The sequence below is a fragment of the Celerinatantimonas diazotrophica genome, from assembly GCF_004339545.1.
Taxonomy (GTDB): domain Bacteria; phylum Pseudomonadota; class Gammaproteobacteria; order Enterobacterales; family Celerinatantimonadaceae; genus Celerinatantimonas; species Celerinatantimonas diazotrophica.
Genome location: NZ_SMGD01000014.1, coordinates 178206 through 235876, shown reverse-complemented (window position 1 = coordinate 235876; position 57671 = coordinate 178206). Strand labels below are relative to the sequence as shown.

General features: G+C 42.5%; 52 protein-coding genes and 3 tRNA genes (1 of these 55 only partly in view). 23 read left to right on the top strand and 32 right to left on the bottom strand.

What is annotated here, in order from left to right:
• Positions 1 to 1713, bottom strand: the 5' portion of a protein-coding gene (gene nrdD / locus EV690_RS12420; RefSeq protein ID WP_131913328.1) for an anaerobic ribonucleoside-triphosphate reductase. 417 nt of this gene lie to the left of the window's left edge; 1713 of the gene's 2130 nt are visible here — the first part of the coding sequence; the start codon lies at positions 1711 to 1713; the stop codon falls past the left edge of the window.
• Between the two features lie 243 nt (positions 1714 to 1956).
• Between nrdD and rsxA the strand changes: the two genes are divergently transcribed.
• Genes rsxA through nth form a run of 7 tightly spaced genes read left to right on the top strand, consistent with a single transcriptional unit; the run spans position 1957 to position 8330 of the window.
• On the top strand, positions 1957 to 2538 hold the full coding sequence (gene rsxA / locus EV690_RS12415) for an electron transport complex subunit RsxA (protein ID WP_131913327.1): 582 nt from the start codon (positions 1957 to 1959) through the stop codon (positions 2536 to 2538).
• Between the two features lie 2 nt (positions 2539 to 2540).
• The gene (gene rsxB, locus EV690_RS12410) at positions 2541 to 3104 is read left to right on the top strand and encodes an electron transport complex subunit RsxB (RefSeq protein ID WP_131913326.1); all 564 of its coding nucleotides are present in this window, start codon (positions 2541 to 2543) and stop codon (positions 3102 to 3104) included.
• Positions 3104 to 5308: an electron transport complex subunit RsxC gene (gene rsxC / locus EV690_RS12405; protein WP_131913325.1), complete on the top strand. Its 2205-nt coding sequence runs from the start codon at positions 3104 to 3106 to the stop codon at positions 5306 to 5308. The genes rsxB and rsxC overlap by 1 nt, the downstream gene beginning before the upstream one ends.
• Positions 5305 to 6369, top strand: coding sequence for an electron transport complex subunit RsxD (rsxD, locus tag EV690_RS12400; RefSeq protein WP_131913324.1), 1065 nt, complete (start codon positions 5305 to 5307; stop codon positions 6367 to 6369). The genes rsxC and rsxD overlap by 4 nt, the downstream gene beginning before the upstream one ends.
• A complete protein-coding gene (gene rsxG, locus EV690_RS12395) occupies positions 6362 to 6997 on the top strand; it encodes an electron transport complex subunit RsxG (RefSeq protein ID WP_131913323.1) in 636 nt (211 codons plus the stop codon). The genes rsxD and rsxG overlap by 8 nt, the downstream gene beginning before the upstream one ends.
• On the top strand, positions 6994 to 7698 hold the full coding sequence (locus EV690_RS12390) for an electron transport complex subunit E (RefSeq protein ID WP_131913322.1): 705 nt from the start codon (positions 6994 to 6996) through the stop codon (positions 7696 to 7698). Before rsxG ends, EV690_RS12390 begins: the two co-directional genes overlap by 4 nt.
• On the top strand, positions 7695 to 8330 hold the full coding sequence (gene nth, locus EV690_RS12385) for an endonuclease III (protein ID WP_131913321.1): 636 nt from the start codon (positions 7695 to 7697) through the stop codon (positions 8328 to 8330). Before EV690_RS12390 ends, nth begins: the two co-directional genes overlap by 4 nt.
• 246 nt (positions 8331 to 8576) lie before the next feature.
• Here the strand turns inward: nth and EV690_RS12380 are convergent, their stop codons facing one another.
• Positions 8577 to 9635: a bifunctional transcriptional activator/DNA repair enzyme AdaA gene (locus EV690_RS12380; protein WP_131913320.1), complete on the bottom strand. Its 1059-nt coding sequence runs from the start codon at positions 9633 to 9635 to the stop codon at positions 8577 to 8579.
• Between the two features lie 192 nt (positions 9636 to 9827).
• Here EV690_RS12380 and EV690_RS12375 point away from each other — a divergent pair, with 192 nt between their 5' ends.
• Entirely contained in the window at positions 9828 to 10301 is a 474-nt protein-coding gene (locus EV690_RS12375; RefSeq protein WP_131913319.1) for a DUF1203 domain-containing protein, read from the top strand.
• A 298-nt stretch (positions 10302 to 10599) separates the two neighbouring features.
• Here EV690_RS12375 and EV690_RS12370 read toward each other — a convergent pair whose 3' ends face one another.
• The 6 genes from EV690_RS12370 to EV690_RS12340 form a co-directional block, all read right to left on the bottom strand.
• On the bottom strand, positions 10600 to 11091 hold the full coding sequence (locus EV690_RS12370) for a gamma-glutamylcyclotransferase family protein (RefSeq protein WP_131913318.1): 492 nt from the start codon (positions 11089 to 11091) through the stop codon (positions 10600 to 10602).
• Positions 11092 to 11334: 243 nt separating this feature from the next.
• Positions 11335 to 12075: an HNH endonuclease gene (locus tag EV690_RS12365; protein ID WP_131913317.1), complete on the bottom strand. Its 741-nt coding sequence runs from the start codon at positions 12073 to 12075 to the stop codon at positions 11335 to 11337.
• A gap of 89 nt (positions 12076 to 12164) precedes the next feature.
• On the bottom strand, positions 12165 to 12584 hold the full coding sequence (locus EV690_RS12360; RefSeq protein WP_131913316.1) for a DUF6884 domain-containing protein: 420 nt from the start codon (positions 12582 to 12584) through the stop codon (positions 12165 to 12167).
• A 96-nt stretch (positions 12585 to 12680) separates the two neighbouring features.
• Entirely contained in the window at positions 12681 to 13193 is a 513-nt protein-coding gene (locus EV690_RS12355; protein ID WP_131913315.1) for a methylated-DNA--[protein]-cysteine S-methyltransferase, read from the bottom strand.
• A gap of 281 nt (positions 13194 to 13474) precedes the next feature.
• The gene (locus EV690_RS12350) at positions 13475 to 14170 is read right to left on the bottom strand and encodes a DUF1963 domain-containing protein (RefSeq protein WP_131913314.1); all 696 of its coding nucleotides are present in this window, start codon (positions 14168 to 14170) and stop codon (positions 13475 to 13477) included.
• A gap of 1994 nt (positions 14171 to 16164) precedes the next feature.
• Positions 16165 to 18198 carry a methyl-accepting chemotaxis protein gene (locus EV690_RS12340; RefSeq protein ID WP_131913313.1) on the bottom strand — a complete coding sequence of 678 codons (2034 nt, stop codon included), beginning with the start codon at positions 18196 to 18198 and terminating at the stop codon, positions 16165 to 16167.
• 197 nt (positions 18199 to 18395) lie between these two features.
• Between EV690_RS12340 and gloA the strand changes: the two genes are divergently transcribed.
• The gene (gene gloA, locus EV690_RS12335) at positions 18396 to 18803 is read left to right on the top strand and encodes a lactoylglutathione lyase (protein WP_131913312.1); all 408 of its coding nucleotides are present in this window, start codon (positions 18396 to 18398) and stop codon (positions 18801 to 18803) included.
• 34 nt (positions 18804 to 18837) lie between these two features.
• Here gloA and EV690_RS12330 read toward each other — a convergent pair whose 3' ends face one another.
• Positions 18838 to 19713, bottom strand: coding sequence for a flagellar protein MotY (locus tag EV690_RS12330; protein WP_131913311.1), 876 nt, complete (start codon positions 19711 to 19713; stop codon positions 18838 to 18840).
• Between the two features lie 118 nt (positions 19714 to 19831).
• Between EV690_RS12330 and rnt the strand changes: the two genes are divergently transcribed.
• The 3 genes from rnt to fabA all read left to right on the top strand — a co-directional run bounded on the left by rnt (position 19832) and on the right by fabA (position 22890).
• Entirely contained in the window at positions 19832 to 20476 is a 645-nt protein-coding gene (gene rnt / locus EV690_RS12325) for a ribonuclease T (protein WP_131913310.1), read from the top strand.
• Between the two features lie 50 nt (positions 20477 to 20526).
• Positions 20527 to 22278 (top strand): AAA family ATPase, encoded by a 1752-nt coding sequence (locus tag EV690_RS12320; RefSeq protein ID WP_131913309.1) that lies wholly within the window; start codon positions 20527 to 20529, stop codon positions 22276 to 22278.
• 63 nt (positions 22279 to 22341) lie between these two features.
• Positions 22342 to 22890 carry a 3-hydroxyacyl-[acyl-carrier-protein] dehydratase FabA gene (gene fabA, locus EV690_RS12315; RefSeq protein ID WP_131913308.1) on the top strand — a complete coding sequence of 183 codons (549 nt, stop codon included), beginning with the start codon at positions 22342 to 22344 and terminating at the stop codon, positions 22888 to 22890.
• A 304-nt stretch (positions 22891 to 23194) separates the two neighbouring features.
• On the opposite strand, the gene rmf is transcribed toward fabA, so the two are convergent.
• The 4 genes from rmf to rlmKL form a co-directional block, all read right to left on the bottom strand.
• Positions 23195 to 23395, bottom strand: a complete 201-nt coding sequence (gene rmf / locus EV690_RS12310) for a ribosome modulation factor (RefSeq protein ID WP_131913307.1) — start codon at positions 23393 to 23395, stop codon at positions 23195 to 23197.
• 145 nt (positions 23396 to 23540) lie between these two features.
• A complete protein-coding gene (locus tag EV690_RS12305) occupies positions 23541 to 25442 on the bottom strand; it encodes a DUF3466 family protein (protein ID WP_131913306.1) in 1902 nt (633 codons plus the stop codon).
• Positions 25439 to 27337 (bottom strand): ATP-binding cassette ATPase Uup, encoded by a 1899-nt coding sequence (gene uup, locus EV690_RS12300; protein ID WP_131913305.1) that lies wholly within the window; start codon positions 27335 to 27337, stop codon positions 25439 to 25441. The genes EV690_RS12305 and uup overlap by 4 nt, the downstream gene beginning before the upstream one ends.
• Before the next feature lie 81 nt (positions 27338 to 27418).
• A complete protein-coding gene (gene rlmKL, locus EV690_RS12295) occupies positions 27419 to 29536 on the bottom strand; it encodes a bifunctional 23S rRNA (guanine(2069)-N(7))-methyltransferase RlmK/23S rRNA (guanine(2445)-N(2))-methyltransferase RlmL (protein WP_131913304.1) in 2118 nt (705 codons plus the stop codon).
• A 162-nt stretch (positions 29537 to 29698) separates the two neighbouring features.
• Here rlmKL and EV690_RS12290 point away from each other — a divergent pair.
• The 5 genes from EV690_RS12290 (at position 29699) to EV690_RS12270 (ending at position 31410) form a co-directional block, all read left to right on the top strand.
• Positions 29699 to 29775 (top strand) — tRNA-Met (locus EV690_RS12290).
• A gap of 20 nt (positions 29776 to 29795) precedes the next feature.
• Positions 29796 to 29872, top strand: a tRNA-Met gene (locus EV690_RS12285).
• A gap of 15 nt (positions 29873 to 29887) precedes the next feature.
• Positions 29888 to 29964, top strand: a tRNA-Met gene (locus EV690_RS12280).
• 149 nt (positions 29965 to 30113) lie between these two features.
• Positions 30114 to 30773 carry an MBL fold metallo-hydrolase gene (locus EV690_RS12275; RefSeq protein ID WP_131913303.1) on the top strand — a complete coding sequence of 220 codons (660 nt, stop codon included), beginning with the start codon at positions 30114 to 30116 and terminating at the stop codon, positions 30771 to 30773.
• A 214-nt stretch (positions 30774 to 30987) separates the two neighbouring features.
• The gene (locus EV690_RS12270) at positions 30988 to 31410 is read left to right on the top strand and encodes a hypothetical protein (RefSeq protein WP_131913302.1); all 423 of its coding nucleotides are present in this window, start codon (positions 30988 to 30990) and stop codon (positions 31408 to 31410) included.
• Positions 31411 to 31619: 209 nt separating this feature from the next.
• On the opposite strand, the gene EV690_RS12265 is transcribed toward EV690_RS12270, so the two are convergent.
• Entirely contained in the window at positions 31620 to 32243 is a 624-nt protein-coding gene (locus EV690_RS12265) for a LysE family translocator (protein ID WP_131913301.1), read from the bottom strand.
• A gap of 216 nt (positions 32244 to 32459) precedes the next feature.
• Between EV690_RS12265 and EV690_RS12260 the strand changes: the two genes are divergently transcribed.
• Positions 32460 to 33881: an aminotransferase-like domain-containing protein gene (locus EV690_RS12260; protein ID WP_131913300.1), complete on the top strand. Its 1422-nt coding sequence runs from the start codon at positions 32460 to 32462 to the stop codon at positions 33879 to 33881.
• 351 nt (positions 33882 to 34232) lie between these two features.
• Positions 34233 to 34712 (top strand): peptide-methionine (S)-S-oxide reductase, encoded by a 480-nt coding sequence (locus tag EV690_RS12255; protein ID WP_131913299.1) that lies wholly within the window; start codon positions 34233 to 34235, stop codon positions 34710 to 34712.
• Positions 34713 to 34761: 49 nt separating this feature from the next.
• On the opposite strand, the gene EV690_RS12250 is transcribed toward EV690_RS12255, so the two are convergent.
• The 4 genes from EV690_RS12250 to aspS all read right to left on the bottom strand — a co-directional run bounded on the left by EV690_RS12250 (position 34762) and on the right by aspS (position 38950).
• The gene (locus tag EV690_RS12250; RefSeq protein WP_131913298.1) at positions 34762 to 35022 is read right to left on the bottom strand and encodes a hypothetical protein; all 261 of its coding nucleotides are present in this window, start codon (positions 35020 to 35022) and stop codon (positions 34762 to 34764) included.
• A gap of 771 nt (positions 35023 to 35793) precedes the next feature.
• Complete coding sequence (ruvC, locus tag EV690_RS12245; RefSeq protein WP_131913297.1) at positions 35794 to 36315, bottom strand: crossover junction endodeoxyribonuclease RuvC; 522 nt, start codon at positions 36313 to 36315, stop codon at positions 35794 to 35796.
• Positions 36315 to 37061, bottom strand: coding sequence for a YebC/PmpR family DNA-binding transcriptional regulator (locus tag EV690_RS12240; protein WP_131913296.1), 747 nt, complete (start codon positions 37059 to 37061; stop codon positions 36315 to 36317). The genes ruvC and EV690_RS12240 overlap by 1 nt, the downstream gene beginning before the upstream one ends.
• 116 nt (positions 37062 to 37177) lie before the next feature.
• Positions 37178 to 38950 carry an aspartate--tRNA ligase gene (aspS, locus tag EV690_RS12235; RefSeq protein ID WP_131913295.1) on the bottom strand — a complete coding sequence of 591 codons (1773 nt, stop codon included), beginning with the start codon at positions 38948 to 38950 and terminating at the stop codon, positions 37178 to 37180.
• Between the two features lie 318 nt (positions 38951 to 39268).
• Between aspS and EV690_RS12230 the strand changes: the two genes are divergently transcribed.
• The 3 genes from EV690_RS12230 (at position 39269) to cmoB (ending at position 42159) form a co-directional block, all read left to right on the top strand.
• Positions 39269 to 40180: a M14 family metallopeptidase gene (locus EV690_RS12230; protein ID WP_131913294.1), complete on the top strand. Its 912-nt coding sequence runs from the start codon at positions 39269 to 39271 to the stop codon at positions 40178 to 40180.
• Positions 40181 to 40433: 253 nt separating this feature from the next.
• Positions 40434 to 41177: a carboxy-S-adenosyl-L-methionine synthase CmoA gene (gene cmoA, locus EV690_RS12225; RefSeq protein WP_131913293.1), complete on the top strand. Its 744-nt coding sequence runs from the start codon at positions 40434 to 40436 to the stop codon at positions 41175 to 41177.
• Positions 41170 to 42159: a tRNA 5-methoxyuridine(34)/uridine 5-oxyacetic acid(34) synthase CmoB gene (gene cmoB, locus EV690_RS12220; RefSeq protein ID WP_131913292.1), complete on the top strand. Its 990-nt coding sequence runs from the start codon at positions 41170 to 41172 to the stop codon at positions 42157 to 42159. The genes cmoA and cmoB overlap by 8 nt, the downstream gene beginning before the upstream one ends.
• Here cmoB and EV690_RS12215 read toward each other — a convergent pair.
• The 6 genes from EV690_RS12215 to EV690_RS12190 all read right to left on the bottom strand — a co-directional run bounded on the left by EV690_RS12215 (position 42156) and on the right by EV690_RS12190 (position 48007).
• On the bottom strand, positions 42156 to 42767 hold the full coding sequence (locus EV690_RS12215) for an FMN-binding negative transcriptional regulator (RefSeq protein ID WP_131913291.1): 612 nt from the start codon (positions 42765 to 42767) through the stop codon (positions 42156 to 42158). The genes cmoB and EV690_RS12215 overlap by 4 nt on opposite strands.
• A 173-nt stretch (positions 42768 to 42940) precedes the next feature.
• Positions 42941 to 43915 (bottom strand): galactofuranose ABC transporter, permease protein YjfF, encoded by a 975-nt coding sequence (yjfF, locus tag EV690_RS12210; protein ID WP_131913290.1) that lies wholly within the window; start codon positions 43913 to 43915, stop codon positions 42941 to 42943.
• Positions 43902 to 44951, bottom strand: a complete 1050-nt coding sequence (locus tag EV690_RS12205; protein ID WP_317986170.1) for an ABC transporter permease — start codon at positions 44949 to 44951, stop codon at positions 43902 to 43904. The genes yjfF and EV690_RS12205 overlap by 14 nt, the downstream gene beginning before the upstream one ends.
• Positions 44948 to 46441 carry a sugar ABC transporter ATP-binding protein gene (locus EV690_RS12200; protein ID WP_224054873.1) on the bottom strand — a complete coding sequence of 498 codons (1494 nt, stop codon included), beginning with the start codon at positions 46439 to 46441 and terminating at the stop codon, positions 44948 to 44950. The genes EV690_RS12205 and EV690_RS12200 overlap by 4 nt, the downstream gene beginning before the upstream one ends.
• 29 nt (positions 46442 to 46470) lie before the next feature.
• The gene (locus tag EV690_RS12195; RefSeq protein ID WP_396022799.1) at positions 46471 to 47430 is read right to left on the bottom strand and encodes an ABC transporter substrate-binding protein; all 960 of its coding nucleotides are present in this window, start codon (positions 47428 to 47430) and stop codon (positions 46471 to 46473) included.
• 367 nt (positions 47431 to 47797) lie between these two features.
• Positions 47798 to 48007: a cold-shock protein gene (locus tag EV690_RS12190; protein WP_131913289.1), complete on the bottom strand. Its 210-nt coding sequence runs from the start codon at positions 48005 to 48007 to the stop codon at positions 47798 to 47800.
• 392 nt (positions 48008 to 48399) lie between these two features.
• Here EV690_RS12190 and EV690_RS12185 point away from each other — a divergent pair, with 392 nt between their 5' ends.
• Entirely contained in the window at positions 48400 to 49767 is a 1368-nt protein-coding gene (locus tag EV690_RS12185; protein ID WP_131913288.1) for an MFS transporter, read from the top strand.
• Positions 49768 to 49837: 70 nt separating this feature from the next.
• On the opposite strand, the gene acuI is transcribed toward EV690_RS12185, so the two are convergent.
• From acuI to EV690_RS12145, 8 genes are all read right to left on the bottom strand, one after another.
• Positions 49838 to 50821: an acrylyl-CoA reductase (NADPH) gene (gene acuI, locus EV690_RS12180; protein ID WP_131913287.1), complete on the bottom strand. Its 984-nt coding sequence runs from the start codon at positions 50819 to 50821 to the stop codon at positions 49838 to 49840.
• A gap of 145 nt (positions 50822 to 50966) precedes the next feature.
• Positions 50967 to 52502 carry an amidophosphoribosyltransferase gene (gene purF, locus EV690_RS12175; RefSeq protein ID WP_131913286.1) on the bottom strand — a complete coding sequence of 512 codons (1536 nt, stop codon included), beginning with the start codon at positions 52500 to 52502 and terminating at the stop codon, positions 50967 to 50969.
• Positions 52503 to 52528: 26 nt separating this feature from the next.
• Positions 52529 to 53014 carry a CvpA family protein gene (locus tag EV690_RS12170; protein ID WP_131913285.1) on the bottom strand — a complete coding sequence of 162 codons (486 nt, stop codon included), beginning with the start codon at positions 53012 to 53014 and terminating at the stop codon, positions 52529 to 52531.
• A 104-nt stretch (positions 53015 to 53118) separates the two neighbouring features.
• The gene (locus EV690_RS12165) at positions 53119 to 53694 is read right to left on the bottom strand and encodes an SPOR domain-containing protein (RefSeq protein WP_131913284.1); all 576 of its coding nucleotides are present in this window, start codon (positions 53692 to 53694) and stop codon (positions 53119 to 53121) included.
• Position 53695: 1 nt separating this feature from the next.
• Positions 53696 to 54955 carry a bifunctional tetrahydrofolate synthase/dihydrofolate synthase gene (folC, locus tag EV690_RS12160; protein ID WP_131913510.1) on the bottom strand — a complete coding sequence of 420 codons (1260 nt, stop codon included), beginning with the start codon at positions 54953 to 54955 and terminating at the stop codon, positions 53696 to 53698.
• 4 nt (positions 54956 to 54959) lie between these two features.
• Positions 54960 to 55880 carry an acetyl-CoA carboxylase, carboxyltransferase subunit beta gene (accD, locus tag EV690_RS12155; protein WP_131913283.1) on the bottom strand — a complete coding sequence of 307 codons (921 nt, stop codon included), beginning with the start codon at positions 55878 to 55880 and terminating at the stop codon, positions 54960 to 54962.
• Between the two features lie 96 nt (positions 55881 to 55976).
• Entirely contained in the window at positions 55977 to 56762 is a 786-nt protein-coding gene (gene truA, locus EV690_RS12150) for a tRNA pseudouridine(38-40) synthase TruA (protein ID WP_131913282.1), read from the bottom strand.
• A 107-nt stretch (positions 56763 to 56869) separates the two neighbouring features.
• Positions 56870 to 57671 (bottom strand): FimV/HubP family polar landmark protein (locus tag EV690_RS12145; RefSeq protein WP_325063394.1); only part of this gene is annotated, 802 nt, incomplete at its 5' end.

Sequence of the window (57671 nt, the reverse complement as noted above, 5' to 3'; positions counted from 1 at the left end):
GGTAACCCCTTCGACAATCCCAAATTCTTGGGTATCTAATTTGCAGAAGCGACTACAGAGGTTTTCACTCGGGGTGGCATAAAGGCTAAAGCCATAGCCAGTTTCCTTTTTCCACTGTTCTGTGGCATCGTGCAAGCGTTTAACAATAGCAACCCCCTGAGCACGCAGGGTTTCATCATCATAAATATGGTGACTTTGCCCATACAAAGCAATGATTGTCTCATGTACCCCAATATACCCCAATGAGATTGACGCTCGGCCATTTTTGAATAGTTTTAACACCGAATCATCTGGACCTAAGCGATCGCCACATGCCCCTTCCATATACAAAATAGGTGCAACTCGAGCCTTCACATTAGCGAGTCGATCAATGCGTGTCATTAACGCCTTAAAACTAATGGCTAAACGTTGATCTAAAATTTCATGAAATTTTTCGATATTCCCTTTGGCTTCTAACGCAATCCGAGGAAGGTTAATACTAACGACCCCAAGATTGTTACGGCCATCATGAATCATTTCACCGGCTTCATTTTTATAAGGCGCTAAAAAGCTGCGACACCCCATCGGGGTTTTAAACGACCCAGTAACCTTAACAACCTGATCATAATTTAAAATATCTGGATACATCCGTTCACTTGCACATTTTAGAGCAAGCTGTTTAATATCGTAATTTGGATCACCCGGTTTGTGGTTCACCCCGTCACGAATAGCAAACACGAGTTTAGGAAAGACTGCTGTTTTGGCATTTTTCCCTAAACCAGCAATCCGATTTTGCAAAATAGAGCGCTGAATTAACCGCGATTGCCAAGAAGTCCCTAAACCAAAACCGAGCGTAACGAATGGAGTCTGCCCATTGGCAGTATGCAGAGTATTGATTTCGTATTCCAAAGATTGAAACGCGTCATTGCACTCTTTTTCTATGCGTTCATCCGCATAAGCACGTTGATCACTAATCCCCCATTGACGAGCAACTTCTAGATGTTTTTCATAAGAACGAGTGACATAAGTACTCAACACCTCATCAATACGGTTAATGGTCGTACCACCATAAATATGTGATGCAACCTGGGCAATAATTTGTGCCGTTACTGCCGTTGCTGTCGAGATTGAACGAGGGGGTTCAATCTCAGCATTGCCCATTTTAAAACCTTTGGTTAACATGCCATTCAAATCAATAAGCATACAATTAAACATCGGGAAAAATGGCGAGTAATCAAGATCATGGTAGTGAATTTCACCACTTTCATGGGCTTGCACAACATCTCGAGGCAGAATATATTTTTTCGCGTAATGACGTGCTACAATCCCGGCCAGCAAATCTCGCTGAGTCGGGATCACTTTTGCATCTTTATTGGCATTTTCATTGAGAATATCGGCATCGCTTTGTTCCATTAAACCGGCAATATCGCGGTTTAACTGACTATGCCGCTCACGAGCAACATCACGGTCGTGGCGATACTCAATATAAGCTCTGGCCAACTGACGGTAAGGGCTTTGCATCAGTTGTTCTTCGACAGCTGATTGAATTTGTTGGATCTTAACAGTTGAGTCATCAGTAAAACGTAAAGAGATGGCTTGAGCCACTGAATTGGCAAATTCTTCACTCACCGGTTCAGAAGCTTGACTAGCAGCTAACACTGCTTGATAAATGCGTTTTGGATCAAAAGGAACACGACTTCCATCGCGTTTTTCGACAATCGGTTGAAAATCCATCTTTGTTTACCATTTCTATATCTAGTACCTTAATACTATACAAAAACACTACATATAGTGCTTCAGGAAAAGTTCTCTCGTTGATCTAGATCAGAAATTTATCAATTAAAATGATTTTAGCGAATTTTTGACTAGACACGATACTCCATCACCAATGCGATAAATCCTTATAGGTTTGGGTGTTGTTATGTGGGCATTAAACAACGATAATAGTAAGCATTATGTGACATTATTTACGAGCTCATGACGCACTATTTTTTACTTTTTGTCGCTACAGTTTTAGTCAATAATTTCGTACTGGTGAAATTTCTGGGTCTATGCCCTTTTATGGGAGTATCCGGAAAAGTTGAAACGGCAGCAGGCATGGCAATGGCAACAACGTTTGTTCTCACACTGGCTTCGTTGTGCTCATTTTTAGTGGATTACTACATCCTGCAACCATTAGGGTTACTTTATTTACGAACGATGGCCTTTATTTTGGTGATTGCGGTCGTCGTACAATTTACTGAAATGTTCGTCAAAAAAACGAGTCCAACCCTTTATCGACTTTTGGGTATTTATCTGCCTCTTATCACGACAAACTGTGCCGTATTGGGGGTTGCACTGATCAATGTGAATGAAAGTCATAATCTAATTACTTCTGTTTTGTATGGATTTAGCGCAGCAGTTGGTTTTTCTCTCGTTCTTATCTTATTCTCAGCCATTCGTGAACACTTAGCACTGGCTGATACTCCCGCACCGTTCAAAGGCGCATCGGTAGCCATGATCACAGCAGGTATGATGTCGCTGGCATTTCTCGGCTTTACCGGACTAATCAAATTATAATTATGATGACTATTTTATATGCAGCGTTAGCATTACTGCTGCTTGGTTTAATTTTTGGAGCCATTTTAGGGTACGCCTCCATCCGTTTTAAAGTTGAAAGTGACCCGTTAGCTGATCAGGTAGATCAAATTCTACCGCAAACACAATGTGGCCAATGTGGTTATCCAGGCTGCCGCCCTTATGCTGAGGCGATAGCCAATGGAGATGCAATTAATAAATGTCCGCCTGGTGGCGAGGTAACTATAAAAAAACTTGCCGATTTGCTGGGAGTTGAACCGCCGTTAGACGATGCAGAGCAAGTCATCGATCATCAAAAGAAAGTGGCATTTATTCATGAAGATGCTTGCATTGGCTGTACTAAATGTATTCAAGCTTGTCCTGTGGATGCAATTATTGGCAGTACCCGACATATGCATACAATTATTGCCAGCGAGTGCACAGGCTGCGAACTCTGCGTCGCTCCTTGTCCAACTGATTGCATCGAGATGAAACCCTTAATTCAATCCACTCGCAATTGGGATTGGAAACTTAATAGCATTCCTGTAGTTGAAGTAGAGAGCCGTTGATGACGTTAAAAAATCTACAAGCGATTCGTGAAGGTAAATTGTGGTCGTTTCAAGGTGGCGTGCATCCCAAAACACACAAAAATAAGATTAGCACCGCTTACCCAACTCTATTTGAGCATCACGGAAACTACATCATTCACCTACATCAACATATTGGGGAAGATAGTGAACTGAGTGTAAAAATCGGTGATAGAGTGCTTTGTGCTCAACCATTAACTCGCAGTAATATTTATTCAGCACCTCCTGTACATGCACCCACATCAGGAACCATTGTTGCTATTGAAAAGAGTCTAACCAACCATCCTTCTGCGATTGCCGAAACAGCAATTACTATCAAAAGCGACGGTAAGAATGAATGGTGTAAACTCACACCTATCCAAGACCCAGCGGATCGCACAGCGCTGATTAATGCGATTCATCAAGCCGGTATCTGTGGCATGGGTGGAGCGGGTTTCCCAACTGCAATCAAAATTGCTTCTCGACGCAAAACCGATTTATTAATCATTAACGGCGCCGAATGTGAACCTTACATCAGCGCCGATGATACCTTGATGCAGCATTATGCCGATGAACTCCGCCAAGGAATTGCTTGGGTCCAGCAAATCACTAATCCTGATCTCACGATTGTTGCCATCGAAGACGATAAACCCAAAGCAATTGCAGCCATGCAAAAAGTCGCTGGCGAACAATTTATAGTTCGGGCGATCCCCGCCAAGTATCCATCTGGCGGGAAAAAACAGCTGACCGAGATATTAACTGGTCAAGAAGTTCCAGCGGGCGGCCTGTCAGCTGATTTAGGCCTATTAATGCTCAATGTTGGAACTGTTTATGCTATTCATCGGGCTATTGATTTTGGTGAACCCCTGATTCGCCGCATCGTTACACTAGCCGGTAAAGGGATTAAGAAGCCCCGGAATATGTGGGTTAATATCGGTACGCCTATCGAGGCCTTGCTACCTGACAAACCGATGAAGCATCCTCGCCTAATTATCGGAGGGCCGATGATGGGATACACACTCCCCGCGCCTTCAATACCAGTCATTAAAACCACTAATTGCGTGCTATACGGTAATGAACGTGAATTTGGTAAACCATCCGGTCAACACCCCTGTATCCGCTGCGGTGAATGTGCGAATGCTTGTCCAATTAACTTATTGCCACAGCAACTATATTGGTTTATCCAAGGAGACGAACTAGATAAAGCCGAGGAATATCATTTAAAAGACTGTATCGAATGTGGTGCATGTGCCTATGTCTGCCCTAGTGATATTCCATTGGTTCAATATTATCGACAAGGCAAAGCAACCATTCGAGCCCAGCATCAACTGGCAATCGATGCTGAACATGCCCGCCAACGTACAGAGCGCCGCAATCAGCGCCTGGAGCGGGAAAAACAAGAACGGGAAAATCGTCATAAACAAGCGGCTGCAGCTCATGTATCCACACAAAGTGATGAAAATTCAGATGCAATTGCAGCAGCAATCGCTCGAGTGAAAGCCAAGCAACAAGCTCAGGAAACAGAACCCAAAACAGCTGACTCGAGCAACGAGCGAAAATCAGCAGTCAATGCCGCAGTTGCTCGCGCTAGAGCGAAAAAGTCCGAACAAAATCAACAACCAGCGACCGAGTCATCAAATCGCAAAGATGCGGTGGCCGCAGCGGTTGCGCGTGCCAAAGCGAAAAAGGCTGAGCAGAACCAACAACCAGCGACCGAGTCATCGAGTCGCAAAGATGCAGTAGCCGCAGCCGTTGCGCGTGCTAAAGCGAAGAAGGCTGAGCAGAACCAACAACCAGCGACCGAGTCATCAAGTCGCAAAGATGCGGTAGCTGCAGCGGTTGCTCGTGCCAAAGCGAAAAAAGCCGAGCAGGATCAACAGCCAGCGACCGAGTCATCGAATCGTAAAGAGGCAGTAGCCGCAGCAGTTGCTCGTGCCAAAGCGAAAAAGGCCGAACAGAATCAACAACCAGCGACTGAGTCATCAAATCGCAAAGAGGCGGTAGCCGCAGCAGTTGCTCGTGCCAAAGCAAAAAAGGCCGAGCAGGATCACGAGAAAGCTGATGAAACGCCCTCTCAGCCAATTACTACTAACAACGACGCGAAAAAAGCAGCTATCGCGGCCGCAGTGGCTAAAGCAAAAGCTAAAAAACTCGCAGAACAACAATCATCTTCTAATCCTGTGAATGAGGAATCATCAAACTCATGAAATTGGCCATCCTCAGCTCGCCATTTAAACGCCAAACCCAATCCACCCGTGTCATCATGGCACAGGTCGCATTAGCCTGTGTACCGGGCATCATAACCCAGTATTATTTTTTTGGGATTGGCCATATTATTCAGATTTTATTATGCCTTGTGACTGCATGGCTTTGCGAGGCACTCGTTCTCATTTTGCGTCGTCGCCCGGTATTTCACATCCTCAGTGATAATAGTGCATTGGTTACCGCTGTTTTATTAGGCATCTCAATTCCAGGATATGCGCCGTGGTGGGTTGCAGTATTAGGCACGATATTCGCGATCATTTTGGCCAAGCATATTTATGGGGGCCTAGGGCAAAATATATTTAATCCGGCCATGGCTGCCTATGTCTTTTTACTAATTTCGTTTCCGGTTGCGATGACTGGCTGGATTTTACCTCACTCGTTGATACAACTCCCATTTAACCTGAATGATGGTATTCACTTGATTTTTAGTGGATTCACAACCGATGGCTTCAGCCTTCATCAATTGGCGCATGCCGATGCAGTAAGTCAAGCAACGCCTTTAAATGCTATTCGCACAGGACTTACCTTAAATCAAACACCTCAAACAGTAATGACCTCACCATTATTTAGTGCCATTGGTAGTGTTGCTTGGGGGCCGATTAATATCGCCTTTTTAATCGGTGGCATATTCTTGATGATTCGACGAATTGTTCGTTGGCATATACCAATTACATTTCTCGTAGTACTTGGCTTACTAAGCCTAATTGGGTACCTGTTTGATCCAAGTAAAATAGCCTCTCCTGCTATTGAATTACTTTCAGGTGCATCTATGTTTGGTGCCTTTTTTATTCTAACTGATCCCGTTACGGCTTCGACAACGAATAAAGGCCGCATCATCTATGCAACATTAGCTGCAATTTTAGTCTTTGTTATTCGCCATTATGGCGGCTACCCTGATGGCGTGGCATTCGCCGTATTAATTGCCAATATGTGTGTCCCCTTGATTGATCATTTTACCCAACCTCGCGTTTATGGATACAAAGGAAAATCATCACATGAGTAATCCAGTTGTCAAAAATGCGATTCTTTTAGCCTTATTTGCGCTTATTTGTACACTATTTGTTGTACTCACGAATCAACTAACAGCACCGCAAATTATTGCTCAGCAACAGCGAAAGTTGAGCAATTCGCTTAAACAAGTACTGCCAAGCCAGTACGTTAACCAAGAGTTACTGAAAAGCTGCCGGGAAATTCGCTATCCTTATTACTTGGGAAACAAAAATTGGCATAAAATCTGGATCGCTAAACAAGGACAAACAGTTAAGGGGATTGCCTACCAAACCACCGCACCAGATGGTTATAATGGTGCGATTCGCCTTTTAGTGGGAGTGATGGCAAATGGTCAAATTTTTGGGGTTCGCGTCATCAGTGAACACGAAACACCTGGGTTAGGCGATCAAATTGAACTGCGTAAATCCAACTGGATTTTATCTTTTAACCATAAAAGGTTATTAAGTGCTCATGACAAGCGTTGGGCAGTAAAAAAAGATGGGGGAATGTTTGACCAATTTACAGGTGCAACGATCACCCCACGAGCAGTAGTAAAAGCGGTCAAGCGAACCTTGGAACTCAATCAACTTAAGTTTGACGAAATAATTGCAAGCCAACGCCATTGTGGAGATCACTCATGACAGAATATCGTGAAATTGCGCATCAAGGGTTATGGAAGAATAACCCAGCGCTGGTACAAAGGTTAGGTCTTTGCCCAATGCTTGCTGTGACATCAACTGTGACAAATGCGCTTGGGCTGGGGATAGCCACGATGGTCGTATTGATCGCTTCCAATACGCTCATCTCACTCATTCGACGCTGGGTTCCAAATGAAATTCGAATTCCCGTATTTGTTACGATTATTGCCAGCTTAGTGACCTGCGTACAGCTTTTAATGAACGCCTACACCTATAACTTGTACCTTAACTTGGGTATTTTTATACCGTTGATCGTCACGAACTGCATCATTATTGGCCGAGCCGAATCGTTTGCCGCTAAAAATAGTGCACTAGCGTCTGCTTTTGACGGTTTGATGATGGGGCTCGGGTTTACCGCTATTTTATTCATCCTCGGCGGGATGAGAGAAGTGATCGGTAATGGGACCTTATTTGATGGCGCCAACTTATTGCTTGGTAACTGGGCAAGTTCGCTGAGAATTGAAGTGTTCCATTTTCATCAGCATATGTTGCTGGCTATTTTACCACCGGGTGCCTTCATCGGTTTGGGGTTACTAATCGCTTTGAAATACGTGATTGATCAACGCCTTAAAGCTCGTGAACAGAAACGCATTGCCCAGCAAAATTCTTCAGTCCAATCAGCTAGTGAAGTATCAGCCTCATGAATAACCAAAAACGCCGGGAAATATTAACCCGGCTGCGCGATGCAAACCCAAAACCAACAACCGAACTTAACTATCAAACCCCCTTTGAGTTGCTCATAGCAGTGATGCTTTCCGCTCAAGCGACTGACGTATCCGTTAACAAAGCAACAGCCAAGCTTTATCCTGTTGCCAACACCCCGGAATCAATTTATGCCCTCGGTGTAGATGGCTTAAAAACATATATTCGCACCATCGGATTGTATAATGCCAAAGCCGAAAACATTATTAAAACCTGCCAGATCTTAATTAATCAACATCATAGCCAAGTTCCTGAAAACAGGGCTGCGCTGGAGGCACTTCCCGGCGTTGGACGAAAAACAGCAAATGTTGTTTTGAATACAGCTTTTGGCTGGCCGACCATCGCTGTGGATACCCATATTTTTCGTGTTTGCAACCGTACTAAATTTGCATCTGGGAAAAACGTCAACCAAGTAGAAGAAAAACTACTTAAAGTTGTTCCAAGTGAGTTTAAAGTTGACGTTCACCACTGGTTAATTTTACAAGGCCGTTATACTTGTGTGGCACGTAAACCGCGTTGTGGTTCTTGTTTAATTGAGGATTTATGTGAGTTTAAAGACAAGACCAGTGATTAAATTGTGGGGAGCATGTAACGCCCTAGTTCACTAGAACTAGGGTAGAAAGCCGAGTTATAGTCCAGCACATTGAGCCCGGTTGGAAATTTAGCAACTTTTCGTATCCTAAAACATCAAAGATCACCGTTGTCAGCGGTGATCGATTTGCGCGGAACTGTATAAAATCTGCCACTCTTCACCAACCCGATTAGATTCATTTAATGCAGTGAGTATTCAATATTTCGCTTATCCTAGTGGTCAATTGAATTAGCGCCTGGCTCTTTCCATATCCAACAATGTTCTTTTGCGCTCCAGTCCCCAGCGGTAACCTCCTAAAGAACCATCGCTGCGCAATACTCGGTGGCAGGGAATAAGGATCCCAACTGGATTTTTGCCACAAGCGGCTCCTACAGCGCGAACCGCCTTCGGATTATCAATATGCGCTGCAACCTCACCATAGCTCATCACGTCCCCTTCTTTGATACTTAGTAAAAACTGCCATACCTTAATTTGGAATGCCGTTCCTCTGATATCAAGAGGAACATCGGGTCTGGGAGCACCCTGACTAATATGCTGATCTAAAGCCAACATCCAGCTATCCAGCTCTGGTGCGTCTTGTGCTGCAGAAAGTACAAGACGAGCCTCTGGAAATTCGTCACCTAACAGAGTTAGCAAAGAATCTTTGTCATCACCAAACTGTACCGAGCATACCCCCTTATCTGTCGCAGCCATGATCATCAACCCAAGCGCCGTCTCTCGACACGCATAATGGATAATTTCACCTTTACCGCCAGCTCTGTATACTTTTGGCGTCATGCCTATATTTCTGGTCGCTTCACCATATATCCGACTTATTGAGCCATAACCTGACGAATAAATCGCATCAGTCACACTCTCTCCCTCTTTTAACGAACGCTTAAATTTTCGCATCCGCACTGCATCCTGATAATGCTTGGGAGACACACCAAACATGTCTTTAAATGAGCGTTGTAATCGGGAAGGTGAAACCCCTGCAATATTGCCTAACTGGGTTAGTGTCATTTTGTCTTCGGCATGAGTTTCGATATAGCGAGCAACATCGATTAGCTGTTGAGTACGCGTGTCCTGTCCTGCTGGATTGCAACGCTTACAAGGACGATACCCTGCTTGCATTGCAGATTCGATATCGAAGAAGAATCTCAGGTTTTCTGGATTTGCCGCTTTGGTTGAACAAGAAGGCGAACAAAATACACCAGTGGTGATGACGCCATAGTAAAAATGTCCGTCAAAAGATCCATCTCTCTGCGCTACCGCATTTTTCATTTCATTGTCAGATAACTTTGGCATAGCAACACTCACTGTTTCGCGTGATTTATCAGTATCTCATCACACCAAGTTTGATGATACCATCCGATTTTTGCTGGTTAATTATTAACCCCCTCCATTTGAATATGGCGCAATTTTCAGATGTTTAAGAGCGGCTCACATCGTTAACATGAGTATTCATCAAACGCAAAATAGCTAATCAGGTATCACCTAATGAATACAAATTTCATTATAAAACCAATTGAAAAGAGCATGTTTAGTGAATACTTAAACCTCAACGACCAACAACTTGAAAAATTTAATGCAAAATGGTTGATTGCAGACTCAAAGCCTGGTTTTCCATGTCGAGTATCTTTAAAAGAAGCAGAGATTGGCGAGAGGGTTTTACTCATCCCGCACAAATATCATGATGTAAACTCACCATATAAAGCTTCTGGACCCATTTTCATTCGGGAATATGCTGTAGAGGCAAAATTGAACATCAATGAAATTCCCGAAATACTCACTAAACGATTACTGTCTGTAAGAGCCTATAGTGAAGATAGTATTATGATTCATGCTGAAACTACGTTGGGTTCGGGTTTGGAAAAGATTATTTACCATCAGTTGACCGACCCCAACGTTAAATACCTACAAGTTCATAATGCGAACCCTGGCTGTTTCAACTGTACTGTTTATAGAGCCTAGATGTATCAAATCCTGTGTGATAGGGAACTGGTCTGTTCCACCCAGACTGAAAAATTGTCCAAGCGAATTATTCTGCAAAGATAAAATAGAGGGTAAATGTTAAATCGTGATGGTTTTGGGGATATTTTGAGCGCCGCCCTCTACCGTCAGTTATGAACAAAAGTACTGTGATTCCATTAGAAATGTGGCAGGAAGCCAAAGTTATCATCCAACACATTGAGCCCTGTTAGAAAATACTGGGCTCTAGATTTCATGGCGAAAAAGTTGTGGCCGTATAGGTTGATTACTGCTGCACATGTTAACGATACATTTTGCGCTGTTCCCTGTCTCTGTCCTGGTCTGGATCTTCGAGAGCTTTAATATTTAAGATTTTTTCTAGGTAATATTCAGGTACACCAATTTCTTTTGCGCCGACTACCACATGATTCAAATACCAAGAATAAGGTAAAAGCGAATCATCAATTTTAGTTGCTATATATGCAACAGCTTCAAATATTTTTCCATTAGAATCTTCAACTTGAACAAGCTTTTCGTCATACCCATGCCCTAGCCCTTCGGCATGATCTAAGATTCTTTTCTCATTTTCATCAATCTCATACAAAGCGCCGAATATGCAATCTTGGACGTTATTAGTAAACAATGCATCACACTTACTAGAACCGTCCTGACTAACTTTATGGAAAACTAACTGGTGATTCTTAAGGCTGAACATCCCTAACCTTTTCGCACTCGGAACTCGTTTAATCAACCGAACGAAAGACATATTTGAGCCATAAGCAAAGTACTTCATATAGCTAATTCCCCTGTTCTATATTAGTAGATAGTACTCCTGACTTTACGTCAGCAAAAAGGAGCCCCGCTATTACCCGACCCCACATTGAGATTAAAATAATGGTATTGCTGCCAGTTAGTGATTTTCACTTTTGCCTTGCTCATATAGTGCAACCAACAAATTATAGATACAGATCGTACTGGCCGAATGAGTCCTATCTGATTTATGGAAAAACGCCATTTTCACATTTAACACATTGAATTAATGAACAAAAACAACTTCTCTATGATATGCTAAATAGGCTTTTTTGCGATCTGATAAACCTCTGATTTTTATTTTAAGATCAATATTCCATTGCTTTAATTGTGCTTCAATTTCAGCACTTGATATGAGTATCTCACCGGTATCAGAAATGGATATATAGCCTTTGTCAAACAGAGCATCTATATGTGGAGCCAACAAAAAGCCATTTTCAGGATCGAGGCGTTCCTGATTAGTCGATACTCTCCACGGTTTGATATGGCTAGCAATAAGAAATCTAGCATCAGTCGTACCAGTGATAGGACAACATGGAGAGCTGTTTAGTAGCGCCTGCCTATAACGACCTTGACCCATTCGTGAAGCTGTAAGTACAACTTTTTCGGTAGATTCATAGACGGCTGCTTGGGCGTCTAGCTCAAGCATTGACTCATAGGCATTTAACAATTGAACTGTGCATAGACCATCTTTATGGGATACAACAAACTTATCGCGTAATTCTAATTTATGGAGGTAGGTAGCAAGAGCCTTAATTCTAGATGGGAAACGGGTTATATCAGAACCTGAAAACTCACATAAAAAACAGTCGTCTTCGATAACGACAACACTTTCTTTTAAGGTATAACCGCGCTCACTAAACTTGACTTTGACCAAATGGCCACGAAGTAATGTGCTGAAATCAATCTGTGATGCTAAGGCATCAAAGAACTTTGATTTTCGTTTATTGTAGCTAATCTTTCTCATATTGTTGCTTAAACATAGTTTTTGATTCAGGGTAGGAAGAATTATATCTTTTAAGCTTTCTCATCCAAATAATTACAGCCTTGTATGACTTACTCGTCAATCAGTTCCTTGAGGCGGTGCAGTTGCTCACCAATGCGTAAACCTTTGAGCGGGATTCTGGCATTCTTAATCTGAGGCAACAAATATTTTCTATATTTATCACCAGCTAAGAAAATAAATTCATCCTCTTCTAGCGAAACAATCGCACTTATTTGATTAATAACCTTGTTTGCCCACATCTTAACCTCAGCAGTGCGCATATTATTTAGTGTTTGCTCATACGGATCAATTTCTTGCTCTAAGCTCAACAAGCCGTGTTTTGCAGAAAGAATATAGATGCCATCAGGCTCCAAAGTATTGGCATATTTGAGATTTAACTTAAACAGCATACTTGTATAAAGATTCTTTGCTTTTGCGCGATGAGATAACTTTTGGCTCACGCATGAAATAAGAACAATCCGTTTACTCATAGTTTTTCTTCTTTAAGTGTCAACACCAGCTGCTTTCAGCGGAGCAGACGAGCGTGGAAATCCGATTCGATTACCTTGTTATAAATGCAATTTGCACTAAAGAAATAGGTTTTGCTCTAGCTCCAAAAGGCGTTTTTTAAGTGCTAAACCGCCACCATAACCAACTAGTTCACCTTGTCCGCCAATTATCCGATGACAGGGAATAATAATTGCCAATGCATTTGCACCATTGGCATTAGCCACAGCTCTGACTGCATTTTCATTGCCAATTGATACAGCCAAATCTCGATATGTCGATGTTTCACCATAATCGACTTTTGCTAGAGCATCCCATACTTGTTTTTGAAAATCCGTGCCGACAAGTAATAGTGGAATATCAAAGTTGCGTCGCTCGCCAAGAAAATATTCATTCAGCTGTTTCTTAGCCAAATCGATAACATCGTCACTTGCTTCTACAAACGATGCATTCAGACCCCTCGCAATTCGGTTATCAACAGCTGTCCGCATCTTGCGGTATCTAAAATCACACAAGCATAACTTTCCACTATATGCTCCCAACACAAATTCAGCATAAGGATGCTTGAAGTATTGCACATTAACTTGCTTCACATATCCCCCTGTTATGACCAGAGCGCGCTATAACTTATAACGTAGCAACTATTCCTAACATATAATCGACACTGTTCCCGAAAAGGAGAAATCTATTTGAAATCACTTCGCATTGAACCATACCCGCTTTTGCTCTGGTACTCCTAGGTTTCGCTGAACCATTCAATGCTCTTTTTGGCGATTCATCTCTGGCCTTTGTTTTGTAAATCTGAGCAGGGGCTTAAGCTACAAAGACTGTGTCTGTGTTCGAAACGTGTTTAATTTGAACAAAGTGCAGCACTCTAATAACACTGCCAAGATAACGCCCATTCGTTTTCTTTGCCTTCTGCAGTGCCTTTACCAAAATATCCTACGCCATTATCACCCCACATCCAGTTTCCCTTTTCAGTGGTATCAATTTGAAATATGTATTCAGGACAAGCATCGTGCTTATTCCACGGAGCCCAAAATATCTCAGCTTGAAGCAATGTAGGCCAGCCGCCAAACTTAAAGCCACTGACATTATCAAACAGATCATAATAATCATCATCAATCTCTTCAGGGCATTCAACGGGAACATCATCCCAACATGGGTAGTCTTCTTCGACAAGGCGCGACTTCATTGGAAGTGATTTAATCCAACTCCCTGTTTCAATTTGATTAAGCGGTATCAAATCAGACACTTTTTCATAGGTACGGATTTGCCAGTTATTTCCGTTGGATGCATGAATAGGCAATTCTTCAGGTCCAATAAAAATTGTAATAAATTCAATATCTTCAAGACCTTTAGGTTTAAATGGAAAATCAGTTAAGTTTATTTGGGCCAAAGCATGCATCGGCTCACCGTCTTGCATTGGCCATTCTTCACCAGATCGACAAAAAGAAACTTTTCCAAACCAAGAGAAGAATGGATCTTCTGGAGGCCTAAACCCGCCAATATCAAGGACTATAGCCTTTCGATTAATGACTTCTCTGAATTTTCCAATTAATTCATCCATGCTCGATTCCCATGACTACAGAATACCTCACTACAAAAAAATAAAATGTTGAACCAGTAAAAACAGCCCATTACAGATTTTCCTGCCTGATTTACCTTATGACGTTTTTTAACACCAGAAGGGATATCACATCATTTTCTATCGCAATGCAGTTTACCTGCTTTTCCCCAATACTCATCATCAAAGTTCTGGAAAAATACGGTCACAGCTTCAGAGGGACTTCGTACACCTCGAATCATCGATTGGGTTCGCCCCCGTCTAACGAAAGCATGAATTAGCTTATTATGAATATAACAATGAAGCAAAATATATACGCCAGTGTAGTTACTGATGAGAGATTCGCATAAGGCCTATTGTTCTGTTTTTCGCTGTCGAAAAAATCGAAAGGGATAAGGCCCGAGGTATCCAAACACTTACTATGTCTTTAAAATGTTGTCGATCATATTGTTCTGGAGAAGTGACCTTTGTCCGGTGGAGGCACAAACGATGGAGTGGTTACAAATGGGCAAGTCTATAGCATGGGTGGCACCTGCCTGTGGTTATAGCAATACAAGCGCATTTATCATCGTCTTCAAATAGTATATGGGGAGCACATCAGGTAAATGGAGTCGTGTGTAAAGAGCATTGACCGGATCCGTTTTGCTTTCTGTAGTACTGGCGAAAAACTTAAGTGTTTCCATCCATAACTTTCTGATTTTAAAGTCCATAATACAGCGATAGAGGGCCAGGACTGTGTAACAGTGAAGAGCCAGTCCATAAGTCTTTTCGTAGGTGAGCTTTGAGTGCCTAATTAAGCGTATACTTAGATGCCTTTATTGATGAAAACCAAGAATTTGTCTCTGGCAAGTATAATAATACAGTGGCAGATAACTGCAGAGATACTTGTATAATACTAATAACCGCAAGTAATAAACTATAGTTAAGTTCTTGATTAATCGCATTTATAAATGGGACAAGACCTACAATTGCAAATACTGCATATATGATCCTACACCAATTTTTTCCCTTCCATATAAGATATAAAATAACACCAAGAAGCATGATTACAACCAACGTGAATACGACTATTACTTTCAACTGGAACTCAGATAGCTCAACAGTCGATGGAAATAATATGTATGTTTTGACTACCCCAATTATAAATGACACTATTGTAGCAATGATTACTAACGTAATCGTGTTTGGCCGTTCGATTCCTTTCATAGAATACCTATATGTTTAATATCTTTATGTTGTGCACACTCAAAAACTACTGGTACACTCTATCCTAAAACCTCATCACAGTTTACTTATCAGATAACTATCGAGTATGATTTCATAGTCTTCTTATTTATAAATTTTTAATCATCCTTCTGAAAATAAAATATTTATGAAAGACGACAAAATAAACTTGATGAGTACAGCTGATAAGCTGTAGCAAAACCCCTGATGCCCCAAAGTCACTGACACTCCTATCTGGGACTTTGGATTAAATCATGTTACAACCGTTCAAAACGCCAAACTGAATTTGAGTTCCAGAAGTGTAATACGGCGAAAGGAAATAATATTTTTATCATAAAAGAATCCACGTAAAATATCATGCTCAATTTGTTATTTTTTGATTGGGATCAAATTGCTATTTAGTCATCAATACACTCTAATTAATTAAGTTAAAAGAATTAATTAATTTCATGTAAATATGATTTAACTTTCTCAAACCATAATTAATGTGCATTCCTTTATCAGAACATCTATGAACTGTTATTTTAGGGAATATTAGTAAATCAGAGTGACGACACGGGATTGACGAATACTAACATAACTCACGAAATCAAATTTCGAGTAGCCCTAGCCAGGCAAGGTTGCTGTATTTGTATCTCTAAGAAATTGCATTGTAATTTCTGCCTAATTAAAGTTCTATATAGATACAATGACAAAACTTATTTGTAAGAAACTACTTAAATAAAAAGCCCGGCGATATCACCGGGCCTTGGATTTTTAGGTAAATGGCATAATTAAACTTTAAAGCTACCGACATAACTGTTTAGTTCGCTGAATAGATCCTGAATTTGATCTGAATGAGAGCTGACCATATTTGAAACTTCTTCAACACCATCGGTTTGCTCTTTTAACTCAAGCAAATTATGCATAATTGATTGCGATACCGTCGACTGTTCTGATGCCCCTTGAGCGGTCTGCTGAACCATCTCTTGTACATGCTGGAACGCATCCGATAAAGTATTAAATATTTCCGAAACTTCATTAAATGTTGCGATTGCACCATCTGCATTCTTACGACACCCCTGAATCGAGCTGGATGAGGCGCTAACGTTATTTTTAAGTTTATCAATAATTGTTTCAATCTCGTTAGTGCTGTCTTGAGTGCGGGTGGCAAGTGTTCGAACTTCATCAGCAACCACAGCAAATCCCCGACCTTGCTCGCCTGCTCGAGCCGCTTCAATCGCAGCGTTCAATGCCAGCAAATTGGTCTGTTCAGCAATGGTTCGAATAACCTCTAATACTGAACTAATTGCCGATGAGCTCTCCTCCAGTTCACTCGAACGGGCGAGTGTCTGTTCGATATCATTCGATAAACTCTCGATCGCCCGGCTAGCTGAAGCAACTGCATCTTGGCCCTGCTTAGAAACTGTCATGGAGTGATCCACTTCTTCAGCAGAAGTTCTGGCGGTTTCTTCCATCTGCTGATTTGACATCGTCATTTCATTTGCTGCACTGACAATATGCTCTGAAGTTTTAACCAATGAATGAGTGATTTTCTCTGCTTTATCAGAAACATTACTGAGAGAATCAGTCATCCCGCCTAGCGCATTCGACTGATGACTGACACTGCTAATAATCACCCGTAGGCGCTCAACAAAGTCATCAAATTGATGCGCTAAAGATCCTAATTCATCTTTAGCGCTGGAATTAATTCGTTGAGTTAAATCCCCATCCCCTTCGGCAATTTCTTTAATTCGGCGAGTAATATTTTCAACATCATTGGTAAGTTTCCGAGGTACATAAAAACCAAATGCCAAAGCAACCACAAAAGAAACGACCATCACAACTAAAGCTATATTTTGCAATTTAGTCATGTGAGCACGCATCTTTCTTTCTGCTTGATGAGCATATTTTCGTACTTCCTCACCCGCTTGATCAAGCAATTCTCGCAGTGCTGAAAATTTCTGATCCGCCACTTGAAAAGACTCTGGCAATTGACTGCGTTTTTTAGCAAGCGGGGAGTCTAAAAGCTTATGGCTTTGCTGAAACCACTCGTTGAACAGCATATCAAATTTACCAAATTTAGCGGTTAACTCTGGTTCATCTGCAAGCTGGCTACGATAATTATTAAAGCGTGCGATAACTTGCTGAGCATTTTCATCGAATGTTCTAAGATTTTGTGCAAAATCACCGATCCCGTTGATAATGTTTTGCTGAGCAAGCCGAGCTTGGTATATATCGCGGTCAGCATTAAGCACTTCAGTAATTGCATCAACATAACGCTCAATGTCATCGACTGACACCTTCGATTTAGTTTCTGCTGCTCGAGCATGAGCACGTAATTGCTCTCCTGCTGCATCAAGCATCGACCGAATTTTCAAAAATTTCTTATCAACATCGATAAATTTATCAGTCAATTCACGGCTGTTACTAAACCCTTGTTTCAAATTATTGCTGGCATCAAGCCACTCTTGGTAGCGCTCATCAAATGAAGAAAAGTGCTCTAGAACGTTAGGATCCGATGCTAGATATTTGCGATATTTTTTAAATCTATCTAAGACTTGTTGAGCATTCTCTTTAAACTCTTTGCGCAGTTTGTCGGAGGCATGAGTATTTAGCATTTGCTCTTGTGCTAAACGTGCCTGATATAAATCTCGGTCAGCGTTGAGTACCACAGCTATAGCTTCAAAGTAATTTTCACTCTGATGAAGCATGGCTTTTTTTTGCGTAGCATTCATATACAGTATCAAAATCGCCAATCCTGCAAGAATTACTGCCAACAATAAGATGGGTAACATCATTTTTATTCGAATTGAATGAAAGTTCATTAGCGTCCTATCCTTGATCCTCAACTGGAGAGCTTTATTGAGTCTAGGAAAGGATTTGCAAAGCAGCAAATTAGTTGAGTTTTTTATTTTTAATGTCGGTTAGTCTCTAAAATTTGTTCAATCTGAACTCGCCAAACGCTAAGGCAATTCGCTATCATACAATTAACTTTTAATTCACTGACGATTCGAGGTCAATAATGCGAATTTTACATACCATGCTACGAGTGGGTGATCTACAGCGTTCGATTGATTTTTATACTAGCGTGATGGATATGCAGCTACTTCGCCAAAGCGAAAACACTGAATATAAATATAATCTTGCATTTTTAGGCTATGGCTCTGAAAGCGAAGAAGCAGTGATTGAACTAACTTATAACTGGGGTAAAGATAGCTATGACCTCGGTGAAGGTTATGGACATATCGCGATTGAAGTTGACGACATCTATGCTACTTGCGATAAAATTCGAGCTAAAGGCGGCACAATATCCCGCGAGCCAGGGCCTGTCAAAGGTGGAACAACGGTTATTGCGTTTGTCAAAGACCCTGATAATTATTCTATCGAACTCATCGAGAAAAAAAGTGCTGGCAAGGGCCTAGAAGGCTAACCGAGTAAAATAAAACGGCTAAGCATTACAGTGCTTAGCCATTTTCTTTGCCTAACGAGATGACTACACGGCGGTTTTTCTCCCGCCCCAATAACGTTTGATTTGATGCAATAAAGCGTTTTTCGCCAAAACCGGTCACTTCAACTTTACTGGCATCAACACCTTGGGATACGAAGAATTGCTTGACACTCTGCGCTCGCTTTTTAGATAGTTTTAGGTTTGGGTAACGTCCACCATAACTATCGGTATAACCGTTAATTTCAATCATATCGACCTTCGGATCATACTTAACGTAATTTCCTACCATCGTCAGTTTGTGCTTAGACTCTTTCGTTAGCTGATCACTATTTTGCTTATAGTTTAAAACGGTAAACGCAATATCATTAAAAGAATAGGGTAACAATCGACTCACACATTGCATGAACCGGTCATAATGACTTTTAAAGTTGATCGAAGATAATCCAACTGCGGTAGCTTCGCCACCTGAATACCAATCATTAAAATAAAAGGTCGGGAAATTTCCACTATCAAGCTCCGAGAGCATTTGCCAAACTGGTTGATTTTCTAAACGGCCATTAAACTGCTGATAAAAATTCAATGTTGCCACTGTTTTAGCCGAACGCCCAGGTCGCCATGGTGGTGGAACGCTGCGTAATAATACACGATGAGTCTGAGCAGTAATCCGACGCATATCCAAAGAAAAATCCATATTAATATGGCGATTGGCTTTACTGACAAAATGAGCCACTCCAAAAGATGGGATCACATGATCCAGTTGGCAAACAAGTGGCGTAGACTCGGAGACCACCCATGTGGAATCATCCATAGTTGCTTGATACAAACGCAGTCCACTACTAGCGTGGACTAACGTCGTCAAGAAAAGTCCGCAAAATATAACTCGTCGCTTCATACTGCCTCACAATATCCTACAGACTAGTATCGGCATGGATTGACATTACTTTAATCGGATTCGCACTTAAGGCTACCATCTGCAATAATAGCGGGATGATTCATTGATAACAGCTTATATGACAGATAATACCGATTCATTCCTCTCTAACCGTTTTCGTGGTTATTACCCCGTTGTTATCGACGTCGAAACCGCAGGCTTTAATGCTAAAACTGATGCTTTGTTAGAAATTGCAGCCGCACTGATCGATGTCGATAGTGAGAATCGGCTCGTTATCGGACAAACTCTCCACTTTAATGTTAATCCATTTGAAGGAGCCAATTTAGAGCCCAGTGCGCTTGAGTTTACCGGTATTGACCCTTATAACCCGCTGCGAATGGCGGTGGATGAAAGCGAAGCGTTAAAGTCAATTTTTAAAGAAATACGGCGTAAGCTTAAATTATATGGGTGTAACCGTGCCGTCATGGTTGCCCATAATTCTGCTTTTGATATGGGCTTTGTGAATGCAGCCGTTGAGCGCACCAGCATTAAACGAAATCCTTTTCATCCATTTGTAAGCTTTGATACAACAACGTTAAGTGCTTTGAGTTTGGGACAAACAGTATTAGCAAAAGCTTGCAAAGCAGCAGAGATTGAATTTGATCCAAAAGAGGCCCATAGTGCGCTCTACGATACGACTAAAACCGCCGATTTATTCTGTTATATCGTCAACCGCTGGCAGCTCTTAGGGGGCTGGCCACTTGAAAAAGAAACTACGAATTAATCAGTCAATTCAAACAGTTCAACTTTTTTTGTTTTTTGAGGCATTATCTATTGACCGTTTCTGCTATTGAGGCTCGAGCATTACAAGCTCAATTTGATTTACCACAACCATTAGCCCAAATTAACTGCCCTTTTGCTCAACTTCAGCCTGATTTTAAGCGTGCACTGAATTACTTTTCTAATCAGCAAAATGCTCGTTTAATGTTGGTACAGACACCCGCATTCATCAATTTAGCGGATTGGACTCAGACGCTCTATCAAGCTAAAACGAAATCACCACTGACAATTGACCCAAAACAGTCAGCAATACGCATAGAGCATGCAAAACCCCAAAATACCACGTATATGACACTGAATAGTTCAACTCAAAGTGAGCTTGTCATCGCGCAGCAATTAAGCTGGCAAAGTCTGTTTGGGTTTTGTCCCAGTGAACTGAAAGACGGATCACTTAAAGTCGATGTAAATCGCTATCAGAGCGGCCTTTTGTGGCGAGCTGATCAAGGAATTTTAGCGGTTCCTGCTGAAGAATTAATTCGACAACGCAATTTATGGCATGTTCTTAATAGTATCGTTGAACAACAGCAATTTCCCTGGCAGGAACTGCAAAATTGGCCTGCACATGTGGATTTAGCACCTACGCCTATCCGCTTTAAGCTATTAATTTGGGGTGATTGTGAAATTCTTGATCAGCTGCTCAATGAATACCCCCGACTTTGGGATAATACAGCGGTACGTTGCGAATTAGCGGAAGATATCGAAGCGACCACTGAGCACTGTCAGGCCTGGCTAACGGCACTATTTCAGCACGCTCAAATACCTATGCCTGATGATTTCGAATTATGCGTCTGGCTATTGCGCCAAAGCAGCCGAGAGTGTGACCATCAACGCTATCTGGCACAAGACTTTTCCCAACTTGCGCACCTGTTACAATATGCGCAAACCTTTAATAACGGTCTAAACCTGGAAAACATCAAAAGCGCTTATCAGCAACTGCACCAGAGTTGCAATGGTGAGCAACGATGGTCATTGCGCAATTATCGCGATGGTCAGGTTAAATTGTCACTCAGTGGCAAAACCGTCGGCCAGATTAATGGGCTGTCAGTCTTAGAAAGCCCGGGAATCAGCCGCGCATTTGGTGAACCGCTGCGAATTACCGCAACAGTACAACCGGGAGATGGTGACCTAAGTGATGTTGAACGTAAAGCTGAGCTAGCCGGGAATATTCATGCAAAATCAATGATGATTATCCAAGGCTATTTAACCCGGCAATTTGCGCGTGATGGCCAGTTCCCCGTCTCAGGCACTATTGTATTTGAACAGTCCTACCATGAAATTGATGGTGATAGCGCCTCGCTGGCTAGTCTCATGGTTGTTCTCTCAGCTCTATCGAATCAACCGATTAATCAGTCATTTGCAACCACTGGTGCAGTGGATCAAATAGGTAATGTGCTCGCAGTAGGGGCGGTCAACGAAAAAATCGAGGGCTTTTATCAAGTCTGTCAGTTAGTTGACCCCGACAACACCCACTATGTGATTCTACCAGCGGCTAATCTTACCCAGCTTAATTTAACTGATGAGCTTGTCCAAGCGGTCAAAAATAAACAATTGATTCTTTACCCGGTCGAACATGTCAATCAGGCCATTGAGCTGTTATTCGACCAACGAGCCGGTTCAACTCATTCAGAAGAAGGCATTTTAGGCACGGTCGAACAACGTTCACGGGAGATGGCCAATATTGAAAATGGCCATCGTCGTGGAATTATATCGATGCTGTTACAACGTTTTTTTAAAAAAGCGCTCTAGGTGCTTGTCTAGCCTTTGCTGGTCAGCTAAAGTACATGCAATTTTTTTAATGAAAAGAGAATTATGTCGCAACAACCTAAATCACAAAAAGAACTCGGTAAACATAGTTTTGACCGAGATGAATTACTAGCCTGTAGCCGTGGGGAATTATTTGGTGAGGGAAACAGCCAACTTCCTGCTCCAAACATGCTGATGATGGATAGAATTGTTCACATCAGTGATGAAGGAGGCTTGCTCGGCAAAGGTGAAATAGTCGCTGAACTAGACATCAATCCTGATTTATGGTTTTTTGGTTGCCATTTTCCTGGTGATCCGGTCATGCCAGGTTGTTTGGGACTAGATGCAATGTGGCAACTTGTTGGCTTTTTCTTAGGTTGGCAAGGGGGGCTTGGTAAAGGTCGTGCATTAGGTGTTGGCGAAGTAAAATTTACCGGACAGATTCTCCCAACAGCCAAAAAAGTGACCTATCAAATTGATTTTAAACGTGTAATTAATCGTCGTCTCGTGATGGGAATTGCCGACGGTCGCGTTAAAGTCGATGGAAAAGAGATTTATCTAGCCAAAGACTTAAAAGTTGGATTATTTAAAGATACCAGCTCTAGTTCTTTCTAATTTTTGCTATTAAATCATAAGATCCTAACGCCCGGTACTGCCGGGTTTTTTATTTTATTAGCCAATAAGCTCAATCATTATTGATTTCTTCTTACGAACAGACCAGTTCATGAGCGCTATTTTTAATTAATCCCAAATGCTCCTTGAGTATCTAGGTCTGCCAATGCTCGATAAGCCATAAAGACAGATGACTCGCGCATATAAAGATGATTGTAAATCACACAGTTCAAAACAAAAATGAACTTGAAGCTCACAGACAAACCAAAAAAGCCTAGGATAATCCTAGGCTTTTTGGCAAGGCTTGTTAAACTATTGCTGCTGTCCCTTCTTCAACTAACAGCTCTCCGCCACTTTGCTCTTGAGACGCATCACGCCATCCTCCAAACCAATATCCTCGGGTGTCAGCCTGCATATATGGACACGCTTCTTTGGAACGCCCTGCTAAACCTGCCTGATAACCTTTTGCCCGAGCTCGTTCTAAACGATCACGTTTTTGTCTTTTCATAGAGCAACCCTCTTTAGTGGTAGTTCAAAAAAACAGGAAGGGATATTTAAATCACCTTCCTATCTAATATCGCTAACCTTGATGGCTACGTCAAAGAGCAAATTGTAAAGATTAGACTAACCGTTTGATCTTTTGATGACAAAACCTACTTATCTGATTGTTTTGTGAACAATCTCACAAAAACAACCGGTACTAACAATAAGATTAACCAAATACTGTCGGCACCTTGGCGACTATATTTCCCCTGATGGGGTTCATACGAAGGACAAGAAGACAGTGTAGTCGTACCGGGGAAACCAGCCCCGTTATGGGTGAGTCGTAATACCACCGGTGTACCGTTGTAACCATCAATAATATTTTGTTTTGACGAGAATTTTGTCCCCGAAGCAAGAACATAAATATTCCCACCATTACTACTTACCGAACGAACATTGGTAATCCGATAATAAGGGCGTTTGGCCACGCCTCCTTCGGTGTAGCAAGTGAGGCTCGCTAGCGACCACAAATATTTATCAACATTCCCGGTATCTGACATATAGTCGGGAACATCAAACAAAAATGCTTGTTGACGACGAGTGACACCGTTATAAGATGTTTGAGTCTGGTTTGATGCATCCTGACGCCCTACCGCAAGCCCATTTGCATGATCAACTGCAATAATCTCATTGTTTGAGCCAGTAAACTGATGGTTTTTCAGTGGCCACTGAACCACTCCGGCGCCATTTGAAGGAACACCGCCTGAGACGTTAGATAACTGGCTAATGAACATATTCACCGCTTGGTTATGCTCAGAGTGACCTTTGCTATCGGTATAACGCTCATTCCCAATCACATACACTTTAGAACTAATCGGATCGGTAATCCCAACCGCCCATTGATCGCGAATATCATCATCATTATTGTTTGTGACCAAACCGGAACCCGTCATTTGATAACGATTAATCGAGCTCCCATCAGAAGTATAAATGGCAGCTCGCGCGTAGGTATAAACATTATCGCCATCAGAAGTACTGCTATAGCCTGCCATAGTTCCAGAGCTATTCGCATCCAAAGCTGCCGCAGTATAAGCTCGTTTACTATCGTTATTCAACCAGCCGCTACCCTCCGCAGAAGGAGCTACCGTGGCAGCTCCCGCTGAAAATGTCACGCCGTTGAGTGGCCAAACTGTCGTATTGGTGCGAATGCCAGGGCAAGACATATAATAGCGTCCCCCATTTTCATCCCCATCTTTATAACAATTATCAAAGTACCCCGAATCAGCCGCTTCGGTGCTACTCATCCCCGCCACATATAATGTTCCGCCAATCGTTACAAATGTATAGCCAGCAGATAAACCGCCATTTGTCGCAGTATAATTAGGGCTCAGAATGATACGCTTAGAACCATCAAGGCTTTCGACAAACCCAGTAGGTAACGTTTTACTACCTGGGGCAAAATCATAACCAGTGACCCAATAAGCATCCACATTCCCAATCGTCTCTTGAGTGGCCGTCATTCCAGTGATGACTGTATCATGCGTTCCAGCACTGCCACTATCCAGTCCATAAAACCGCGATAAGATACTGCTATCAAGCGATTTAACATTGGTAAAAGTAGGTGATGCAGTGGTGGTTGCACTCGCTAACGAATGCCCCGTATTGGTCATCGCTAAGAAATTAGCGGTATACGTTCCGCCATTAAAAGCGTTTTTAACTGCTTGTCGATAATCATCAAAACCATTCGTAGCCGATGAGCCATCATCGCCTTCCCAGTCTAAACTACAGATATAGTTTGAATACTGGCAGCCGTACTGGAAGGTATATGGGCGGTTAATATCGTAGTTTCGAAATGGCATACGGATGTATTGTGCATTCGCTGCAAAATAATCGCCATTGGCACTCATCCCAGCACCTTCTAAATCTTGCTGTGCTCGAGATAGATCACCACTTTGATCCACACTGACTTCTTTAATGGAGAAATAAGGTGGAATACTCGGATCAGCAAAACTGTAACCCGTTGTTAAAAGAGCCGCTAACGGTATATAGCGCAGTAATTTTTTTAACTTCATTGCGTTTTTAATTCTTCCAATTCTTCCCAGCGGTTGAACAGTGTCTCCAGGTCGTCTTCAGCCTGTTTTAGCTGATCCAAAACCGGTTGTGTCATTTGCGCGTCCTGCGTAAAAAAGTCCGGTTGGTTGACTTGTTCCTGAAGCATGGTTAACTCGTTTTCTACACGAGCAATATTCCCCGGGAGCTCATCAAGCTCCCGTTGCAATTTGTATGACAATTTTTTTGAAGATGTTTGGCGAGATTTTTTTTCAATGCTTTTGGGTGGCTCTTCTTCGACAACTTTAGCTGATTCATTCTGACGACTGATCTGGCGTATTAGATCCTGATAACCGCCGACAGCCGTTTGAATTTCGCCTTGCCCCGCAAAAAACCAAACTTGAGTTGCGGTATTATCGATAAAAGCACGGTCATGGCTGACAATAAACAGCGTTCCCTGGTAATTGGCAATCAACTCTTCTAACAACTCCAACGTTTCGACATCTAAATCATTGGTTGGTTCATCAAGAATTAATAAATTCGTTGGCTTAAGAAATAACCGAGCCAATAATAACCGATTTTTTTCACCACCAGACAGCGCCTTAACAGGCGTAAAAGCACGTTTAGGCGGGAATAAGAAATCCTGCAAATACCCCATTACATGACGACTTCGGCCATTCACAGTCACTTCTTGTTTACCATCAGCCACATTATCCATCACTGACTTCTCTTCATCTAGAGTTTGTCGATACTGATCAAAATAGGCCGATTGCAGTTTAGTCCCCACTCGAAGCTGCCCTTGAGTTGGTTCCAACTCGCCTAAGAGCAATTTCAAAAGTGTCGATTTACCCACGCCATTAGGACCAACCAATGCGATTTTATCACCGCGTTGGACCTGAAAACTAAAATCATTAATGATGACTTGATCCGACCAATGGAAGCCAAGGTTTTCGGCCTCAAATACCAATTTGCCGGAACGCGCTCCTTCATCAAGCTGCATTTGCGAAACACCTTGGCGTTCAACTCGGTCCTGTCGCTCCTGACGCAATGCTTTTAAGGCCCGAACCCGCCCTTCATTACGAGTTCGCCGCGCTTTAATCCCCTGACGAATCCAGGTTTCTTCTTCAGCTAACTTTTTATCAAACTGGGCATTTTTCTCTTCTTCGACCCGGAGCCATTCTACTTTGCCCTCGAGGTATTGTTGATAGTTTCCTGGCCACGAAGTCAAAACCCCTCGGTCGATATCAACTATACGAGTGGCCAAACGCTGAATAAATGCTCGGTCATGGCTGATGAATACAATTGTGCCTGAAAAATTAAGCAGAAAATCTTCAAGCCAGCTAATGGTATCGATATCAAGATGGTTAGTTGGCTCATCCAATAATAACAAGTCGGGTTGACAGGATAATGCTTTAGCCAATGCCACTTTACGTAACCAGCCTCCAGATAACCCTTGTAACGATTGTTCTGGTTCAAGGCCTAACCACGAGATAGCCCGGTTAATTTGATTATCAAAATTCCAGCCATCCCGTGCTTCAATTTGTTCCTGCAATCTAGCCAATGCATTAAGTGTCTGTTCACTTGAGTCAGTGGCCGCTTTCAGGCTTAACTGGTGAAAATCTGCAAGCATCCGCCCTAGCTCTTCGTTACCACTGGCAACATACTCATAGACACTCATTGCCGATGCCGTCGGAGGATCTTGTTGCAACCTGGCAACCACCACACCATTGACAACCTGTCGCTCGCCCGAATCAAGCAATACATCGCCAGAAAGCACTTTGAGTAAAGTACTTTTACCAGCCCCATTGCGCCCCACCAGACAGACCCGTTCTTGGCGGTGGATTTTTAGATCAGCATTATCTAAAAGTGGATGATCACCATATGCCAACATGGCATTTTGTAAACTTAATAACACTATTTTTCTTCTTTAAATGACGAGCAACGACGTTTTACAACGCTTTTGCTTTAAATAAATAACTTCACATGAATCTGAGGGCCATTATTGTGCCTTATCATGACTCATTAACCAACATTGATGAATTGCTTTATTTCGTTGAAAATCCTCGCTTAAAGAATCTTTAGAAATATTAGCCCATGTAAATCCAGCCTCTTGCAGTGCTGCTTCATCAAGTTTAAATTGCCGCTTGTTGTTAGAAAAAATCAAGGTACCATCTGGCGTTAGCAGCTTCATCGCATCACAAAGCAGCTTCACATGGTCGCGTTGAACATCAAAGACATCTTCCATTTTTTTAGAATTAGAAAATGTTGGCGGATCTAAAAAAATCAGATCATATTGACGATTATTCTGCTCGCTGAGCCATTTCAGACAATCCGCACGAATAAACTCATGGTCAGAAATAGTCAGATGGTTAAGCCGGAAATTATCTTTGGCCCAATTCAGATAGGTATTAGACATATCTACAGTGGTCACTAATTTTGCTTTACCAAGTGCGGCTTGCACGCTAGCGGTCCCAGTATAAGCAAAAAGGTTTAAAACTCGTTTATCCCGACTATTCTCAGCTAAATAACGGCGCATATTACGATGATCCAAAAATACCCCAGTATCGAGATAATCATGCAGATTCACGTAAAATTGTGCACCATACTCATTGACCACCAAACGATGACTTTGAGTATCCATTTTCTGATATTGTTCTCGACCTTTCTGACGCGCTCGCTGTTTTACAATCACTTTATCCGCTTCTGCTAATCCAGCCTCAACAATACCACTGACAGCATCGAATAATCGTTGACTGGCTTTTTTAGCATCGATCGATTTGGGGGCCCGATACTCTTGAATCACCCAATAATCTTGGTAACGATCAACCGCCATATTGTAATCTGGTAAATCAGCATCATAAAGTCGATAACACTCAATATCTTCGCGTTTCAACCACTTATTCAATCGTTTTTGGTTTTTAGCCAACCGATTAATAAAGTCCTGTGCATAACGCTGACCATCACTGACAACCGGCGTTTTAGATAATTGGTAAAGTTTAAACGTACAATCGAGCGGACCATTAGAAAATTTGTATTGCTTATCTGAGCGCAGACGCAAATAGTCAAGCAGTTCAACCGATGAAGACAACATCGCGACACGCCAGTTAGCAAATTCAGCTTTAAGTTGACGACCTAAAGCACTAAATAAGCCAGTTAAAGCTGGCACTTCATCCAGACGTTCACCATAAGGAGGATTTGAAAGGATCAGCCCCGTTTCGGCCTCAGGTTCTGGATTGACCAACTTTTTAGCATCTTGCTGCTCAACGCTAATCCACTTGGCAAGCCCCGCATCTTGAATATTACGCCGAGCGATCTTAACCATGGAAGGGTCGATATCATACCCATAAAGGTGGCAATTTAACTGTGCTTTACTTTGCTCGGCCCTAGTATGCACTTCATCTTTAAGCTGTTGCCATAACAACTGATCAAAATTCTGTAGATTTTGCAAAAGATAAAAATCGCGATAATAACCCGGTGCAATATTCGCTTTACTCAACAATGCTTCTATTAATAGAGTTCCTGAACCACACATCGGATCAACAAGCGGCCCCTCAGACCAATCGGCACGCGCGACTAATGCGGCAGCTAAATTTTCTTTAAGTGGTGCGCTGCCCTGCACTTGACGATAGCCACGCTGGTTCAATGGTGCACCGACTAAATCGAGATAAATTGCCCCTTGATCACGATGAATATGCAACACTATTCGGACATCTGGATTTTGTCGTTCAACGTTGGGGCGAGCACCAGTTTTAGTGTTGAAACGATCCACGATCGCATCTTTAACTTTTAGCGCTCCAAACTGACTATTATTAATAATTTGATTAGTCCCAGAACAATGAACTGCAAAGGTTTGTTTGGCACTAAACCACTGCTCCCAGCCAATGTAATTAGCCCCAAGATACAAATCCATAACATCGTGAATAGCAAAGCTGGATAGCTGTAACATCACGCGTGACGCATAGCGGCTCCACAAACAAAAATGATAGGCTTGCTCTTGGCTGGCTTGAAATTGCACGCCAGCACCAGTCACCTTCAGTTCGGTAATCCCCTGCGAGCGTAATTCTGATTCAACTAATGGCTCTAAACCTTTGGCGGCCGATGCAAAATACTCTGGCATATGCTTCTATCTACTTACGTTAAAAATTGGGGCCTAGTATAACTTGCTTTGACTTTGAGACGTAGTTTTTCCCAAATTGATCGTAAATTAAGCGGTTGATTTGAAATTTTGGAATTCTTCTTGCTTTTAATTACCCGACCCCCTATCATGCGCAGCATCGGACGCGGGGTGGAGCAGTCTGGTAGCTCGTCGGGCTCATAACCCGAAGGTCGTTGGTTCAAATCCAGCCCCCGCAACCAATCCGATAATCTTATATTGTCGCGGGATGGAGCAGTCTGGTAGCTCGTCGGGCTCATAACCCGAAGGTCGTTGGTTCAAATCCAGCTCCCGCAACCAATTTAAGTCCCCTGTCGCGGGGTGGAGCAGTCTGGTAGCTCGTCGGGCTCATAACCCGAAGGTCGTTGGTTCAAATCCGGCCCCCGCAACCATTTTATCCCCTACTCTTTATTACATCTTATCCCCTAATTTTTATTATTTATCCCCTACTTTTTATTAATTACTATTAATCAAGCGCAGTTATTCAGCTTTTCTTGCGATTGCGTTACACTAAATTATCTGTTGTTTATTAAGATTATTTATGGCTTATCAAACTATTCCCGTGACGCCGTTTTCGCAAAATTGTTCCCTAATCTGGTGTGACAAAACCAATGAAGCAGCCATTGTTGACCCCGGCGGAGACGCCCCAACGATTATTGCTGCAGTTGAACGTAAACGTCTTGAAATAAAATATGTTTTACTTACCCATGGACATCTAGATCACGCTGGTGCAACCCTTGAAATCGCTGAATATTTTAAAGTGCCTGTATGGGGACCTCATATTGCCGATAAGTTCTGGCTGGATAGTTTAGCACAGCAGTGCCAGCTGTTTGGTTTTTTAGCGCAGCAGTCCAAAATGTTTGGTTTTAGCCAGGTAGAACCAGTTATTCCTGATCGCTGGCTGAATAATGATGAAGCGATTCATATTGGGCAGCTAACTCTGCAGGTCAAACATTGCCCAGGACACACACCGGGACACGTCATATTCATTGACAATGAACATCATCTAGCTTGGGTAGGCGATGTATTATTTCATAATTCCGTTGGCCGTACTGATTTTCCGCAAGGCAGTCACCCCGATTTAATCGCTTCAATTAAGAATAATCTGTTGAGCTTAGACGATGATTATGTGTTTATTCCTGGCCACGGTCCCGAATCAACAATTGGTGCAGAACGCTCGCATAACCCATTCCTCCAATAAACTAACGTCTTATGATTTCATGCGGGCCCTTTCAGGCTCGCTTTTGTTCTCTACTTAATTTTAACGATGACATAAAACTTCAGCCCTCGTTTTAAAGAGTGCGTAGCATCTCTCATTTTACTAAAAATTCACCCTCTCTCTGGCTAAGCACGCTTTTTAGCGAACAGGGTTAAGCTATACTTAACTTAACCATGGATTGGTCAGGAATTACACAATGATCTTATCCTTAGCAAACCAGCTAAGCTTTCAGCAAAAGACCTACGTCCTGCTTTTACCTTTTGTTGTGCTTAATCTTTTCTATATTGAACAAACCAATGATGCGAGCTTGCAGATTTTACTCTTTGGTGGGTTGTCACTTGTCATTATTAGACTTAATCAGGCAAAATTCCGCTACTGGATCGCTTATCTTCTATACGGTTACATTGCGCTGCATAATGGCCATTCGTCAGCACTAACGATGCTCCATTTAGAACTCTTCTTACTACTTGCCCTACTCCTTTTATATAATGATTGGTTGATGGTCGTTCATAATCTATTGGCTGGATTTGTTAATGTGGTCATTATTTTGGCGTTTCTAACCGCGGGGACATGGCATGGCTTTATGTCGAGTGCACCAATGGCATTTGCAGGACACTAATGCAGTCTCTAACCGAATGCAAACTAGCGTTTTTCAGCAAATGCTTGAGGCCAATAATACCGATAACAACTCGTGTATCGTCTTGCATATTATTTGGTAATCCACATTTGAAATCGCTGTCTTCACATTAACGCAAACCAGACGCACTTCTCAAAACCTGCTAAAAGTGGATCATGCTAATGCTCTGAAATAATGATTAGTTTCAGGATTTAAAAAATTCCCGATGCCGCGAGTAGCGAGCCAAATAACATGAAGAAAATTCCTACGAGTTTATTTCCTGTGTTTGTTGCTTTAGAAGATTTGATTTTTGATGATAAATATTCTGCAACGAAGGCATAGATAGACAAGGTGGTAAATTTAATGAGCACACTGCTAAATACCAACATGATAAACAGATGTAGATTAGGCGTTCCACGGCTTTCAAATTGTGGTAGCAAGGCCGAAAAATAAATTATAGCTTTCGGATTGCTTATACCGATAAAAAATGACTGTCGCCACAGCTTCCAGCATCCTTTTGGGAACGTATTGATTTCATTACCTAGCTTTACGGATTTTTTGCTAAAAGATTTAAATCCCAAATAAATGAGATAAATAGCACCGAGTATTTTTAGTCCGCAAAAGAGTGCTGGATGTTGTGAAAAAAATACGTCTATTCCCGCAGATGAGATTACCCCCATCATGAACACCGCTAGCACATCACCAGTAAGGGAAAAGATGGCCTGAAACTTTCCATACCTAATGGCGTTGTTGATAAGATTTACAGTTGATGGGCCGGGGCTGCCTGTTTGTATTGTCGCTAGGCAAATAAACACCAACCATGCGCTAATGGCCATCGTTTTCTCCAAGTCAATTGATCAAATTTGAATTTAATTAGAGATGCAGTCAATCAAACAGTGGCTATCTCGCATTTGATTATCGGTAGATTTTTATCTTGTTAAAATAGATAGAGTTTTGCTAATTTAAGTATACAGAACTTTATTTTATAGCTTCTGTATACCTTGTTTTTTTCTTTTCTGTATGTTCTAAGCTTTACGGAGCCACCAGTTACCATGCCTCAATACGTTAATATTGCGAATGTTATTTCTGATAGGATTCAAAAAGGCTTTTATCGCTCTGGCGAGAAGTTGCCTTCCATGAGAGAAATTTGTACTTCGTTTAATGTCAGCCTTGGTACAGCGCAAAACGCTTATCACTTTCTAGAAGAAAATGGCTGGGTGATTCCGATTGAAAGAACAGGCTATTTTGTTCGTCAAAGCCAATTAGTAAAAAAACACTTACCTAATGTTCAACCCGTTGTTCAAGAGCCTATAGACATTAAAAACTGGCATAGCATTTTAGAGCTAGCGGCGAGCTCTCCTAGTGATGGTGTACTTCAACTAGGGCGTGGCATGCCTGATATAGATTCTCCTTCCTTAAAACCGTTGCTAAAAGCGCTAAGCCAAACGGGAAAAAACACCGATAAACGGGCACTTTACTATGATGATATTTCGGGCATGAAAAAATTAAGAGAACAGATAGCCCGAATGCTAATTGATTCAGGTTGTGATATTGCAGCGGCAGAATTAATCATTACGAGTGGATGCCAAGAGGCGTTGTCTATTGCTATTCGGACTGTTTGTGAGCCAGGGGACATTGTTGCTATTGAGTCACCCGCTTTTCATGGCGCAATGCAGATTTTACAAGCCTCTGGTGTCAGAGTGTTAGAAGTACCAACTGATCCTATAACCGGGATCAGTATTGAATCATTAGAGATGATTCTCGAACAATGGCCAGTGAAGCTAATTCAAGTTACCCCCAATTGTAACAACCCCTTAGGTTTTATCATGCCAGAAGAGCGCAAAAAAGAGCTGCTCAATTTAGCCAAGAAATACAATGTGATGATTCTGGAAGATGATATCTATGGTGATTTATCCTATCGTTATCCTCGCCCTTTAACCATAAAGTCAATGGATATGGATGGCAGAGTCCTACTTTGTGGGTCTTTTTCAAAGACTATTGCACCGGGGCTACGCATTGGTTGGATTGCACCAGCACGATTTTTTGATCGTGTCTTATATATGAAATATACAGGAACGGGCAGCACTACGAGTGCGGCACAGATAGCGGTTGCAGGCTTTATAGAAGATGGGCACTACCTACCTCATTTAAGAAAAATGCGCACCATATACCACAGAAATTTACAGCAAACGGTTGAGTGGATAGGTGAAGCGTTTCCTACGGGAATAAGAATGAGTCAGCCGCAAGGCGGCTATATTTTATGGATAGAATTCCCTAAAAACTTTAATGCTGATGCTTTTAATAAACACCTTTTAAAGAGAAAAATACAGATCGCCTCAGGTAGCATTTTTTCATCTTCAGAGCGTTATAACCACTGTATACGAATCAACTTTGGACACAAATTGGCGCTTCTGAAAAAAGGTATACAAATCATGGGCGAGCTACTAAAAAGTGAATCATTCTATGGCTCGTAGTCATGCTGGTGAGTAAATTAAAAACTCATTTTTCATAATTATACCATGTAGCTCTATAGATATCTGTCAATGGTGAGTATGCCCTAAGGGATGCCAATTTATTGAACAGCCCTCAAAGGGGATGATGATGGAAATTTTTCAGTTTATTCATTGCTTACGCCACCATGTCCAGTCATTTTTGCTCCCACACCTTATATATCTACTTAAAATACCAATTTGTTTATCATTAACGAAATGACTCATATTGCACCAAAATAAATGAAAAAAACCAGAAACTGATTATTTTTTATAAATTAGTTAAATCATGGTAAAGTTTAACTTAACAAGTTAAGGGGATTTAGAGAAACCAAAATGCAACAGATCTACATTGCTGGCGGGTGCCTTTGGGGAGTTCAGGAGTTTATTAAATATCTGCCCGGAGTGATCACAACAGAAGCGGGCCGTGCCAACGGGAAATATAACCAAACCACTCAAGGCGAATATGATGGTTATGCAGAATGTGTTAAAACAGTTTTTGCCCCCTCGATCCTTAGTGTTTCAAAGATCATGGACTACTTATTTGAAATTATCGACCCTTATAGTGTTAATAAACAAGGGATTGATGAAGGGCCAAAATACCGTACTGGCATATATAGCCATAATCCTGCGCATTTAGTACAAGCTAAACAATATATTAATAATCGTAAAGATGCCGCCAAGATTACTGTCGAAGTATTACCATTAAAAAATTACGTGCGCAGTGATGACGAACATCAGGACCGATTAACACACTTTCCTGATGATTACTGCCATATCCCTTTCGAGTTATTGCATAAATATAGGAATCAGTAATGCAGGTGGCAACTTAAGCCGGCAGACAATGATGTCTGTCGGTACAAGATTAATACTCGAGCCGGATAATTTTTAGCTCATTAACATGGCCATTAGCGCCACAATAAATATTAACCATCACTGGGTATTGTTTCTTATCAGTCGTTGCATTACAAAAGAAGGCATACTTCATTCCATTACCACCTTGATGAGCAATTTCTAACGGCTCATAATGCACATTCCCGCCCTTCATTGAGTTTGCAAATAAATTTAAATCATCCTCTTGTACAGGAGAAAACAAACTCCACGCTTCACTTATTTTATCTGGCATAAAAGATCTCTTATCATATGGCTCAAATTGAGCTATTCAATTACAATAAACACAAATTTACGCTACTGCTAAAAATATATTAATAGCTTATTATAAACTGAGAAATATAATTTCTTAACTCATTCTTATCAATTTAAGTCGTTAGCATAATTTGTCTAACTTCATGTTTTTAAAAATTATTCATCATAATAACACTCTAACCAACCCAGCTGATTCTTTAGCTTGGCTAATTGGCTATCCATACTTTATATGGTTAATGAACAACGGATGGTTACGTGCTATGTGACTGAACAATGCTAATAATTATCATCCGAGCAGAAAACCGATGTCATTATGTTTTCTCTGTTCATGTTCAGTGTAGTCACTTTATACCTTACTGAGGTTGAAAGCTAGCAAAGATGCATTGCTGCGCCAATTTCAACATCGATTGTTGTCCATAATCATGTTAGGTTCTGAGTTTTATTGGTGAGTCTGATTCGATAGCTCCCAAGCCAGTTCAATCATCATTTTAGATACCGAATTTTTATAGATACCAACAAATAGCAATAAATAATATATTAATTATACGTATGAACCCACTAATAAATGAATTCTATCTAAACGCAATTTATAGTGCTGCAATGTGAAATAGCTCTCCACCTCTATTAGTAATTAATTAAAAATTCTATAATATAGATATAGAAACTTTAAAGTTAAAAACTAATATTATTAGTATTAGTTTTAATTAGTCAGAAAGACTAATTAAAACTCTTAGAATTACTTCTCTTTAGATTATCGCAACCGTCTTCGAACAGTTTTTCTAGCCTGGCCCGACATATTAATTAAACTTTGGCGGGTATGAGCATGACACAGAGAAACCGCCAAGGCATCTGCGGCATCGGCTTGAGGTGTCGCATTTAATTTAAGCATCTGCATCACCATCTGTTGCACCTGCTCTTTTTCTGCGCCACCAGTCCCGACCACCGATTGCTTAATTTGTCGAGCCGAGTATTCAAATACAGGAAGATCTAAATTCACCGCAGCGACAATAGCAGCACCTCTGGCCTGCCCTAATTTTAATGCTGAGTCGGCATTCCGAGCCATAAATACCTGCTCAATTGCAAATTCATCAGGCTGATACTGCGTGATGATCTCACTCACACCCTGATAAATTGTTTTTAAACGATGCGGCAACGGCTCTTTTTGCATACGAATACATCCGCTACCTAAATATTCAGCTTTACCATGCTGATAGCGAATGACCCCAAAACCAGTGAGTCTAGAACCAGGGTCAATGCCCAGAAAGATAGCCATTAATCAAGGCTTTCCATAATCTCATCTGAAATATCAGCGTTGTGATAAACTTCCTGAACATCGTCGTCATCTTCCAGCATATCAATCAATCGCATCAATTTAGGTGCAGTTTGCGCATCTAGCTCCGCGGAAGTTGACGGTACCATTGTCACTTCTGCGTTAACCGCATTTAAGCCGGCTTTATCCAAAGCGTCTTTAACATGGCCAAAATCTTCTGGTGTCGTATACACATCGATACTGCCATCATCATTCGTAATAATGTCATCAGCACCAGACTCTAGGGCCACTTCCATAACCTCGTCTTCATCAAGTCCAGGTTCATAATTAATAACCCCTTTTTTATCAAAAAGGTAAGAAACTGAACCATCGGTGCCTAAGTTGCCGCCACTTTTACTAAAAGCATGACGGACACTTCCAGCAGTTCGGTTGCGGTTATCGGTCATGCACTCGACCATAACCGCAGTGCCTCCCGGACCATACCCTTCATAGGTAACCGTTTCTAATTCTTGGCCATCAAGTTCACCTGCACCACGTTTGATCGCACGGTCGACGGTGTCACGAGTCATATTGTTGGATAGGGCTTTATCAATGGCCGCACGTAAACGTGGGTTGCTGTCGGCATCAGAGCCCCCTTCCCGAGCAGAAACTGTCAGCTCGCGGATCAACTTGGTAAAGATTTTCCCACGTTTGGCATCTTGTGCTGCTTTACGATGTTTAATGTTGGCCCATTTACTGTGCCCTGCCATAATGGTTCTCCACTTCAGTTCTAACTATCTAATTTGCAATAAAGGCCGAATTCACGGCCTTTATTATCTCTACAGCGAATCTCTGTCTACAAAAATAACAGATATCACATTAGCAATTACGCATCATTATTGTCTTTCACGGTAACTGCAATTCCCAATTCTTTAAGCACTTCAGGATTTGCCACACTTGGCGCATCGGTAAGAGGACACCCTGCCGTAGTCGTTTTGGGAAATGCCATGACTTCACGAATATTCGCTGCCCCAGTCATAAGCATCACTAACCGATCTAGTCCCAATGCTAGACCAGCATGTGGTGGTGCCCCAAATTGCAACGCTTGCAATAAGAACCCGAATTTATCCTGCGCTTCTTCTTCACTAATCCCCAGAACCTCAAATGCAGCCGACTGCATCTCTTGTTGGTGAATACGTACCGATCCTCCACCAATTTCGAAACCATTGAGTACAACATCATAAGCATTGGATAAAACATTAGCTGGATTTTCACGCAATTGTTGCGCTGTAACCCCAGGGATAGGTGCGGTAAATGGGTGATGCATCGCCCATAAGCGACCATCCGCTTCTTCAAACATTGGGAAATCAACTACCCACAATGGCTTCCAACATTGCTCAACCAGCCCCAGATCTTCACCTACTTTCAAGCGCAAAGCGCCGATGGCGTCACAAACAACATTATAACTATCAGCCCCAAAGAGCAGAATGTCACCCGACTGAGCATTGGCCCTTTTGATCAAGGATTCGATAATCTCAGTGGTTAAGAACTTAGCCACAGGAGACTGCACACCTTCGGCACCGGCATTGACATCATTGATTTTCATCCATGCCATACCTTTAGCTCCATATTTGCCGATATATTTGGTGTATTCATCTAATTGCTTACGAGATAACTGTGCCCCACCCGGCACACAAAGCATCGCTACACGCCCTTTTGGATCATTCGCTGGGCCTGCAAAAACCTTAAACTCAACGTCTTTTAATAGGTCAGCAACATCAATAAACTGCATAGGGTTTCGCAAGTCTGGTTTATCGCTGCCATATAAACGCATTGCTTCGTGCCACGTCATAATTGGGAAATCTCCCAACTCAACATTGAGCAGCTGATTAAATAGGTTCCGCAGTAACGCTTCGGTGACCTCACGAACTTCCTCGCTAGTCATAAAAGATGTCTCAATATCGACCTGAGTAAATTCAGGCTGACGATCGGCCCGTAAATCTTCATCGCGAAAACACTTAACGATCTGATAATAGCGATCCATCCCAGCAACCATTAACAACTGTTTAAATAGCTGCGGTGATTGAGGAAGCGCGAAAAATTTACCCCGGTTCGTCCGACTAGGGACTAAATAGTCACGTGCGCCCTCAGGAGTCGCTTTGGTCAATATAGGAGTTTCAATATCTAAAAAGCCATGATCATCCATATACCGACGAATAAAGCTGGTTACTTTAGAGCGGAACATCAGTCGTTGTGTCATTTCAGGACGACGGAGATCGATATATCGATATTTTAGACGTAATTCTTCGCTGTTCTCTTGATTGCTATCTAGAGGCACCGGTGCTGAACGGTTCAGTATTTCCAACTCTAAGCCCAACACCTCAATTTTACCGGTGATCATATCCTTATTGATCTGGCCTTGCGGACGGGGTCGAACTTTACCCCGCAATTTTACACAAAACTCATTACGCAACGTATTCGCAATCGCGAAGGAATCCTCACGATCCGGATCAAATACCACCTGAACAATGCCTTCACGGTCACGTAGATCGATAAAGATAACGCCACCTAAATCGCGACGTCGATTAACCCAACCAACCAGATCGATTTCCTGGCCTTCATATTCAGATGTGACTTGTCCACAGTACACAGTGCGCATAACGCCTTCCCGTTGCAGATTAAAATTCAATTATCTTGTCTGGGGTTATAAGATGAAAAGCAGTTTAAAACTAACCCAATACAGACGACTAAAAGCAGTCATTATATAGGATTTTTGACCTAAAACAGAATAGCCAACCCATAAAACTCTTCAGAGCAGCTCCAAGTGCTCAAAAAACATGCGAGTCGACCCACTACATGTATGCTAATGATCTCGAGCGACTGAATCAGGCCATGTCGACCCTCACGATAGAATATATGTTGCATCGAAATTTGAAGGCTCCTACGCTTAAAACCCAATAAGAAGAGGATGTAATCCATGAACAAGCAATATCCAATTGGAGAACCTGGTAAAAAGTGGGATAAAACACAAGTACAACAATGGCGGCAGAGCCAAAAACCCCAGCGCAGTTACAAGATTCAAGTTCTAGATAAATTGCAACAGTTACCACCTGCATGTGTAATTGAGCAATACGGCGAGCTCCACTATCAAAAAAACTACCCACTTATGGCGATAAAAAGCAGTGAATGGGTAAATGCTCGGCCAACGATTTTAATAACAGGTGGCGTACACGGTTATGAAACAAGCGGCGTGCAAGGGGCATTGTTATTTGCCAAGGAGTACCTTAAACAATTTCAAAACCAATTCAACATCGTTATTACGCCATGTGTTAGCCCATGGGGATACGAACATATTCAACGTTGGAACCCTAACGCAATCGATCCGAATCGCTCATTTTACCCGAACACGCCATCGGATGAGGCCAAATTATTAAGTGAATATGTTGCAACGATTGAAAGCCCTATTGTTTTGCACATGGACCTTCATGAAACCACTGATAGCGATGAACAAGAGTTCCGCCCAGCTCTTGCCGCTCGCGATGGTAAAGAGTTTCAGCCCCAGCAGGTTCCCGATGGCTTTTATTGTGTGGGAAAAACTGACAATCCGCAGTTAGACTTTCTTAAAGCGGTGATTGAATCGGTTCGACACGTCACGCATATCGCTCCTGCTGATCACAATGGTCAGATCATCGGCTCGCAAGTGCAAAGCGAAGGCGTCATCATGTATGCCATGGATAAGTTAGGGTTATGTGGTGCGTTAACGGATGCAACCTATCACACCACCACCGAAGTGTATCCCGACAGTCCCAAAGCGAGTGATGATATTTGTAATCAAGCTCAAATTGCTGCGCTATTAGGAGCCATTCACTATATTCAAGCACATACTTAGGTACTAGGGACTGTTGACCTTTTGTGATTAGTTTTGCAGAAATCTGAGAGGGATTTAGGCAAGGCAAACGTTGTGCCGTGTAGTTATTCTCCACAAAGAACGTTTAACGCTGGATAAATTCCTCTCAGATACTGCCCTTGGGGTTCATTTATGATAGACAATTAGACAAGACAGCCACGACAAAGCGCGTTAAAATGCCGCGGCAACTGTTGCCTCGGCATTTAGACTCGTTTCATCCACAGATAATAAAGCTATGCATCGCTCAGATAATATTTTTTCTAAACCAATCGCCCATGTCGGTGATTTTCGTTTTGATCAACAGGTCGTTGAAGTATTTCCCGATATGATCCAACGATCGGTCCCCGGCTATGCGACTATTTTAGAAGTCATTGGTCAGTTAACCGCTCAATATCATCAAGCCAATTCAAGATTATATGATTTAGGTTGCTCTCTTGGCGCTGCAACACTTGCGATGCGCCGTAATGTTCGTTTAGGCGGATGTGAGATCATTGGTGTTGATAATTCACAACCCATGATCGAGCGCTGTCGCAGCCATCTAGCTGCATTTCGCTCTGATACGCCAGTAACACTGCAATGCACCAACCTTCAAGATGTTCAAATTAGTCGCGCTAGTGTCGTCGTCTTAAACTTTACTCTGCAATTTATCGACCCCAAAGAACGTGACCAATTGATCGCTGCAATTTACCAAGGGATGCTACCTGGTAGTATTCTCATTGTCAGTGAAAAGGTACATTTTGGCGACACTGATATTCAAAGTCTGATTAATGACCTGCACTTGGATTTCAAACGAGCTAACGGTTATAGCGAGCTCGAAATTAGTCAAAAACGAACAGCCATTGAAAATGTGCTTCTCACAGATACGGCTGAACAACACATCGAGCGCTTTAAAACGGCTGGGTTTGCCCATGCGCAAGCTTGGTTTCAGTGCTTTAACTTTTTGTCATTTGTAGCAATCAAGGGAAGCAGTGATGATTGAGTTTGGCAACTTTTATGCGCAAATTGCAAAAAAATCCTTAGCCAGTTGGCTTGAAGTTCTCCCTAAGCAACTTAAGGTCTGGCGTGATGAGCAAGCACACGGACTTTTACCCAATTGGGAAAAAGTACTCGCAAAACTCCCTGATCAAAGCGGTGCGAAGATTGACCTCACCAATGGTGTGACAATAGAAGCCAAAGAAGGGCTCGCCGAGGGACAAATTCGCAAAGTCGAAAATCTACTGCGCAGCTATCACCCTTGGCGCAAAGGTCCTTATCGAATTTTTGATTTTGATATTGATACTGAATGGCGCAGTGATTGGAAATGGGATCGTCTAGCTCAACACATCAGCCCACTGAAATATCGGCAGGTGTTAGATGTAGGCTGTGGCAACGGTTATCATATGTGGCGAATGCTCGGCGCTGATGCAGAATTTGTGGTTGGTATCGATCCATCATCGCTTTTTTTAGCACAATTTGAAGCCATTCGGCAACTCGCGGGCAATCCCCAAAATATTCATTTATTGCCATTAGGTATTGAACAACTTCCCCCGCTTCAAGCCTTCGATACGGTGTTTTCAATGGGTGTTCTGTATCACCGTCGTTCACCGATTGAACACATTTTCCAACTCAAGGATCAGCTGGTTCATGGGGGGGAGCTAATTCTCGAAACACTTGTAGTTGAGGGGAATAAAGATACCGTTCTCACCCCACAAGGGCGTTATGCCAAAATGAACAATGTTTGGTTTTTACCCAGTGTGGATTTATTAGCTTTATGGTTGGAAAAGTGTGGTTTGGAGCAGGTCCGCTGTGTCGATGTCACTGTAACCAGTGTGCAAGAGCAACGACGAACGCAATGGATGACCAATGAATCACTTGAGCAATTCTTAGACCCTAACGATCCGAGTAGAACGATTGAAGGTTTACCAGCGCCCAAACGAGCCGTCATGATTGCTCGTAAACCCTCGGCCAATGATGACGACTAAGATTTATCCATCCCATTACGAGCTAAGAATTGTGCCATCGCTTGCGCGTTGGCAGAAGAACTTTGCGATAAATGTTGGTACACACCTTTTTGGTCTGCATCACTTCGATGTTGACCTAATTTTTTCTTCGCCTCAAGGTGATCAATCGTCAGTGAAAAACCCACAATGGCGCTTAAAAGCGATTGTTGAACTTGGTCATCCGCCATCTTGGATGATGAAACAAGCGTTGGTTCAAAGAACTGCATCTGTTGTTTCAGGATCTGCGCAGTTTGCTGGTGATTAAGCGTTTTAAAAACACCCCAAGCATGAACGCTGGCATAATTCCATGTCGGAACAGCTGGCCCCTTTTCATACCAATCAGGGGATATATAGTGATCGGGAGATTGAAAAATAGCTAAGCAGCGTTGCTCATGAGCAGTTTCTAATAAAGTATTGCCTGCGGCAAGATGACCGACTAATCGTCCATATCGGCTGCCATCATTTTGCCAGATCACGGGAACACTACTGGCGTTCAACGACCCATCAACCAATTGAGCGAAAGGAAACTGCTCCATCAGCAGTTTCATTTCCTCAACATCATGGACTTTATCAAAGGAAGTACTGTACATAAATAACCCTGCTCACGACTAAAATATGTTAACTCACTAGCTCGTTATATTTTTTGATACCCGGGTATCAAAAAATTGCCGCCAATGGAATTACTGACTAATGCATCGACTATACACCACCATAAAATCAAATGCATAGCGATTATGCCAGAGTCTGCAGGAGGATTTAATATTTAGGCCGTACTCGTTGATGCAACACCAAACGAGCGAGTCAGAAGCCGCTGTAACACGATAAAGATGAACAATAAAAAGCCAATGACAATTTTTGTCCACCAACTGTTTAACGAACCATCAAAGGTAATCAGTGTTTGGATGACTCCCTGAATCAACCCACCAAATAAAGTCCCTATAACAAAACCCACTCCCCCAGTTAATAGTGTTCCACCAATCACCACCGATGCAATCACATCAAGCTCTACACCTACGGCCGCCAGCGGGTACCCCGAAGAGGTATAAAGCGTATAAACGACCCCAGCCATACCACTCGTAAAACCAGAGAACGCATACACCCCAACCAATGTTTTACGAATGGGAACACCCAGTAACTCCGCAGAGGTTCGATCCCCGCCAATGGCATACACATTATTGCCAAATCGAGTAAAGTGGGCGATCACAATACCTAATACTAAAACGGCTAACATGATCATCGCCGATGATGTTAACCAGCCTCTGCCTGGTAATGGAATTGCAAATGATGCGAGATCATCCACCATGGGCGTTGAAATAGGCACGGACTGTAGACTGAGTACAAACGCTAATCCTCGCAAAAAAAACATGCCAGAGAGCGTTATAATAAATGGCTGTAGATCAAAGGCATCAATTAAGTACCCCATCAATGCCCCAAATGCACTACTTAATACTAAAGCAAACGCCATGGCACAAAGCGGATTCCAATGATAGTTAGTAATTAATGTTGCCGTTAAAACACCGACAAACGCAATCATTGAACCAACAGACAGATCAATGCCCCCTGTTAAAATAACCAACGTCATCCCAACCCCGGCAATGATGACAAAGGCATTATCAGTTAGTAGATTTCCCAGCACTAAAGTTGAGGCAAAATTTGGATATTTTATACCTCCGTAACTACAAATTAAGATAAAGACTGCGAATGTTGCGATCACTGAAATCCATTTATCGACGCGCATGGCGAACCCTCCATTTAGCCATAATTTTTTGCTTCATTTGCGGTGACTGGATAAGCAAAATCAACACAATCACTATTGCTTTAACCAACAAGGTATACTCTGCGGGTAAACCACTAACCAAAATCGAAATGGTGAGGCTTTGGATAACGAGCGCACCAAGTACCGTTAACAACAAAGAGAAACGGCCACCGGCCAAAGAGGTTCCACCAATCACAACGGCTAAAATGGCATCCATTTCCATCCACAACCCCGCATTATTTGAATCGGCTCCGCTGATATCGGCAGTAATAATCATCCCGGCAAAGCCCGCGCACAAGCCGCAAAGCATGTAAGCACCAATTAAGATCCCACGGCTATCAATCCCAGCCAAGCGACTCGCGGAAACATTCCCACCAACAGATTCAACAAATAACCCTAATGCACTCCTTCGAATCAGAATTATGATGACGATGACGGCTAGCGCAACCAACACAACACGCATCGGTAACCCTAAGAAATATCCTTCTCCTAATCCTTTGAATAACTCGCTATGAAACGTAACAATTTGCCCACCCGTAATCATTTGGGCAATTCCTCGACCCGCCACCATTAAGATCAAAGTGGCAATAATGGGTTGGATTTTTAAGAATGCCACTAAGATCCCATTCCACAAGCCACAAAGTAACCCGGCCCCCAATGTTGCCAATACGATCAGCCAATCCGGATATTGGTGCGCATCAACCAACACCGCCATCACCGCCCCAGCAATCGCAACCACTGCCCCAACCGATAAGTCAATTCCAGCGGTTGCAATGACCACCGCCATACCGACAGACATAAGGATCAACGGAGCCCCTCGATAAAAAATATCAATGAGGCTGCCATATAAATGGCCATTCACAAAAGATAGGTTAAAAAATGCGGGCGTAAAAATCGCATCAAAAACAAAGATCAAAACTAATGCTGTCACAGGCAGTGTTGCTTTACGTAACATAGCTATATTCCATTGTTTGTGGGCTGGCAAATTCACTCTGTGATGATGACTAATATCACTCATGATGCTATCGCCTCAATAATCCGCTGTTGATTGACTTGTTCGCCTTCTAGTTCTGCAGCCTGATGGCGTTCCCGAAGCACTAATATGCGATCACTAATACTGACGACTTCATCTAGTTCTGATGAAACCACTAACAGTGCCATTCCCTGCTCTTCACATAAACGGCGGATAAGCGCCACAATCTCAGCGTGCGCCCCTATATCAATCCCTCGAGTCGGTTCATCTAAAATGAGTAAGTTAGGGTTTGCTGCTAGCCAGCGCGCTAAAATTACTTTTTGTTGATTGCCACCACTAAGTTGACCGGCGGGTTTTTCGGCATCTGGGGTGACGATGCCGAGTTGTTTGATCATGTCATCGGCTATTTTATGTTGCTGCGCTTCACTAACAGGTTTTAACCAACCTCGTTTAGCCTGCAGCGCCAAAATGATGTTTTCTCTAACCGATAGTTCGCCAACCAACCCGTCATGACGACGGTCTTCAGGGCAAAAACCTAATCCTTGACGAATGGCCTGACGGGGCGAATGAATATGACAACTGTGTCCGTTGATTTTAATTTTACCTTGGTCAGAGCGTATCGCCCCAAAAATCAGATTAACCGTCTCACTTCGTCCAGAACCAAGTAATCCAGCCAATCCTAATACCTCGCCCGTGTGGACTTTCAGGCTAATCGGGTCCAAAACTCGTTTTTTACCAATTCCTTCCACATCTAAATACGGTATGTCATGATGAGCTTGAGTATGTTTTTGCATGCCAGCGCTTTTATCAAATGCTTTACCAAGCATCAGTGATACTAAATCAAGCTGAGTCAGCTCTTTGGTTAAATGGGTTGCGACATGCATGCCATTACGTAATACGGTAATCCGGTCACTCACTTCATAAACCTGATCTAAAAAGTGAGTGACGAAAATAATTGCGATTCCTTGACTCTTCAGTTCCCGCATCAAGTCAAATAAAATTTTTGCTTCTCGAGAGTCAAGGCTCGCAGTAGGTTCATCCAGAATTAAAATTTTTGCTTTCAGGGCTAATGCTCTAGCAATTGCAACTAATTGTTGGACAGCAATTGAATAGGAGCCAAGCGGCTTTTCCACATCAATATCAAGTTTTAACCGTTTAAGTAAATCGATAGACTGATCGTGAACACTCTTCCAGTTTATGAGCCCAAAGCGCCGCGGCTGGCGCTCTAAGAACAGATTACTGGCAACTGACATCGTCGGGATCAGATTCACTTCTTGGTATACAGTACTGACACCATGTGCTTGTGCATCACTAGATGATTTGGGAGTAAATGGCTTACCATCAAGCCACATATTACCCCCATCAAGTGAATAAACGCCGGTAATCACTTTAATAAGGGTTGATTTACCCGCCCCATTCTCTCCTAATAACGCATGCACTTCCCCCGGTTCGATACGCATGCTGACATCACTGAGGGCATGCACTCCGGTGAAAATCTTGTCGATATCTGCTAGACGTAAAATTGGATCAGTCACAACTTGTCTCCTATCAAAGCAATAGAAAGTTACATAGAACTGCGGCGCTGATATTCTTCTTTAGCAGTATCAGGCAGATACAAATTACCTTGTGTTTTAATCCATTTCGGTAATTTATCACCTGCTAAATATGCTTTGATTGCATCAAAGGTAGGGTTACCAAGATCGGATTTAAGCTCAATTGATGCATTTGTTTGTCCTTCCATCATGGCTTTAAATATATCTGGTACACCATCAATTGAGATGATTAATATATCTTTACTTGGTTGCAATCCTGCTTCTTGAATCGCTTGAATCGCTCCTAACGCCATATCATCGTTGTGAGAATAAACCGCGCAAATCGTCTTGCCACCATGTTCGGCTTTCAAGAAACTTTCCATCACTTTTTTGCCGCCACTGCGAGTAAAATCACCACTTTGTGAACGAATAATGCTCATGCGAGGAAATAAGTCGATCACATCAGCAAATCCTTTCTTACGATCTATCGCTGCACTAGAACCTACAGTGCCTTGCAACTCAGCAATTTTGCAATCCCCGCTCGTTTTCGCAGCCAACCAAGCCCCAGCCAAGCGGCCTTCTTCAACGAAATCAGACGCAATTTTGGTCACATAAAGGCTGTTGTCACGGACTTTTACGCCACGGTCAACTAAGAAGACGGGAATTTTGGATCGTTTGGCTTCTCGCAAAACTTGATCCCAGCCAGTTTCAACGACTGGAGCCAAAATAATGGCATCAACCCCCTGAGCAATAAATGAGCGTAAGGCCTTAATTTGGTTTTCCTGTTTTTGCTGAGCATCAGAAAATTTAAGATCAATATTACGTTCCTGAGCTGCTGATTTGATCGATTGCGTTTCAGCTGTACGCCAACCACTTTCTGAACCAATCTGAGAAAAGCCAACAGTTAATGCAGAGGCAATTGGCGTCACCGCCATGGCTGCAGCAGCCAGCATACCTATCGCAAGGCTTCGAATCGATACAGTCGCTTTCATTATCTATCCCTCATAATAAATGTATTTTTATAATCACTTATATCTGAGCCTGAAGGGATTAAACGAACCGCTTTATCTCGTGTAATCAAATTAGTGGCCCAGAGACATTCACACGCCTTTGAACGCAGCCATTTGATGACTCAAAACAACATTGGCTTTAAAGGTTTAATTAAATATAGAAGAGCTCTGATGAAGGAAAGGTGATATAGCTCCACTTCGGCAAGTGCAGCAATTTTGTCCATTGATATAGCAAAAAAATACGTGTTCGTTATCAACTACTGATGATTTAACAAAAAGTTAGAGAAACAACAGAAACAAAAAAGGCCGCAAAGCGCGACCTTTTTATCAAAAATTCGAAATCACATCATTACAGAGCAACGATGTTTTCAGCTTGAGGGCCTTTTTTACCTTCAGTCACTACGAATTCAACGCGTTGACCTTCTTTCAAAGTTTTGAAGCCGTCACCAACGATGGCACTGAAGTGAGCAAAAACGTCTGGGCCATTCGGCTGTTCGATGAAACCAAAACCTTTTGCTTCGTTAAACCATTTAACAGTACCAGTCACTGTGTTTGACATAATATTTCCTAACAATAAAACAATATAACTTGCGTCTGGTCAGTACCAGACACGTCATTCAGCCAGAAGTGCAACAAATTACTTACAACTACAGGACGAGGACGATTTAGAGCATACAATAGGCTAAACATCTAGTTAGCACGCTACACACCCTAGTGTACTTCGAAATGGTGGGTATAAATAACTTAACTTTCAAGCTGGTTTGAGTATAACAGTGCCTTACAAAAACACAATGACTATTTAAATACCTTTGCAAAGAATATGACGGCGTCGACAATTTGCTTTATGATCCGTGCTCTTAATAAGTTATCAGAACTTATTTTGTACTGGAATTTCTCCAAATTGCCACATCACAACCGAAAGTCACGTTATAAAACAGAGGTAGTTAATTGATGAATAATTCGTTTGATGGTCTTGCCTTGCCACAACGAATCGGGGCCGTAGTTACCGTTATTTTAGGGTTAATCATGGCTGTTTTAGATGGCACAATTACGAATGTTGCCCTTCCCAGTATTAGCCATTCACTTCATATAGCCGATAGCGCCTCCATCTGGATTATCAACGCTTATCAACTCGCTATTGTGATGCTGCTGTTACCCTTTTCGTCACTGGGGGAACGAATTGGCTATCGACGGATCTATCTCTTCGGATTGGTCGTCTTTTCACTAACTTCATTCATGTGTTCCCAAGCAAGTACACTGACAGAGCTAACTATTGCAAGGGTTCTGCAGGGAATCGGGGCAGCCGCCTTAATGAGCGTCAGTACAGCGTTAATTCGAACCATCTATCCCAAAAAATTATTAGGTCAAGGAATGGCCATTAATTCACTGGCTGTTGCGGCTTCTTTAGCAGCTGGGCCAACGCTTGCAGCGGCAATTCTTGCTATTGCAAATTGGCCATGGTTATTTGCTGTAAATGTCCCTATTGGCATGATTGCTGCTGTGATTGGCCATCATTTTTTACCTGATAATCCCATCAAAGGACAGCAACGCTTTAAGTTGTCAGCCTTAATATTAAATGCATTGAGCTTTGGTGCATTAATGTTTGCGCTGATGGGGTATGCCCAACAGTTTTCGCTGATTTGGGTTGCAATCAGTCTGCTGACATTTGTCATCGTCAGTCCCTTGTTTATCCGTACGCAACGACATCTCGATGCACCATTGTTGCCTTTAGATTTATTAAAGTTGCCGATGTTTCGTTGGTCGGTTATTACCAGTATTTTGGCTTTTTCAAGCCAAATGTTGGCAATGGTTGCACTGCCATTTTATTTTCAAAGGATTTTGCATTTAGATCAGGTTCAAACAGGTTTGCTACTCACCCCTTGGCCTATTGGAACTATCGTTATGGCTCCCTTGGCTGGCCGTTGGGTAAATAAAGTTCATGGAGGGATATTAGGTGGCATTGGCATGTTTATTTTTGCCTTGGGACTACTGGTCTGTGCTTTATTACCGTTGGGCGTTCCTATGATTTTTGTGGGATTAAGCATGTTTACTTGTGGTGTCGGATTTGGCTTTTTTCAAGCACCTCACAACCACACTTTAATTAGTGCCGCACCAACATCGCGTAGTGGCGGCGCCAGTGGGATGCAAAGTACAGCGCGTCTGGTTGGACAAACGTTCGGCGCTGCGTTAGTTGCTTTATTATTTAATCTTTTTGCTGGCCATGGCACTCACGCCGCACTGATTGCAGCAGGAGCCTTCGCTAGTATCGCAATCCTCACCAGCATATATCGGGTTAAATTAGTCAAACAGTACTCATAGTCTGAAATAAAAAACGGAGCCAACGATCATGATATGTGTACTCCGTTTAAGGCCGTATAAAGTCACATTGTTAAGCAATTTTAACGGCGATTCGCCCTTTAACTTGGCCATCCATCAACTGATGCGCATAATCTAATGCTTGTTCTAGAACAATTGTTTGACCAATTTTGCTAAGGACTTCCTCATCGACCAAATCGGCCAATTGCTGCCACGCTTCGATTCGGTCAGCTTTAGGGCGCATGACACTATCGATTCCCGCAAGCGTGATCCCTCGCAAAATAAATGGTGCTACAGAAGCAGGCAAGTCCATGCCTTGAGCAAGGCCACAACAGGCAACCACACCACCATATTGCATTCCTGCACAGACATTCGCCAAAGTGTGGCTGCCAACACAATCAATCGCTCCGGCCCAACTCTCTTTTTGCAATGGTTTGCCGGGTTTATCTAACTCACTGCGAGTCATAAATTGCACCGCACCAAGTTCTTTAAGATAAGGATAAAGCGACTCACGACCAGTTACTGCGGTTACCTTAAAACCCAATTTAGCTAATAAATAAACAGCAAAACTACCAACTCCACCACCGGCACCCGTCACTAGAATAGGTCCCGACTCAGGTGTTATGTGATGTTGCTGTAGGGCCATGACGCTGAGCATCGCGGTATAACCTGCGGTACCAATCCACATGGCTTGTTCTGGGGTTAACTTAGCAGGCAATGGGATCAGCCAATCGGCACGCAAATTAGCATACTCAGCCAGTCCTCCCCAATATTTTTCCCCAACGCCCCAGCCATTTAATATAACCTGATCCCCTGCGCTAAATTCATCACTGCGGCTATCAATGACCTCTGCAACCAAATCAATACCAGGAACCATTGGAAATTTCCGAACAACGGGACCTTTGCCAGTGATGGCGAGACCATCTTTGTAATTTAGCGAAGAATATAAAACTTTCAGATGAACATCTTCGTCAGTAAGAGCATCCGTTTCTAATTGGGTCAGTTCACATTGGTAGTGGTCATCCGTTTTATTGATAACCAAAGCACGAAAGGTCATAACACCTCCATAAGATAAGAATATTCTACAAATTCGCCAAAACCAGTTTGGCCAAGAAAGAAAGGATACAGATGCCCCTATTCTTCTTGATTGTAAAACAAAAGCCGCCAATGGATGGCGGCTAACATCAAAGAAGGAGCAATAATTAATGATCTTCGTTATAAATTTCTAAATTAGCGACTTCTTCTTGTGCAGCAATCTCTTTACTGTCGTTATTACGAAGGTGATCGATATAATCTAGATACTGTTGATCAATATCTTCTGTAATGTACTGGCCTGTGAAGACGGAAGTTTCAAACTCACGAATTTCTGGATTAGCTTCCTGACATGCTTCAATTAAATCTTCAATCGACTGATAAATTAGCCCATCAGCGCCAATCAATTGGCAAATTTCATCAGCCTCGCGGCCATGTCCAATCAATTCATTTGCCGATGGCATGTCAATCCCATAGACATTCGGGAAACGGATTTCTGGAGACGCGGAGGCGAAATAAACTTTATTAGCACCTGCTTCACGAGCCATATCGATAATCTGCTCTGAGGTTGTACCACGCACAATGGAGTCATCAACCAAAAGAACGTTCTTCCCTTTAAACTCGACATCAATAGCATTGAGTTTACGACGTACCGATTTACGACGCTGAGATTGCCCAGGCATGATAAATGTCCGACCAATATAACGATTTTTCACAAACCCTTGGCGATATGGTAAATCAAGGATCATCGCAATCTGCAAAGCAATATCGTTAGAAGTCTCCGGGATTGGAATCACCACATCAATATCTAAATCATCCCATTGTTGCTTAATTTTATGGCCTAATTTAGTCCCCATTCGAACCCGTGCATCGTAAACAGAGATTTTATCAATGGTTGAATCAGGACGCGCAAAATAAACATATTCAAAAATACAAGGATGATAAGTTGGGTTTTCTGCACACTGCTCTGTATACAACTGACCATCATCGGTGATAAAAATGGCTTCACCAGGTGCGACATCACGCATCACTTCAAAACCGATCGCATCAAGTGCAACGCTTTCTGATGCAACCATGTATTCAACATGACCTGTATCACTCTGACGCCGCCCTAAAATCAGTGGTCGAATTCCTTTTGGATCACGAAATGCCAGCAAACCATGGCCAATCACTAGCGACACAACTGCATATGCCCCGCGGGTTTGTTCGTTTACTCGCCGAATTGCCGCAAAAAAGTCGGCAGGCTGCATTTCAGTTCCTGTTTTATCCGTCTTATCAAGCTGATTATCGATTTCAAATGCGAGTAAATTCAAAAGGATTTCTGAATCTGAGGTTGTATTTATATGGCGACGGGCTTTGGTAAGCATCACATCTTTAAGCTCATGGGCATTGGTTAAATTACCATTGTGAGCAAGCGCAATACCATACGGAGAGTTAACGTAAAATGGCTGAGCTTCAGCAACACTTGAACTGCCAGCGGTAGGATAACGGACATGGCCGATACCTATGTTGCCTCGTAGTCGCTGCATATGACGTAACTCAAACACATCTCGAACCAAGCCATTTGCTTTACGTTGTTTAAATTTTCCATCAGTAATAGTCACAATCCCAGCAGCATCTTGTCCTCGATGTTGCAGGACTGTAAGCGCATCATAAATGCTTTGATTAACTGGGGTTGAGCCGACAATTCCGACAATACCACACATGAGGGGATTCCTTCTTGCTGCAAGAGTTATGGGGGGGTTAAAAGACTCGATGAGCCTTTTAAAAACTCAAAGAACCACTGTACTATGACAGTAAATTCTGGAATCAGTTGCGAATGCTGCCACCACGGTGTCTTCGCGAATACTGTAAATGATAAGACGAATAACAGCGCAGCAACGACAAACACGCCTCGCACCGCACCAAAACAGATCCCTAGTACGCGATCCGTTCCAGATAAACCGGTTGTCGAGACCAGTTGCGACAAGACATAGTTACATAACGCACCAATCAATAACGTCGCAATAAATAAACACAATATAGCCGCGCCACTGCGGTAATACGGATTTTCTATCAGCGTAAAATAACTAGCTACATCGCTATAAAAGTGGCTGGCAACAAAAAAAGCCGCAATCCAGCTGGCCAATGAAACGGCTTCTTTAACAAAACCTCGCACTAAACTAATCAGTGCCGATAAGGCAATAATGCCTATAATAACGTAATCAATCCAATTCATAAGGAAGCTGGTTGTCATAAAACGGAGGCATTTTATCAGAAAAATGCCTAAAGTGTGTGCTGCAAAATAGAATTTCCAAGATAGCTAAGAAACTCAAGGACTTGCTATTGATCCAATGGGTCAAAACGTCTAACAAAGCCTTTTAAACCCGTCAATTGTTTCAACTTAGCAATTTTTTTCTCCATTGCGTCTTTAGAAAGTTCTGGCCCTACAAAAATACGGTTTAACTTACCATCCACCGGTTCTTGTGGATAACTATGAGCCTGATATCCAGCATTACGCAATTTTTCAATGAGCCGCTGCGTGCTGTCGGCACTTTTCAGTGTCGCCAGTTGAATAATCCAGCCATTGCCAGTAAAAGCCTGTGACTGCGGCGCACTATTATTTGGCTCAGCGGCTGATTGAGCTGTCACTGTCGATGGCGATTGCGTTGGAGCCACAGCTGAACTATTAGCAGTTGATGAAGCCATCTGCCCGGTTTGCTGCTGAGCATCATTAGAAGGTTTACTCAAATCAATCATCAATGGCTTTTCGTCAGCGGGTTTCGGTGCAAACGGAATTGTACTGAACTGTTCTTTCACTGCTTCTTTATGCCCATCAATAATATCAGGCAAAATGATCACCAATAACGCCACTAAAACAATCGTTCCAATCAATCGATGCTTGAATTGAGAAGACACGTTATGAACCTCCACGAGCTGATAATACTTCAGCAACCGTTACAAACGAACCAAAAACGATCACTCTATCGGCTGCACCAGCTTTGGCTAACGCATGTTTATAGGCTTGATTGACATGTTCAAATCGCTCAAAAGGCTGTCCTTGCAAGGCTTGAGCTAACTTACTACCATCATCACCGCGCTCGCCATATAAGCCTGCAATAAACCAGTTATCAAACAAACCGTCAAGCTCACGAACTACACCGCTATTATCTTTGTCAGCCAACATGGCACAAACAGCATAACTTTTATCATGCCAACGGTGACGCCGAAGCTGAGTCGCCAAATATTGGGCTGACTGCGGGTTATGCGCAACATCAATATAAACAACAGGCGCATCTTGCAAACGCTGCATTCGCCCAGCAAGCTGCCAATTTTCAATACAATAGCGCACCTGTGATTGTGTCAAGCTCACTCCAAGTTGCTCAATTGCCGCTAACGCCGCAACTGCATTATCCAATGGTAGATCGGGTACAGGTAATTGTGAGTATTCAACTTGTTTTCCTAAATATCGCCATGTCTGACTATCTGGACTCAACTCAGCATGAATATTTTGTCCATTTGCCAGTAGCTCGCAATGAAGTGATTTAGCAACTTCATAAACACTGGATTGGATCTGCGGGTCTCCGGTTACAGCGTTGCCATGACTCCGGAAAATGCCTGCTTTTTCACGACCAATCTGGGCAAGATCGTTCCCCAAAAACTTTTCATGATCCAGAGCGATCGTTGTCACGACCGCGACATTCGCATCAATGATATTAGTTGCATCAAGTCGTCCTCCCAAACCAACTTCAAGCACTACAAAATCAGGCGCAAAGCGACGAAACAACCAAAGCGCAGCCAGAGTACCAACTTCGAAGTACGTCAGACTGATTTCAGCGCGTGCTTGTTCAATCTCAGTAAAGGCTTGGCAAAATAACTCACTATCAACAAGATTATCATTTATTCGCACCCGTTCACGATAATCAAGAAGATGAGGAGAGCTATAGACACCGACGCTATGACCATCAGCAAGTAACAATTGCTCAATCAGTCGGCAGGTTGAGCCTTTGCCGTTGGTTCCCGCGACAGTAACAACCGGCATAGCTAGTGAATCCAGCTGCATACGCTGCGCAACCGCTCGAATTCTTTCTAGCCCCAAATCTATGGCAATGGGATGGTGGTGTTCTAAATAACTGAGCCAGTCTGCTAAAGACCGGCTCTTCAATGATGTTTGAGTCATGTGATTATTCGTCAGTTGACTCACCGTCAAATTCCATCGAAACTGCAGACGCTGCAATCTCAATGTTCTCATCTATAGGAACTTGATTCACGAGCTTACCAATGACCGAAGCTAGTTTATCACGCATTTCTCGGCGATCCACAATCATATCAAGTGCGCCATGCTCTAATAAAAACTCGCTGCGTTGGAATCCCTCTGGAAGTTTTTCGCGAACCGTTTGTTCTATAACACGAGGACCCGCAAAACCGATCATTGCACGAGGTTCTCCGACATTGACATCGCCCAACATCGCTAGGGATGCAGAGACTCCACCATAAGTTGGATAAGTCATCACCGAAATGTAAGGTAACCCTTTCTGTCGAAGTTTACCAAGCGCCGCACTTGTTTTTGCCATCTGCATCAGTGAAAACAAAGCCTCTTGCATACGTGCACCGCCACTTGCGGCAAAACAAATTAACGGTCGGTCTTCAGCCAGACAACATTCAACCGCACGGACAAATCTTGCTCCGGCCACAGACCCCATGGATGCAGCCATAAATTTAAAATCAAATGCACAAGCAACAACAGGAATCCCTTTTAAAGCACCTTTCAGGGCTATCAATGAATCCTTCTCACCAGTTGCCTTTTGAGCTGCACTTAATCTGTCTTTATAACGTTTCGCATCCTTGAATTTAAGGATGTCTTTAGGTTCAAGTTCCGAACCTAATTCTTCATGACCTTTATCAAGAAATCGTTCCAATCGATCTCGCGCAGTAATGTGATCATGATGACCACATTTAGGACAAACATACAGATTTCTCTCTAACTCTGCACGATAGAGAATCTGCTCGCAAGACGAACATTTAGTCCAAACCCCCTCGGGGATATTCCGACGTCGTGAGGAGACGCTTTTACTTTTCGGAAGAATTTTCTCTAACCAGCTCATCGGAATCCTTAATTCATTTATCTATTAGATTTAATTATTCTAAATATATATCGCTTCGTACACATATGAAATAAAGTGCAACTGCATCAAAGTCTATCAATCCTGATAAAACAACGGCCCAGGATGCATTCGAGGAATTCCATATTGTTGTGGATAATCAACCTCGACTAAATACAACCCCTGAGCTTTGGCTGTCGCCGCAGCTTTGTTCCTATCTTTAAGCGCAAGCAACTCGGCCATCCAATCGACACTCTGATTTCCCTGACCAATTTCAATTAAGCTGCCTGCAATATTGCGAACCATATGGTGAACAAACGCATTAGCCTTAATATCAATTACAACAAAATCACCTTGCCGAGTAACGTTCAAATGATGCACGTTACGAAATGGTGTGCGACTTTGACATTGCACAGCACGAAACGATGTAAAATCGTGTTCACCAAGCAGACATTGCCCCGCCTGGTGCATTAATGTTTCGTTCAGTGGAAAATGGTAATGGCTTACACCCTTACCAAGAATCGCTCCACGATAGGCACTATTATAGATGATATAGCGATAGCGTCTCGCTGTCGCCGAAAAACGCGCATGAAATTCATCATCCACTTCTTTCACCCAACGTACTGCGATATCAGTTGGTAAATTTGCATTCATCCCTAATGTCCATGCTGATAAGCGACGCTGACAGTTCACTTTAAAATGAACCACCTGCCCCGTTGCATGAACTCCTGCATCCGTGCGCCCAGCACAAAACACTTCGACTTTTTGATCAGCAATCTTACTTAACGCCTTTTCAACACATTCTTGCACCGAAGGCACTTCTTGTTGTCGCTGCCAACCATAATAATTCGAACCGTCATACTCAATGCCAAGAGCTATACGCATACTACTTTCCACTTAACAATCAGCGGGTCATAATAAAAAAAGCAGTGACATTTGTCACCGCCTTTTTGTAAATTAGCCGTTAACATGCTTACCATATTAGATTTATTCTAACGTAATTGAGCTAATAATTTCTCTGCTTCTTCACGAACCGTGTCTGTTTGCGGCGCCGATAATAATTCCTGAAGAATATCTTTTGCACCATCAGCATCATCAATTTCCAAATAAGCCCGCGCCAGATCCAATTTAGATGCACCGTCAGAATCCTCGTCGACATCGATAGGATCATTGCTTTCTCGGTTAAGAATATCCGCAAATTCATCCAATCCTACATCTAATTTAGGCTCATTATATGGATTATGAACGTCCTCGACTTCTTCATCACTACTCATGAGTTTGTCGATATCGACAAACTCACGTTCATCCACCTCAGCTCGCCCTGGCAGTTCTGGCTGCTCATCTTCTCCCTCATCAAATGCTCCTGATGAAAAACCAGAGAAAATAGAATCAATATCTTCATCTTCATCTTCATCCAGATTAGCCTGAATGGGGGGGATGTCGTCCTCGTCCTCGTTATCAATACCTAAATCAAAAATGTCATCATCAACATCTTCTTCATCTAGCTCTTGTAAAGCTTCCTCAACACTCTTATCGGCTAGCGTTTCATCTTCAGATTCGGTCAACTCCAGCTCTGACGATAGTTCTGGTTCTAACTCTGGCTCAGGTTCTGGCTCCAGCTTTGGTTCAGGCTCCGATTCTGGCTCCAGCTCCGGTTCTGGTTCTGGCTCCAGCTCCGGTTCTGGCTCTGGCTCTGGCTCTGGCTCTGGCTCTGGCTCTGGCTCTGGCTCTGGCTCTGGCTCTGGCTCTGGCTCTGGCTCTGGCTCTGGCTCTGGCTCTGGCTCTGGCTCTGGG

What these genes read in the sequence shown, in the direction of transcription:
- EV690_RS12365 (WP_131913317.1), bottom strand. Translation starts at nt 12,075, where the DNA reads ATGAGAAAGATTAGCTACAATAAACGAAAATCAAAGTTCTTTGATGCC.
- EV690_RS12190 (WP_131913289.1), bottom strand. Translation starts at nt 48,007, where the DNA reads ATGTCAAACACAGTGACTGGTACTGTTAAATGGTTTAACGAAGCAAAA.
- gloA (WP_131913312.1), top strand. Translation starts at nt 18,396, where the DNA reads ATGCGAATTTTACATACCATGCTACGAGTGGGTGATCTACAGCGTTCG.
- EV690_RS12250 (WP_131913298.1), bottom strand. Translation starts at nt 35,022, where the DNA reads ATGCCAGATAAAATAAGTGAAGCGTGGAGTTTGTTTTCTCCTGTACAA.
- EV690_RS12390 (WP_131913322.1), top strand. Translation starts at nt 6,994, where the DNA reads ATGACAGAATATCGTGAAATTGCGCATCAAGGGTTATGGAAGAATAAC.
- fabA (WP_131913308.1), top strand. Translation starts at nt 22,342, where the DNA reads ATGTCGCAACAACCTAAATCACAAAAAGAACTCGGTAAACATAGTTTT.
- folC (WP_131913510.1), bottom strand. Translation starts at nt 54,955, where the DNA reads ATGACTCAAACATCATTGAAGAGCCGGTCTTTAGCAGACTGGCTCAGT.
- rsxB (WP_131913326.1), top strand. Translation starts at nt 2,541, where the DNA reads ATGATGACTATTTTATATGCAGCGTTAGCATTACTGCTGCTTGGTTTA.
- EV690_RS12205 (WP_317986170.1), bottom strand. Translation starts at nt 44,951, where the DNA reads ATGAGTGATATTAGTCATCATCACAGAGTGAATTTGCCAGCCCACAAA.
- EV690_RS12305 (WP_131913306.1), bottom strand. Translation starts at nt 25,442, where the DNA reads ATGAAGTTAAAAAAATTACTGCGCTATATACCGTTAGCGGCTCTTTTA.
- EV690_RS12360 (WP_131913316.1), bottom strand. Translation starts at nt 12,584, where the DNA reads ATGAGTAAACGGATTGTTCTTATTTCATGCGTGAGCCAAAAGTTATCT.
- EV690_RS12270 (WP_131913302.1), top strand. Translation starts at nt 30,988, where the DNA reads ATGATCTTATCCTTAGCAAACCAGCTAAGCTTTCAGCAAAAGACCTAC.
- rsxA (WP_131913327.1), top strand. Translation starts at nt 1,957, where the DNA reads ATGACGCACTATTTTTTACTTTTTGTCGCTACAGTTTTAGTCAATAAT.
- EV690_RS12275 (WP_131913303.1), top strand. Translation starts at nt 30,114, where the DNA reads ATGGCTTATCAAACTATTCCCGTGACGCCGTTTTCGCAAAATTGTTCC.
- nth (WP_131913321.1), top strand. Translation starts at nt 7,695, where the DNA reads ATGAATAACCAAAAACGCCGGGAAATATTAACCCGGCTGCGCGATGCA.
- rnt (WP_131913310.1), top strand. Translation starts at nt 19,832, where the DNA reads ATGACAGATAATACCGATTCATTCCTCTCTAACCGTTTTCGTGGTTAT.
- EV690_RS12215 (WP_131913291.1), bottom strand. Translation starts at nt 42,767, where the DNA reads ATGTACAGTACTTCCTTTGATAAAGTCCATGATGTTGAGGAAATGAAA.
- EV690_RS12255 (WP_131913299.1), top strand. Translation starts at nt 34,233, where the DNA reads ATGCAACAGATCTACATTGCTGGCGGGTGCCTTTGGGGAGTTCAGGAG.
- acuI (WP_131913287.1), bottom strand. Translation starts at nt 50,821, where the DNA reads ATGACCTTTCGTGCTTTGGTTATCAATAAAACGGATGACCACTACCAA.
- EV690_RS12170 (WP_131913285.1), bottom strand. Translation starts at nt 53,014, where the DNA reads ATGAATTGGATTGATTACGTTATTATAGGCATTATTGCCTTATCGGCA.
- EV690_RS12375 (WP_131913319.1), top strand. Translation starts at nt 9,828, where the DNA reads ATGAATACAAATTTCATTATAAAACCAATTGAAAAGAGCATGTTTAGT.
- EV690_RS12330 (WP_131913311.1), bottom strand. Translation starts at nt 19,713, where the DNA reads ATGAAGCGACGAGTTATATTTTGCGGACTTTTCTTGACGACGTTAGTC.
- truA (WP_131913282.1), bottom strand. Translation starts at nt 56,762, where the DNA reads ATGCGTATAGCTCTTGGCATTGAGTATGACGGTTCGAATTATTATGGT.
- purF (WP_131913286.1), bottom strand. Translation starts at nt 52,502, where the DNA reads ATGTGTGGTATTGTCGGAATTGTCGGCTCAACCCCAGTTAATCAAAGC.
- cmoB (WP_131913292.1), top strand. Translation starts at nt 41,170, where the DNA reads ATGATTGAGTTTGGCAACTTTTATGCGCAAATTGCAAAAAAATCCTTA.
- EV690_RS12185 (WP_131913288.1), top strand. Translation starts at nt 48,400, where the DNA reads ATGAATAATTCGTTTGATGGTCTTGCCTTGCCACAACGAATCGGGGCC.
- rlmKL (WP_131913304.1), bottom strand. Translation starts at nt 29,536, where the DNA reads ATGCCAGAGTATTTTGCATCGGCCGCCAAAGGTTTAGAGCCATTAGTT.
- EV690_RS12380 (WP_131913320.1), bottom strand. Translation starts at nt 9,635, where the DNA reads ATGCCAAAGTTATCTGACAATGAAATGAAAAATGCGGTAGCGCAGAGA.
- yjfF (WP_131913290.1), bottom strand. Translation starts at nt 43,915, where the DNA reads ATGCGCGTCGATAAATGGATTTCAGTGATCGCAACATTCGCAGTCTTT.
- EV690_RS12260 (WP_131913300.1), top strand. Translation starts at nt 32,460, where the DNA reads ATGCCTCAATACGTTAATATTGCGAATGTTATTTCTGATAGGATTCAA.
- EV690_RS12340 (WP_131913313.1), bottom strand. Translation starts at nt 18,198, where the DNA reads ATGAACTTTCATTCAATTCGAATAAAAATGATGTTACCCATCTTATTG.
- EV690_RS12265 (WP_131913301.1), bottom strand. Translation starts at nt 32,243, where the DNA reads ATGGCCATTAGCGCATGGTTGGTGTTTATTTGCCTAGCGACAATACAA.
- aspS (WP_131913295.1), bottom strand. Translation starts at nt 38,950, where the DNA reads ATGCGCACTGTGTACTGTGGACAAGTCACATCTGAATATGAAGGCCAG.
- EV690_RS12230 (WP_131913294.1), top strand. Translation starts at nt 39,269, where the DNA reads ATGAACAAGCAATATCCAATTGGAGAACCTGGTAAAAAGTGGGATAAA.
- rsxC (WP_131913325.1), top strand. Translation starts at nt 3,104, where the DNA reads ATGACGTTAAAAAATCTACAAGCGATTCGTGAAGGTAAATTGTGGTCG.
- ruvC (WP_131913297.1), bottom strand. Translation starts at nt 36,315, where the DNA reads ATGGCTATCTTTCTGGGCATTGACCCTGGTTCTAGACTCACTGGTTTT.
- rsxG (WP_131913323.1), top strand. Translation starts at nt 6,362, where the DNA reads ATGAGTAATCCAGTTGTCAAAAATGCGATTCTTTTAGCCTTATTTGCG.
- EV690_RS12195 (WP_396022799.1), bottom strand. Translation starts at nt 47,430, where the DNA reads ATGAAAGCGACTGTATCGATTCGAAGCCTTGCGATAGGTATGCTGGCT.
- rsxD (WP_131913324.1), top strand. Translation starts at nt 5,305, where the DNA reads ATGAAATTGGCCATCCTCAGCTCGCCATTTAAACGCCAAACCCAATCC.
- EV690_RS12350 (WP_131913314.1), bottom strand. Translation starts at nt 14,170, where the DNA reads ATGGATGAATTAATTGGAAAATTCAGAGAAGTCATTAATCGAAAGGCT.
- rmf (WP_131913307.1), bottom strand. Translation starts at nt 23,395, where the DNA reads ATGAAAAGACAAAAACGTGATCGTTTAGAACGAGCTCGGGCAAAAGGT.
- accD (WP_131913283.1), bottom strand. Translation starts at nt 55,880, where the DNA reads ATGAGCTGGTTAGAGAAAATTCTTCCGAAAAGTAAAAGCGTCTCCTCA.
- EV690_RS12240 (WP_131913296.1), bottom strand. Translation starts at nt 37,061, where the DNA reads ATGGCAGGGCACAGTAAATGGGCCAACATTAAACATCGTAAAGCAGCA.
- EV690_RS12370 (WP_131913318.1), bottom strand. Translation starts at nt 11,091, where the DNA reads ATGAAGTACTTTGCTTATGGCTCAAATATGTCTTTCGTTCGGTTGATT.
- cmoA (WP_131913293.1), top strand. Translation starts at nt 40,434, where the DNA reads ATGCATCGCTCAGATAATATTTTTTCTAAACCAATCGCCCATGTCGGT.